Source organism: Pseudomonas sp. RGM 3321, assembly GCF_022836805.1.
Taxonomy (GTDB): Bacteria; Pseudomonadota; Gammaproteobacteria; order Pseudomonadales; family Pseudomonadaceae; genus Aquipseudomonas.
This window is the reverse complement of the sequence record NZ_JALHBH010000103.1, coordinates 56,705-113,699: the sequence shown is the minus strand read 5'-3', so window position 1 is coordinate 113,699 and position 56,995 is coordinate 56,705. Positions and strand designations below refer to the sequence as shown.

The following is a 56,995-nucleotide window of genomic DNA, read 5'->3' as shown; positions in this document are numbered from 1 at the left end:
TAATCTGGTGTTGATGGACTGCAACATGCCGGTCATGGACGGCTATGAAGCCAGCCGCCAGATCCGCAGCAGCGGCCGCTGGCCAAACCTGCCGATCGTGGCGCTTACCGCCAACGCCATGCCCGATGAGCGTGAGCGCTGCAAGGCGGCAGGCATGAACGACTACCTCGCCAAGCCGTTCCGGCGCGCCGAACTGGCGGGCATTCTGGACCAGTGGATTCCCATCGCTGACATCCGCTGAAACGGCTTAGCGCAGCAGCGCTTCGATTTCACCGGTCAGCTCCTCGGGTTTGGTCAACGGGGCGAAACGCTTGACCAGCGCGCCATCCCTGCCAATCAGGAACTTGGTGAAATTCCACTTGATTCGCTCGGTCCCCAGCAACCCCGGTGCCTGCTGCTTGAGTTGAACGAACAATGGATGGGCCTGAGCGCCGTTTACGTCGATCTTCTTGAACAGCGGGAAGCTGACCCCGTAGTTCAGTTCGCAAAATCCGGAAATCGCGCCCTCGTCGCCCGGCTCCTGCTTGCCGAACTGATTGCAAGGGAACCCAAGCACCACCAGCCCTTTATCCTTGTAGTCCAGCCAGAGCTTTTCCAGGCCCTTATATTGCGGAGTGAAGCCGCATTTGCTGGCTGTATTGACCACCAGCACCGCCTTGCCAGCGTAATCGGCGAGGGTTTTCTGTTCTCCCTTGATCGTAGTGACCGGGATACTCAGCAGGTTTTCGCTCATCAAAGGAGGCCTCAAGGCTAGGCGGTGGCTGGATCGGAACGTGAGCACTGACGTTAGCCTGCAACGGAACGCGGCGCACGCCAATTTTCGGTATTGATACGGGTGGATAAGCAGAGATCCGCTGCACGCAGCGGCACAGCAATCTCCCGGCTACTGGCGCGGGACCAGGTCCAGGCATACCGAGTTGATGCAGTAACGCAGCCCGGTCGGTGGCGGACCATCGGGAAACACATGGCCCAGGTGAGCGTCGCATTTGGCACAGACCACTTCGGTACGAATCATGCCATGGCTGACATCGCGCACTTCGACCACCGCGCTGCCTTCCAGCGGCGCGTAAAAGCTGGGCCAGCCGCAGCCCGAATCGAACTTGGTGGTGGAATCGAACAGCGGCTCATTGCAGCAGATGCAGTGGTAGACGCCTTCTGTCTTTGTCTCGTTGTACTTACCGGAAAACGGCCGTTCGGTGCCTTTCAGGCGGCAAACCTGGTACTGCGCCGGGTCGAGCATCTCTTTCCACTCTTCAAGCGTTTTCTGCAACTTGTCCACAGGTACACCTCCGAATTCGAAAAACCCCGATCTGTACCTTTTCCACAGATCAGGTGGCACGTATGATTGCGCCAGGTCAGACGTCAGTCTGGCACCCGCGTTTGTCGCATACAAACCCATTTTCATGGCGAACGTGCTGCGACCTTCATTGCAAGCCGGCAACAGCTCGTCCATTTTCGGGATCATCACCATGCAGTTCAACAAATCGAACAAGCTCGCAAACGTCTGCTACGACATTCGCGGGCCGGTGCTCAAGCACGCCAAACGCCTGGAGGAGGAAGGCCACCGCATCCTCAAGCTGAACATCGGCAACCCGGCACCGTTTGGTTTCGAGGCGCCGGACGAAATCCTGCAGGACGTGATCCGCAACCTGCCGACTGCTCAGGGCTACAGCGACTCCAAGGGCCTGTTCAGCGCCCGCAAGGCCGTTATGCAGTACTACCAGCAGAAGCAGGTCGAAGGCGTCGGCATCGAAGACATCTATCTGGGCAACGGTGTGTCCGAGCTGATCGTGATGTCGATGCAGGCGTTGCTCAACAACGGCGACGAAGTGCTGGTTCCGGCACCCGATTATCCATTGTGGACCGCGGCAGTGGCGCTGTCCGGCGGCAGCCCGGTGCACTATCTTTGCGATGAGCAGGCCAACTGGTGGCCGGACCTTGAAGACATCAAGGCCAAAATCACGCCGAACACCAAGGCCATGGTGATCATCAACCCGAACAACCCGACCGGCGCGGTGTATTCCCGCGAGGTATTGCTGGGCATGCTGGAGCTGGCTCGCCAGCATAATCTGGTGGTGTTTTCCGACGAAATCTACGACAAGATCCTCTATGACGACGCTGTGCACATCTGCACCGCCTCACTGGCGCCGGACCTGCTGTGCCTGACCTTCAACGGTCTGTCCAAGTCGTATCGGGTCGCAGGCTTCCGCTCCGGCTGGATTGCCATTTCCGGGCCGAAACACAACGCGCAGAGCTACATCGAAGGTATCGACATCCTGGCCAACATGCGCCTGTGCGCCAACGTGCCGAGCCAGCACGCCATTCAGACCGCGCTGGGCGGCTATCAGAGCATCAACGACCTGATCCTGCCGCCAGGCCGTCTGCTGGAGCAACGCAACCGCACCTGGGAGCTGCTCAACGATATTCCCGGCGTCAGCTGTGTCAAGCCGATGGGCGCGCTGTATGCATTCCCGCGCATCGACCCGAAGGTCTGCCCGATCTTCAACGACGAGAAGTTCGTCCTTGACCTGCTGCTCTCGGAGAAACTGCTGGTGGTTCAGGGCACGGCGTTCAACTGGCCCTACCCTGATCACTTCCGCGTCGTGACCTTGCCGCGCGTTGATGAGCTGGAGCAGGCCATTGGCCGCATCGGTAACTTCCTGAAGGGTTATCGTCAGTAAACAGACACCGCCCCCTCTCGCGCCGCATCCCTGCCCCGACCTGTTCGGGGCAGTTTATTTGTGCCCTGCCAAAACAGCATGAGCGCCGCGCCCTCAACCCTTCAGGCATCGACCACTCTGGCTCAGGCGCCGTTCAGCTTTGCGGGATTAACATCGATTGCGTGAAGAGGACACAGTTTGAAATAGTCCCTCTGTTGAATAGCAGCGGGCATCACCTTATATACCCGGCATCGAGTTACATATTTACCTGAGGAGAACGTTTCGACCATGATGCGCATTTTGCTGTTTTTGGCCACTAACCTTGCGGTCGTGCTGATTGCCAGCATCACCCTGAGCCTTTTTGGCTTCAATGGGTTCATGGCGGCCAACGGGGTTGATCTGAACCTCAATCAGCTGCTGGTTTTCTGCGCTGTGTTCGGTTTCGCGGGCTCATTGTTCTCGCTGTTCATCTCCAAGTGGATGGCGAAAATGAGTACCGGCACTCAGATCATCAGTCAGCCTCGCACCCGCCATGAGCAATGGTTGCTGCAGACCGTTGAACAACTGTCCCGCGATGCGGGCATCAAGATGCCGGAAGTCGGTATTTTCCCGGCGTATGAAGCCAACGCATTCGCCACGGGCTGGAACAAGAACGATGCACTGGTTGCGGTAAGCCAGGGCCTGCTCGAGCGGTTCTCGCCGGATGAGGTGAAAGCTGTACTGGCGCACGAAATCGGCCACGTTGCCAACGGAGACATGGTCACACTGGCGCTGGTGCAGGGTGTGGTGAATACGTTTGTGATGTTCTTTGCCCGCATCATCGGCAACTTCGTCGACAAGGTGATCTTCAAGACCGAGAACGGTCAGGGCATTGCCTACTACATTACGACGATTTTCGCCGAGCTGGTATTGGGCTTTCTGGCCAGCGCCATCGTCATGTGGTTCTCGCGCAAACGCGAATTCCGCGCTGACGACGCAGGGGCCCGACTGGCCGGTACGGACGCGATGATCGGTGCGCTGCAACGCCTGCGTTCCGAACAGGGCGTACCGGTGAACATGCCTGACAGCCTGACGGCGTTCGGTATCAACGCCGGTCTGAAGAAAGGCCTGGCAGGGCTGTTCATGAGCCACCCGCCGCTGGAGCAGCGCATCGAGGCCCTGCGCCGCCGCGGTTGATCCCACCAACGCGATAGCTTTCGCCCCGCTCACAGCAATGAGAGGTGTTCTGCCGGACACCTCTCGTTCCTCACGCTCTGTATGGGAATGCAGTTCGCTCTGCGTCAAACGGTTCTGCGATCGGATAAGAACTCAGGCCCAACTCAGCGCGATTGACGCTCCAACATATAAACGTGCTCATCCATGCGCTCCAATCCGGCCCTCAACGCCTTGGGACTGCTGTGTAGCGCATCTTGCTCGCTGACCTTCGTGATTTCCCAGCTTCCGGACACAAACGCCTGCAGCCACGTGTGCGGCACGGAGAATGGCGGACCTTCGAGCAGGTTTTGGTCGTATTCAAGGGTAACCAGCAGGCCGCTGCAGGCCTGAGGCATCAACGCTTCAAGCTGCTGCACATAGCGCTCGCGCATGTCCGCAGGCAAGGCAATCAAGGCGGCACGGTCATAAAAGGCTGTGCAGTGACCAATATCGTGCGCCGTCAGGGCGAAGAAATCGCCGCACCAGATTTCGATGCCCGGCGCTGCATAGACGCTGAAGTCGCCCTTGCGCGTGATCTGCGGTTGCACACCGCGCTCGTTGAAATAGCCTGCTACCGCCGCCTCGGAAAGCTCTGCGCCGACCACATAGCAACCTTGCTCGATCAACCAGTTCATATCCAGGCTTTTGCCGCACAACGGCACCAGAACCCGAGCCCCAGGCTCAAGCCTCAAAAGAGGCCAATGCTGGCGCAGGTCCCGATTGACCTGCGCCTGATGAAAGCCAATCTGTCCTGCCTGCCAACGCTGCAGCCAAAAATCCGCCTGCATGAAACCTCCTGAAAATTCGATCAAAAAGCGCGATAACTTATATTAGATTTAGATCATGAGAATGAACGACTATGGAGCATTCTCATATTCTGGAGCGTTAAATGTTCCCAAGCCTGTTTATTTCCCATGGCTCCCCTATGCTCGCGCTGGAGCCCGGCGAGAGTGGCCCCGCCCTGACGCGATTGGCCGCCAGCCTGCCCAGGCCTCGCGCCATCGTAGTGGTGTCTGCACACTGGGAAAGCGACGAACTGATCGTCAACGGCAATCCACACCCCGAGACCTGGCATGATTTCGGCGGCTTTGCGGCTGAATTGTTTGCGGTGCAATACCCGGCGAAAGGTCTGCCTGAGCTGAGCCGCACAATAGTCGAGCTGCTGGCCGCCAGCGATCTGCCCGCACGCATAGACAGCAGACGACCGTTCGACCACGGCGTCTGGGTGCCCTTGTCGTTGATGTACCCGAACGCCGATATTCCGGTGGTGCAGATCTCACTGCCTAGCCTTCAGGGGCCCGAGCTACAGACACGGGTGGGCCGCGCGCTGGCCAGCCTGCGTGAACAGGGTGTATTGATTATCGGCTCTGGCAGCATCACGCATAACCTGCGCGATCTGGACTGGAACGCTGGTCCCGGAAGCACAGAGCCATGGGCTGTGACGTTTCGTGACTGGATGATCGACAAGCTGCAAAAAGAAGATGAAGCCACCCTGCACCACTACCGCAGTCTCGCCCCCTATGCGATGCGAGCGCACCCGAGTGACGAGCATTTGCTGCCGCTGTATTTCGCACGGGGCGCAGGCGGAGCATTCAGTGTTGCCCATCAAGGCTTCACCATGGGTGCGCTCGGGATGGATATCTACCGCTTCGATTGATCCCGAAAAGATCCGACCGCCCGAATTTGAAATAAAAAAATCCCCGAACCAGTCGGGGATTTTTTATTGACCTATCAGCTCAGAAGCCGATCAGTCTTCGCGATAGCGACGCAGCTTGAGCTGCTTGCCAGCAACACGGGTGTCCTTGAGCTTGGTCAGCAGACGCTCAAGACCATCTTCCGGCAGCTCGACCAGGCTGAAGCTGTCACGCACCTGGATGCGGCCGATAGCTTCGCGGGCCAGGCCGCCTTCGTTGAGGATCGCACCCAGAAGGTTCTTGGCAGCGATACCATCACGCGCACCCAGCGCGGTACGGCAACGAGCACGACCTTCGGCCAGCGGGACCGGCGCACGACGCTCACGCTCAGGACGATCACCGCGATCGCTGCTGCCGCTACGCTCTGGACGATCACCGCGAGGAGCGTTGTTCGGAACCAGCGGACGCTCGCGCTCGATAGCTGCCAGGGTCAGAGCCTGACCGTTGGTAGCCTTGCGCAGCAGTGCAGCAGCAAGGGCACGCGGGCTGCAACCGATGTCGGCAGTCAGACGATCCAGCAGATCGCCATGAGTCGATTCGGCATCAGCAACCAGTGGCGACAGGCTGTTGGTCAGTTTCTTGATGCGGGCATCCAGAACGGCCTGGGCATCCGGCAGGCGGACTTCCGCAACCTTCTGACCGGTTACACGCTCGATCACTTGCAGCATGCGGCGCTCGCGAGGAGTTACCAGCAGCAGTGCACGACCTTCGCGACCGGCACGACCGGTACGGCCGATACGGTGAACGTAGGACTCTGGGTCGTAAGGCATGTCCACGTTGAATACGTGGGTGATACGCGGAACGTCAAGACCACGGGCAGCAACGTCGGTCGCTACAACGATGTCCAGACGGCCATCCTTGAGGGATTCGATAACGCGCTCGCGCTGGTTCTGGGCGATGTCACCGTTCAGTGCAGCAGCCTTGTAGCCTTTGGCTTCAAGGGCGCTTGCCAGATCCAGGGTCGCCTGCTTGGTGCGGACGAACATGATCAGGGCGTCGAAGTCTTCGACTTCCAGCAGGCTCAGTACAGCCGAGGTCTTCTGGTCAGCGTGAACCAGCAGGTGAGCCTGCTCGATCGCGGTAACGGTCTGGGTCTTGGTCTGGATCTTGACGTGCTTCGGATCGCGCAGATGGCGCTCGGCGATGGCACGGATCGACTGTGGCAGCGTTGCCGAGAACAGCACGGTCTGGCGGGTTTCAGGCATGGCCTTGAAGATGACTTCGAGGTCGTCCATGAAGCCCAGCTTGAGCATTTCGTCCGCTTCATCGAGAACCAGATGGTTCACGGTTGCCAGGACTTTCTCGTCACGACGCAGGTGGTCGCAGAGACGGCCGGGGGTAGCGACAACGATTTGTGCGCCGTTGCGGATGGCCTTGAGCTGCGGGCCCATTGGCGCGCCGCCGTAGACCGCTACAACGGTCACGCCCGGCATTTGTTTGGCGTAGGTCTCGAACGCGGTGGCAACCTGAAGTGCCAGTTCGCGGGTCGGGGCCAGGATCAGTGCTTGCGGCTCGCGCTTGCTCGGGTCGATACGATGCAGGATAGGGAGTGCGAACGCGGCGGTTTTACCCGTACCGGTTTGCGCCTGACCAATCATGTCGTGACCGGCGAGAATAATCGGGATCGATTGCTGCTGAATGGCCGAAGGCTCTTCGTAGCCAGTGGCGACGACTGCTGCAACGATATTTGGATGAAGTTCGAGAGCGGCGAAGCCGCCGATTTCCTGGGTCATGGGTCTGCCTCTAGTGCATCCGCAAAGACCCATGCTTCAAAGCTGCGCGTGCCGTGTACGACCTTGAGGTCACCCTGGCTGCTTTGTCGGCGGGGATTTGCGAAAACGTTTGATGAATGGATCGTCCAGGCTAGTCCGTTGTGCGAACAAGCAACCGAAGCTGGCTTCGGGGAACTGCAATACCTTGACGAGGGCCCTGTTAAGGCCGGCGCGCACTATACCGGAATTACGCACCTTAGTGAGTCTTTTTTTGCAAAACATTGCGCCATCTTCGAGCAACGCCAGGCCCTGAGTCCGGGTAAAGGGCTGGCCGACAAGGGCGCGGGCCCGAGATTGCGGGCGTTGCCGCTTAAACGTTTAATCTGCTCTTGCGAATGGCCGGTATCCCGACCTGCGGGGGTGTGGCGAATTGTCTCGCCCCTGTTTTCAGACCAGCCAGCACATGCCTCGCCCGTTCAGGTCGCGCAACGGACCGCCCTGATCAACGACTCCAGCGAGTACCCCAGATGCGGCGCAAGTGCCTCGGCACGCGAACTCAGTGCCTCGATATCCAGCGTCTGATCGAGGTCGGCAGGCACGATCAGAATGACATTGCCCTCCTTTACCGGCAGCTCCCAGTAATGGCGATGGTACAAACCCCGCAGCAAGGCCGCGCCCAGCGGTTTACCGTCGTCGGTGGCCCACTGGTTGATGATCAGCCAGCCACCGGGATTAAGGCGTTGCTGGCAGCCCTGCAAAAAATTCCAGGCCAAATGCCCGACGCCCGGCCCGACATCGGTGTACAGATCGACAAAGATCAGGTCGGCAGGCTCGGCGCTGTCAAGCAACTCCAGCGCATCGCCGATCCGGATATACAGACGCGGATCGTCATCGAGCCCCATGAACTCCATGGCCAGACGCGGCACGTCCGGGCGCAGCTCGATGACTTCAACGTCTTCAAGCGGCAGGAACTTCATGCAGGCCTGGGTCAGCGTACCGGCACCCAGCCCCAGAAACAGCGCGCTGTCCGGCGCGTCGTGACACAGTGCACCGATCAGCATCGCGCGGGTGTAGTCGTACTCCAGCCAGCTCGGGTCAGCCGTAAACGTGCAGCTCTGCTCGATGGCCTCGCCAAACTCCAGAAAGCGGTAATCCTCTACTTCCAGCACGCGGATCATGCCGAAGTCGTCGTGGACCTCGGCCAGAATTCGTTCTACGCGCTCACGCTCTTCCGTCATTACCGTTCCTGGTCATCGCTGCGCCGAGCGCAAAACGCGAATTGTCGGGCAAGCGCGCGGCTTTGTCACACATTGCCGGGCGCTATGCCATTCCGGTGGTCTGCCCTACGCTGGCAGAGCAACGGCGAACTGCTAACATGCTGGCCCGATTGCACAACCCTAGAGCCAATAATGAGCCAACCCTGGAGCCCCGACAGCTGGCGGGCACTGCCGATTCAGCAGCAACCTCACTACCCTGACGCCGCGCACCTGCTGAAGGTCGAACAGACCCTGGCCAGCTATCCGCCGCTGGTGTTTGCCGGCGAAGCCCGAGAGTTGCGCCGCCAGTTTGCCGAAGTGACCCAGGGTCGCGCGTTTCTGCTACAGGGCGGCGACTGCGCGGAAAGCTTCATGGAGTTTTCCGCAGCCAAGATTCGCGACACGTTCAAGGTGCTGCTGCAGATGGCCATCGTCATGACCTTCGCCGCCGGTTGCCCGGTGGTGAAAGTCGGACGCATGGCCGGACAATTTGCCAAACCTCGCTCGGCCAACGACGAAATCATCGACGGCGTAACGTTACCGGCGTATCGCGGTGACATCGTCAACGGTATCGGTTTCGATGAGAAAAGCCGTGTGCCGGACCCCGAACGCCTGCTGCAAGCCTATAACCAGTCCACCGCCACCCTGAACCTGCTACGTGCCTTCGCGCAGGGCGGGTTTGCCGACCTGCATCAGGTGCACAAGTGGAATCTGGACTTCATCGCCAACTCGGCGCTGGCCGAGAAATACAGCCAACTGGCCGGCCGCATCGATGAAACGCTTGCGTTCATGCGCGCCTGCGGCATGGACAGCTCGCCGCAACTGCGTGAAACCAGCTTTTTCACCGCCCACGAGGCATTGCTGCTCAATTACGAAGAAGCCTTCGTGCGGCGCGACAGCCTTACCAATGATTACTACGATTGCTCGGCACACATGCTGTGGATCGGCGACCGTACCCGGCAACTGGACGGCGCGCATGTCGAATTCCTGCGCGGGGTGAACAACCCGATCGGCGTCAAGGTCGGCCCGAGCATGAACACCGACGACCTGATTCGTCTGATCGACATCCTCAACCCTGACAACGATCCGGGCCGTCTCAACCTGATCGCGCGGATGGGTGCCAACAAGGTCGGCGATCACCTGCCACAGCTGATTCGTGCGGTCGAGCGCGAAGGCCGCAAAGTGCTGTGGAGCTCCGACCCGATGCACGGCAACACCATAAAGGCCAGCAGCGGCTACAAAACCCGCGACTTTGCGCAGATCCTCGGCGAAGTTAAGCAGTTCTTTCAGGTGCATCAGGCTGAAGGCACTTATGCCGGTGGCATCCATATCGAAATGACCGGGCAGAACGTCACCGAATGCATCGGCGGCGCCCGGCCCATCACCGAAGACGGCCTTTCGGATCGCTACCACACCCACTGCGACCCGCGCATGAACGCCGATCAGTCACTGGAGCTGGCGTTCCTGATTGCCGAAACCCTGAAGCAGGTCAGGCGCTAAGCAGAGCAAGCCGCCCGCTCAGCGCTTGAGCGGGTCATCCCAGAACGGACGCTCGACTTCCTGCTGAATGTCGGCCCTGCTCAGCCCTAGATCCTTCAGCGTGTCATCACTCATCTGCGCCAGATAGCGGCGCTGACGGTGCAGCTCCAGCCAGCGCTGCAGGCGATACTTCAACCACACCAACGCCTTGCCTGACTGTACATGCCCGGCAGGCCTTGCGATCAATACACTCTCTTTTTGACCATTCATCATCTTGCCCTCCGTGTGAGATGACTAAAGTCTCGCGCTTGGCATAAGATCAATCCAACGAATGTTTCTTATGCAGTGCATCTGGGAGATTGATGTATTGGCCAGCTATTCAGGCACCCACTACCCAGGCATAGACACCGAGCTGCTGCGCACCTTTGTGGCTATTGCCGATCACGGCGGTTTCACTCGCGCAGGCGAGGTGGTCAACCGCACGCAATCGGCGGTCAGCATGCAAATGAAACGCCTCGAAGAGGATGTCGTGCAGCGTCCGCTGTTTCAGCGTGAAGGCCGCGTGCTGAACCTGACCGCAGAGGGGCAGGTATTACTTGGCTATGCGCGGCGCATCCTCAAGCTGCACAGTGAGGTGTTCAATACGCTGCGCGAGCCACACATGATCGGCGTGGTCAAAATCGGCTCGCCCGACGACTACGTGATGCGCTTTCTGCCCGGCATTCTTTCGCAGTTCGCACAAGCCTACCCGCTGATTCAGGTCGAGGTGCATTGCGAACCGTCCGACCTGCTGCTGCAACGCAATGACCTGGACCTGACCATCGTCACGCGCAAGCCCGGCACCGAGATCGGTACGCTGTTGCGTCACGAGCGCCTGGTCTGGATGGAAGCCAGCGGTTTTGCTCCGCATGAGCAAAACCCCATTCCGTTGGCGATGTTCAATACGCACTGCTTCTGTCGCGACTGGGCGTGCAACGCCCTGGACAGCGTGGAACGTGATTACCGCATCGCCTACAGCAGTTCCAGCATGGCAGCAATCACAGCAGTGGTCAGCGCGGGCCTGGCAGTCACCGCACAGTTTCAAAGCCTGATCACTGCAGATTTGCGCATCATCGGCGCGGCCGAACAATTGCCCGAGCTGCCAACGGCCAGCATCGTACTGCTGCGCAATCCGAAAAACCCCTCGCCCATCACCGAATGCATGGCCGATTACATCATCGACGGCTTCAAACCTTGAGCGCGAGAATCACGGCACAGAACACCAGAAACACGCAGAACATCAGGCGCAGCGTTCGCTCCGGCAGCGAGTGCGCCAGCTTGACACCCCAACTGATGCTGGCCAGACCACCAATGGCCAATGGAATGCCCATCGACCAGTTGACGTGATCGTGCAGCGCGTAGGTGACCAGCGTGATACCGGTGCTCGGGGCCGCGAGGGACAGCGCCAGCCCTTGCGCCACAACCTGTGTCGTGCCAAACACGCTGGTCAGGATCGGCGTGGCCACCACTCCCCCGCCAACGCCAAACAGACCGCCGGTCATGCCCGACCCGACACCCAGCAGCCAAAGCCACTTTTCGTGACGTAACCCGCTGCCGACCTGATGGCTGCGCCAATACATCTGCGCGACATTGAACACGGTCAGCACCACCAGAAAGCCGACAAAGCCCAGGCGCATGCTTTGCGGATCCACGCGCACCGCCAGCAGCGACGTCAGCCAGGCAAAAATAAAACTGGGAACGATCAACATCAACGCATTACGCAGCAAAATCCGGTTGCGCTGGTTATAGCGCCACAAGGCGAGTAACACGTTAGGCAACACCATCAATAACGCAGTCCCTTGCGCCAATTGCTGATCCAGACCGAACAGCACCCCCAGCGCGGGAATTGCCACAAGACCACCACCGATTCCGAACAGCCCCCCCAGGGTGCCCATCGCTGCACCCAGTAACACAAACATCACAATTTCAATCACACTACGTCCCCGCCCAGTCAATGGCCAAATGCTACGCAGTCCTGCGCGCAACCAACACCCGGTGTTACCTGTTTTTTTGCGCGCGGCGCTAGCTGCCAGCGCTTTGAGCCTGCACACTCGGAATTATCTGGCACATTAAAGAATGCAACACTAAGTTAAACTCATTCGACTGAGTTTGAGGACCTGATATGAGTGCCGAAGAAACCCCTGCCCACGCTGCGCCTGCCGATTGCGATTCGCTGCTGCTGGATAACCAATTGTGTTTCGCCCTGTATTCCACTTCATTGATGATGACCAAGGTTTACAAGCCGCTGCTGCAGGCGCTCGGGCTGACTTATCCGCAGTATCTGGCAATGATGGTGCTGTGGGAAAAAGACGGGCTTACCGTCGGTGATGTCAGCACGCGCCTGCTCACCGATCCGGGTTCTCTGACACCTTTGCTCAAGCGTCTTGAGGGCGAGGGCTTTATCAGCCGCACCCGCAGCAAAGAGGACGAACGCGTGGTATTGCTGCACCTGACTGAACAAGGTCGTGCACTGCGACACCAGGCACTGAGCATACCCGGCTGTATTCTGTCGGCGAGCGGCCTGAATATGGAAAGGCTTCGTGACCTGCAGACACAGTTGCTGGACTTGCGTGACCATCTGCACCAGAGCCTTTAAGAAAAAGGCTCACACCCGCCCGGACTGACCTGCCGTTCGTTGCGCCAGAGCCTCGTGCACCACGGGGCTGGCAAGATCTCCAGCTAGCCGCCCTGGTAGCTTTCCTCCTCCCGAAAGCGACCTCTTTCAACTTTTGCAAAATTTAGCTTGCGCGCTAACCAACCTTGGACTACCTTTGCTTTGCGATTAGTTAGCGCGCAAGTATTTTGCGCAACAAAACCTACCGAACGAGGAAAAATCATGGACACTCTTTACACCGCAGTTGCAACCGCCACCGGCGGCCGTGATGGTCGTGCCGTTTCCAGCGACAAGATTCTCGACGTCAAACTGGCCACTCCGAAAGAACTTGGCGGTGCTGGCGGCGCAGCCACCAACCCGGAGCAACTGTTCGCTGCCGGTTATTCGGCCTGCTTCATCGGTGCCCTGAAATTCGTCGCTGGTCAGAGCAAACGCAGTATTCCGGCAGACGCCTCGATTACCGCCCACGTAGGGATCGGCCAGATTCCCGGTGGTTTTGGTCTGGACATCGACCTGCATGTCAGCCTGCCAGGCCTGGAGCAAGCCGACGCTCAGCAACTGGTCGATGCCGCTCACGTGGTCTGCCCTTACTCGAACGCCACTCGCGGTAACGTCGATGTGCGCCTGCATGTAACGGTCTGATCCTGTCTGACACCTGGGCAACGGCTGCCCGGCAAGAATCTCAGGCACAAAAAAACCCGCAGCGATGCGGGTTTTTTGCGTAACGGGGTTACAAAACCATGCTTACTTCGCACGACCTTTGTAGGAACCGCCTTCACGGGTATCGATCTCGATCATGTCGCCGATTTCGATGAAGTCAGCAACGCTCAGCTCGGTACCGTTTTTCAGTTTGGCAGGCTTCATGACCTTGCCCGAGGTATCGCCGCGCGCGGAGCCTTCGGTGTAGTCAACCTGACGCACGATGGTGGTCGGCAGTTCTACGGAAACCAGACGCTCTTCGAAGAACACTGCTTCGCAGACGTCGGTCATGCCTTCTTCAACGAATGGCAGAACGCTTTCGATGTCTTCGGCGTTCAGCTCGTACATGGTGTAGTCGCTGGTGTCCATGAACGTGTAGGTGTCACCGCTGATGAAAGACAGGGTGGCTTCCTTGCGATCGAGGATCACGTCGTCCAGCTTGTCGTCAGCGCTGTAAACGATCTCGGTCTTGTAACCGGTCAGCAGGTTTTTCAGCTTGGTTTTCATGATCGCGCTGTTACGACCGGATTTGGTGAATTCAGCTTTCTGAACCAGCCAAGGATCGTTTTCGAGACGGATCACAGTACCGGGTTTCAGCTCTTTACCAGTTTTCATTGCATATATCCGAATTTGGATGAAATTAACCAAAGGCTCTGTACGAGAAACAACCTGCGCAGGCCTTTTTCGTACAGAGCCTTGTATCAAGGCCGCGTATCATAGCGAATTTCCATAAAACTGCACCAGCGCCGTGGCAAGATCAGTCTGTGCGGCTTGTTGCAGGCACCAGTGCCCGGCGTGCTTTTCGATTTCAGCCCAGTGTTCGGTGAGTGCCAGCCAGCTTTCGCTCAGGTCGCTGCCGATATTCCAGTTCTGCCAGAACTGATTCACGGCATGCGCCACCTCAGGCGCAAGACCCGCCAGGTAGAGCGCTAAAAACGCATCAAGCTTGGGCAGGTGCGCGTCGTCTTCCTGCTGATAGATGTGCCAGAGCATCGGCCGCCCCGCCCATTGCGCACGGACGAACGAGTCTTCGCCGCGCACGACGTTGAAATCGCAGCTCCACAGTAGTTGGTCGTAGCGCTCCTGGCGGATGAACGGTAACACCTGCACGGTCAGCCCTCCCCTTACCTGCATGAAACCTGCGTGTAACTCATCGTCGACACCCAGCCAGCGCCGCAGATCGGCGAGAATGCGCCCCTCTGGCACCAGCAGGTGATTCGGCCGAGTGTCGCTGGCCAGCGCGTCAAGCCAGCTGCCCAGCCCGGGATTTTCATAGGCAAATACCGAGATCAAGCGGGCATCAGGCGACGGCTCGACACCCACCCCCTGCAAGAAACCTCGCCTCGCGGCCTTGTCTTGCTGAAATCGCTGGCGCTGTTCGATCAGGTTTCTTTCGCGCAGCAGGCCGCCCGTGGCGTCGGAAAATCCGGGAAAGAAAAAGAACTTCTTCAAACCGTTCAACTGTGGCGAAGGCAAACCGTGGCAACCCGAGATCCAGTCTTCGGCGCTGAGGTACTCAAGGTTCAACCACAGCGGCCTTGGCGAACGCTGCAGCATCGATTCGGTATAGGGCGTCGGCAGGCGGCAGGCAAAGGCCTCGATGACCACGTCAGGAATATCGCTGTCAGCCCATTCAGCGGGCCATTGGCACACCCTCACGCCCTCTTGCCATTGCTGCCGAGCCTTAAGATCAGCGTCGGGGCACAAGCGAACGAAAGCCGACAGGTCGTCGATCCATAACCGCACGTGCAGACCCTGCTCGGCAACCAGCTGGCGTGCCAGGCGCCAGGTCACGCCGGCATCACCGTAGTTGTCGACTACGCTGCAAAAAATGTCCCACGAGACTTTCATCGTGGCTCCCTGAGGCTGGATGGCAAAAAAGTTGATTGTCGTTCAGAACGCCCCGTTGCCACCAGCCTGATGCCACTGGACAGCACAGTTTTCATGCCCGGCCATCAGGCATGGCACAATCACATCTGTTGCCCTGCAAGGAGTTCAGCCATGTCATCCACTACCCGCCGTCGCGACCTGTACGTGTCGTTGAAATTGATTGTCTGCATTGCGCTGGGTATCTGGCTGGGCGCAATGGCGGTGTTCCTGACCGCTCTGCTGTATTACAAAAGCCTGCCCCCGGCGCAAACCCAGGCGTTGGAAAACGCCGCCGCCCAGCTCACCGCCCCGCCTGCACAAAAAAGTGCCGCGCCGTCCGCCCCGGAGACTGAAATGTTCCGCAAATACGAGCAAAGCCTGCGTGAAAGCGAGGCCCGTCAGGCCCGTGAACAGGCTCAGGAACAACAACAGCGTACCTTCAACCGTTCCAAGTGTGATTTCTGGATTCAGCAAGACCGCACTGCGCCGAGCGAAAAAAGTCGCGCCAGCATCAATCAGTACTGTGGATAAACCATGAACAAGCAGGACGTGCTGCAATCGATCATCGACAAACTGGAAATCGATCTGGACATCGCACAACGGGCGGCACAGACCGCCTACGAAACGGCAACCCACGAAGAGAATATTGCCGAGAACAAATACGACACGCTGGGACTGGAAGCATCGTATCTGGCAGCAGGCCAGGCACGGCGTGTCGAGGAGATTCGCCAGTCGCTGGCGGCGTATCGGAGTTGGTCGCTCAAGCCATTCGATGAATCACGCGGCATTCAGACCGGTGATCTGGTCGCTGTCGAAGCCATGAGCGGTCAGACGCAATACCTGTTTCTCGGCCCTGATGCTGCTGGTCTGAAGGTCAGCGCAGGTGAGCAACTGGTCACAGTCATCACTGCCAGGGCACCGCTGGGGCAAAGCCTGCTGGGCAAATTCGAAGACGATGCCGTACAGATTGTCATCAACGGCAGCGGACAATCCTACGAGATCACACAAACGATGTGACACACCCGGCATCTACAGGGTTGATCGCACCAAGTTTTTGTGGGTAAGGTGAACCGTCGCCATCACCACCGCAACCGGGGCAACATCGAAGCAAACAAGGACTAAAACCCAAGGAGATTTTTCATGACGAACGTCATCGCTTTCCCTGACGCCCATGAACGTGATCGCCTGAAGTCCAGTCAAGATCCGGCGTTGAGATACCTGAACAAGAAAGAGCGGCAGCTGATCGACCAACTGCGTTCGACCAGCCATGCGGGACGCCAGTACGTCTACGACTATGCCAGCATCATGCATTTGTCCAGGCCGTTGTATCCCGAACCTGTGGATTGACCCTGATTGCAGCGCCTGGCCAAAGGCTGCGCTGTTATATCAGCGCAGCTTCCAGTGTTATGTCTGCCGGATTCAGCGTGTCAGCGAAAAGATCAGTGCAGAGATCGCTACCACACCGGCGGCAACCACAAAGTAGTTCGACCATGCACCTGCATATTTACGCATGGCGGGTACTTTGTAGACGGCGTACATCGGCATCAGGAACAGCAGCGCCGAAATCACCGGCCCGCCCAGGGTCTCGATCATGCCCAGAATGCTCGGGTTCAGCGTTGCTACCAGCCAGCACACCACCAGCATGAAGGCTGCTGTCAGACGATCCAGCGCCTTCGGTGCGGGACGACGCCCGGTTTTCAGAACCAGCCCTTTCAGGCCCTCGCTCGCACCGATGTAGTGGCCGAGAAACGACTTGGAAATAGCCACGAACGCAATCAGCGGCGCCACGAAGGCGATGGTCGGGTTGTTGAAGTGGTTGGCCAGGTAGGAGAGGATCGAAATGTTCTGTGCCTTGGCCTCGGCCAATTGGGCTGGCGACAGCGTCAATACGCAACTGAACACGAAGAACAGCACCATCACCACCATCAAGCCGTGGGCGCGGGCCAGTATCTGCGAACTGCGGACCTCGGCGTTTTCGCCGTACTGACGTTTCTGATCAACGGCAAACGCCGAGATGATCGGCGTGTGGTTGAACGAAAATACCATTACCGGAATGGCCAGCCACAGGGTAGGCAGGAACGCTGAAGGCTCGGGAAAGGTGGTCGCGGTACTCAGGATGCCACCGGTCCAGTGCGGAATCAGGAATACCGCCAGAAACAGCAGTGCGACGATGAACGGATAAACCATCAGGCTCATGGCCTTGACGATGATCCGCTCGCCACAACGCACCACGGCCAGCAGGCCCATGATCAGCACGAACGCCAGAGCTGCGCGGGGCGGCGGCGCTATGTGCAACTGATGCTCAAGAAAACTGCCCACGGTATTGGTGAGGGCCACGCTGTAGATCAGCAGGATCGGAAAGATCGCAAAAAAATACAGCAAGGTGATCATCGCGCCGGCGCTTTTGCCGAAGTGCTGCTCGACCACTTCAGTGATATCGGCCCCTTCACGCCCGGACAGTACGAAACGGGTCAGCCCGCGGTGGGCATAGAACGTCATGGGAAACGCCAACAACGCCAGCGCCATCAGTGGCCAGAAACCACCGATGCCTGCATTGATGGGCAGGAACAGCGTACCTGCTCCAATGGCAGTACCGAACAATCCGAGCATCCAGGTGGTGTCATTACGGTTCCAAGAGGCGATGCTCTCGGGAGCTACATCCAGGCGTTCTACGACGCCGTTAGCCTGATCATTCATCCGGTCGACTCTCCGTGGCCGGTTTATCAAAAAGGGCAGCGCGTCGAAAAAGCCGGCAGTTCAGCGCTCCCCTCGAAAACAGCGGGCGAGATTCTCCGGGATTGACGCCAGAAGTCAAAGGCTTGTAGGACAACAATTTCCGGACTGTAGGCAGGCAATCCCGTGCACGCCTTCTGCACAAAGGGCTGGAGAATGATCGACCTCTTGTCGACGACGTCGTGGTTTTACAGGCCAGCGCGCTCATTCAAGCAACGAGGGCCTGCATTCTGCGCGGGAATAGTTTGCGTTTTTCAGCCAGCTTCACTCATTAGCTGGATAAGCAGACAGGCATTCTTTCACTTGATTCCGGCACAAGTTCTCATCACGATTGAAAGCCTGCTGCATCGATTCATCTATCCATGTATAAATGCGGTTACACATTGGCCCATCTCTGGAGACTCAGCGCATGCGTTACGCGCTCGATCATAAGGCCCAAACCCATCAACGTATCGTCAAGGAAGCGTCAATGCGCTTTCGTCGCGACGGCATTGGTGCTACGGGCCTACAACCTTTGATGAAGGCACTGGGCTTGACCCATGGCGGTTTCTACGCGCATTTCAAATCCAAGGATGATCTTGTTGAACAGGCATTGAGTCACGCCCTCGACAATGTAAAGGGAATCACCAGCGACGTTTTCGCCAGACAGGACTCGCTCAGTGAATTCATTGATCTCTACCTCTCTACAGACAGTCGCGATTCGCCAGACGGCGGTTGTCCACTACCAACCATGTGCCTGGAACTGGGTCAGCGCGACCAGCCCAGCGCAACAACGGATAAAATCATTCTTCACTTGCTGGAACTGTTCGATCAGTCTCTGGCGCAAACGGGTACTGAATCCAAGAGCGTGCCGGTACTGTCTACCTTGGTAGGCGGCCTGGTACTTGCCCGTAGTGCTTTTGACGAAAAACTGTCGCAGCGCATTCTGGACACGACTCGGGACTATCTCAAACAGGAGATAAAGAAGAGCGCCAACTGACTTATCGAAAACAGAACTTTATCAAGAACCGTTCTCGATAAAGCGTGTATAAACAGACAGGCCGATCATTGATCGGCCTGTTTTTTAATGGATAGAGCGAGGCTTAATCAATTGCAAGCTTTTCGCGATTCCTCTCCAGAATAGCCTTGCCAATACCCTTTACTTCGATCAATTCATCGATAGAGGTAAACTCGCCATTGGCGTCCCGGTAAGCAACGATGGCATCGGCCTTGTTTTTTCCGATACCCGCCAGTTCCTTCTGAAGCATTTGCGCATCAGCGGTATTGAGATTGACTTTATCGTTACGTTGTTCATGAACGGCAGCGGGCGCTGCGCTTTCCATGGAGTGCTCCATGGTGGCAGGCGACGGTGCCGCAGTGGCGTTGACCGCAACCGAGGCACTGGTGAGCAAGGCAAAGATCAAAGCACTGAAGATACGGGTTCGCATAGATAAGGCTCCATAGCAGTTCGAGGCAGCATTTCACATGCTGTGCCTGAAACTTAGAGCACTGCCGCCGCCGGGAAAAGAAGTCGAGCGTTGCTGTCTATGTCCAGATCAATCAACGTATGTCTGCCGTTGCCGGGCCCTCGGTAATCGTTGATCAAATCACGGTTCGCCGCTGCATTCCTGATACATCCAGTCAACGATTTCACCTTCCGGCGTATACCCGTTTACGGTTTCTCGCAGCAATTGACGCACGCTGTTGTAATCGTCGCGGTCTACCGCATCCAGCAGTTTTACAAGACGGCCCTTCAGGACATCCCACTGCAGGAAATCCTCATTCGCACTCATGATCATCGGGTGCTCGGTGGCAACGACGTTGTCCCCGATCAATAGCTCTTCATAGAGCTTTTCACCGGGACGCAACCCGGTGAACTCGATGGAGATATCGCCCTGTGGGTTTTTTTCGGAGCGAATGGACAGACCCGACAGGTGGATCATTTTCTCGGCCAGTTCGACAATCTTGACCGGCTCGCCCATGTCCAGAACGAACACATCCCCGCCATGCCCCATGGAACCCGCCTGGATGACCAATTGCGCGGCCTCGGGGATGGTCATGAAGTAACGGGTGATCTTGGGATGCGTCACCGTCAACGGTCCGCCTGACTGGATCTGTTTGTGAAACAGCGGAATAACCGAACCGGACGACCCGAGAACATTGCCGAAACGAACCATCGTGAAACGCGTCTTGTTGACCTGATAAACGTTGGCCTTGTCACCAAATATCACCGGCGCAGTCTCGCGGCTCAGCGCCTGCAGTATCAGTTCGGCAAGGCGCTTGGTGCTACCCATCACGTTGGTCGGGCGCACGGCCTTGTCGGTGGAGATCAGAACGAAGTTGGAAACACCCGCCTGCAAGGCCGCCTGTGCGGTATTGAGCGTACCGACGACATTATTGATGACTCCCTCGGCAATATTGTGCTCGACCATGGGGACGTGCTTGTAGGCTGCAGCGTGATAGACCGTGTCGACCTTCCAGGTTTTCATGATCGACAGCAGTTTGGGGTGATTGCGTACCGAACCGAGTATGGGCAGTAACTTGACCGAAAGAGACTCGCGAGCCGCTCGCTGCTCAAGTTCGGTAAGAATGCTGTAGAGGTTGAACTCGCTGTGGTCGAGCAACAGCAACTGGGTGGGCTGCAACAGTAATATCTGTCGGCACAGTTCTGAGCCGATCGAGCCGCCTGCGCCGGTTACCAGCACTGTTTTGCCCTTGATGCAGTGCTCTAGCAGGTTGTCTCGGGCCGGGACCGCATCGCGCCCCAGAAGGTCAGCGATATCGACTTCCTGAAGGTCGTCTACCTTGACCCTCCCGGCGGCAAGGTCCATGAAGCCGGGAACGCTTCGTACGTGCAACGGAAAGCCTTCCAGAAAGCCCAGAATTTCCCGGCGACGCCCGCGCGATGAAGACGGGATCGCCAACAGGATTTCCTGAGCACCGGTGGAATCTATCATTCGCTGTATATTTCGAGGCTTGTAGACCTGCAGGCCGGAAATCACCCGATTGGAAATCGATTCGTCATCATCAATGAACGCCACCGGATGCATCAGGCGTCCCATGCGCAAGGCAGCAACCAACTGGTTTCCTGCCGCGCCCGCGCCGTAAATGGCGACTTTCTGCAGACCATTGTCGCTCTTGGCGAAGGGGACGTGTTGCGCTGCCGCGAACCAGTCGCCGAGAAAATACTGGCGCATGGCCAGACGCAGGCCGCCGATCATCACCATGCTCAGCCACCAGTAGTTGAAGATGACCGAGCGCGGGACCAATTGCTGGTGATTGCTGTAAACGTAGACCATACAACCGAGGATCAACGAAGACATCGTGACGGCCTTGATGATCGCAATCAGGGCGTCGTTGCCGAAATAGCGCATCACCGCTCGGTACATGCCAAAACGAATGAACAATGGAATAGCTGCAAGCGGCGCACTGATGAACAGCCAGGTATGTTTCTCCAGAGGATTGATCAACTCATCAATTCCCAACCGCACGAGAAACGACATCCACAGGGCGAGCCAGACAAGAAGAACGTCAGCAGCTACCTGAATTATTCGCTTTTTGCGGCGTGGTAGGGCCAGCAAACTGGCCCGCAACCTGCTCATCAATTGTTTAATGCTCCGTTATGCTACCGGTTGAAATATCACCTCAAACCGGTATTTGTGAAACAGCCACGGGTCTGAGACAACCAGAAAACCGCTTCGTTACCCGATTTCCGCCTCACCGGCGCGGAACCTGAGCGCCAGTAATACAAGGGGGACGTAAGCAATTACCGTCCATATCAGCCCTTCGCCATCGCCCAACGCTACCCACATCGCTATAGGTAGCAGCCAGACCAGATTGATCAGCCCCACAGTCAGCGTGACCGGCGAATGCCTGCCGTAATGACGTGACGCGAACTGATACGCATGGCTGCGATGGGCCTCGTAGAGCTTTTCTCTGCGCAACAGACGCCGGACAAGCGTTACCGTGGCGTCGACAATAAACACACCCAGCACAATCAGCCAGGACCAGAGTAACTGAGGCGAGGCCCAGGAACCCTGAATGGATAGCACACCGAGCACTATTCCGAGAAATCCGCTGCCTGCATCGCCCATGAATATCTTCGCTGGCGGAAAGTTCCAGTAGAGGAAACCGGCAACGGCGGCGGCAAGCAGAAGCACCTCCCACGACAGCCCGACATAATCACCCAGCGCATAAATGATGCTCATGCCCAGACACACCGTAACTGCCTCGATACCGGCGATACCGTCGATGCCGTCCATGAAGTTATAAAGATTCAACATCCATACCAGGTAGAACGCTGCGAGTACCTGGCCGACAGCACCGGGAGTGAATGTCCACCCCAGGATGTCAACCGGAGCGAGCCCGTCGAGCCAGAACAAGGCCCAGGCAGCGGCAAGAAAATGTCCCAGCAGGCGCCATCGTGCAGCGATGTGCCCATGATCGTCCATGAAACCGATCACGGCGACCAGTCCTCCCGAGCCAACAACTGCGAAAAAAACCGATGCAGACAGATGCCCTACCCAGGCCAGAATTGCCATCGCCATGACAAAGGCAACGACGATGGAAACGCCACCGCCCCTGGGTGTAGGTATGGAATGTGAGCTGCGGGCATTTGGAATATCGATCAAACTTCTGGCGAGGGCATACTTGCGTAGCAACGCCGTCAGAAGCAGAGACACAAAGGCAATAGCAATTACTGACAGCCACTCAATCATGCTTGTCGTGTTCCAGATAATATCGAGCAGTATCCTGCATGGCGTGTTCAATACTCACAGGTGGATGCCAGTCCAGCATCGTACAGGTTTTACTGATGTCGACCTGCAGCGAGCTGCATAACCGTTGGGAGAAGGCTTTCTTGCCAAGTAATGCTGCAGCGCTTTTCAGCAGCCCTGCAGGCACCGGCAGCAAGCGGGCCGGTTTTCCGAGGGCCTTGCCCATTTCACGCAGAAGCCGGGCGGTGGACAGATCGTCCCCATCACTGACCAGAAATGTCTGGTCAGCGGCAGCAGGATGATCGACACAGATCATGACCAGATCAGCCAGATTATCCACCGCCACCAGGCTTCGAAGATTATTGATGGACCCAAGCGGAAGCGGCAGCCCCTTGTCGAGCCAGCGCATCATGCTCTTGAAGTTAGCCTTGACCCCTGGGCCGTAGACCAGAACCGGACGAATGATCACAACTTCCATACCGGTTCGGGCAGACAGCTCGCGTAGCCCCTCCTCGGCTTTCTGCTTGGAAACGCCATAAGCATCCAGCGGGTTACATGGATCGTCGGCTCTGAACGGCGAACCAGGATGGGTAAACTCACCGTTGGCCTTGATGGAGCTGAGGAAGATGAAGCGCCTGACTCCCGCAGCTGCGGCTTGCTCGGCAAGATTCAGCGTCGCAGTGACATTGGCGCGAAAGTATTCCTGATCCGGTTCGTCAGCGGTCTCATTGAGTACATGGACCCGGGCAGCACAATGAATAACCACATGCGCCCCGGTTACAAGATCAGACCAGTGGTTATCCGGGGCCAGCGACTGTGCGCTGACAACCTTGATGCGTTCTGAAGAGCAGGTATAGGCACCCCGCACCGCAACCCGAACAGAATGACCGGTGCGCTCGATCAATCGGCGCACAACAGCACTGCCCACGAAACCTGTCGCACCTGTTATTGCAACCAATGCAACATCACCGCTCATGCAAGAACGCCCTTCAAAATTGGCCAAATATTCCGTATGTGACGCTTTTTGACAACTGAAATATCTTCAATCCATTTTATAACTTTCCCGTCGGCGTAAAAAACCCTTTTTCGGCAGTGCACCTGAATCAACTGTATAAATACCTGCATCAGTGACCCTCCGGCCTCCAGTATGGGACGCAGGTGATTTACATTAACCAGGGCCAGGTGCACACCTTGAAAATTCAATTACGCCTTCAACCGATAACTAGCGCGCTCGCCTATCAAGGAATAAGCAGCTCTACAGTTCTTTTTTCAAGCGCGTATTTACGACCCAGAATATTCCCCAGCACCTTTTTCGCAGTTGCCTCGCCGTGCACCAGTCGAATCTGCACAGGCCACTCTTTCATGCCCGTGACGAAACCGACAAGTTCGGCCTGATCCGCATGGGCGGAGTAGCCTTTGGCCGTATGAACCCCTGCATGGATATCAAAGCGTTCACGATCCAGTTCGACATAGCCACCCGAAGGACCGTGCAACTGAATGGCTGCACCGGGTGTGCCCTTGCCCTGATAACCGACAAACACCACGTTATGCCTGGCGTCGCCCAGCATGGCTTTCAGGTAATTGACAATTCTGCCTCCGGCGCACATGCCGTTGCCGGCAATCACGATGGCCGGACGCGCAGTGCTGGTCAGGTAGTTGACGGTACGCAGGTGCTCCTCATGCGTATCGACGGTGATCAGTTGCTCGAAGCCCAGCGGCTTTCTGCCGACATCGAGTCTTAGCCGGGCATCCTCATCCCAATAGTCTTCGAATGCCTGATAGACCTTCGTGAAGCGGCTCGCCAGAGGCGAGTCAAGAATGATCGGCAACCTTGACCAATCGGCAGGCGGTATTTCACCTCCAGACGGGAGCACACTGTTTTCCGCAGAATGATTCAACGGCATTTTGCGCCGCAGAATGTCCTCCAGCTCGTAGAGCAATTCCTGAGTACGGCCGATGCTGAACGCCGGTATCAGAACGGTGCCGTTATCTTCGAGTGCCTTGTCTATGATCTGCTCAAGTGCCTGTTGGCGAATGCTGCGATCCTCGTGAAGACGATCACCGTAAGTGCTTTCCAGAATCAGAACATCCGCGCGTTCCGGGGGCTTGGGGGCTGGCAGAAACGGCGTATGACTTGCTCCCAGATCACCGGAGAACACTACACGCAGGGAACGCTCTTGCGCAGGGTATTGCAGATCGCACTCGATATAGGCAGAACCGAGTATATGTCCAGCACGCTGCAGACGAACCCGGCAGTGCAATGTTTCGTGATTGACCAGACTGAACCAGTTATCGAACGGCAGCGCGATGATTCTCTTGTTGATGAGCTCCAGGTAACGCTGTATTTGTTCGGGGTCATGCGCAAATTCGATCTTCAGAATATCTTCCATGACCAGTGGCAGCAGATGGGCGCTGGGCTCGCTGCACAGTATGGGTCCCTTGTAGCCAGAAGCCAGCAACTCGGGGATACGCCCGACATGGTCATTGTGCACATGGGTGACCAACAGCGCTCTGATGGTCTCGGGATCGAACCCGAACGAGGCGGCACGCTCACCGCGCTCCTGCACCGAGCCGCAGTCGATCAACAGGTTACTCGAGGCATCCATGCACAGCTGATGGCATGAGCCCGTTACCGTATCGACAGCACCGTGATGAATGATTTCCGGATAAGACATGCAGTTACCTTTTCTTGCCAGCCTATACTTGATGTTTGCAACATCCGGCATCGGATCTGAACAGTAAGTTTCGGCGCATTCTGCACGTGAAAGGCTTATTTTCAAGACTTGACACAAAGCGGTCAGGACAGCAGCAATCGACGCTGCTAAAGAAGATAACCGGCTACCCCTTTAGAATGGGCACCTGAATTAAAAAAGAGATTAATCCTACACACTGAAGTAACTACTCTTCGTACAACAGAAGAATAAACTGACAGAATTATAAGTCCGATTTTTTGAAGAATACCGACGATAAGCGTGAATTACACGCCAGCCTAGAAACGCCGCATGCCATTCGATGGGCTACAAAGGCGTGGAGAATGCGCATATTACGTCGCCAGAAATGCCTGCGGCGACGCGTGATCAGCGCTGCTCAGACGGATCGAGAGGAAGGCGTACGTTTTTTGCGAAGACTGGATATCCATGTCAGCACCGGACCGATAACCATGCCCAGCAGCAGAGCGAGGACAACAGGCAATGCCAACGGAAGCTGAGGCGCTGACCAGCCGAAAAAAGTTACCGCGACAGATTGCCGGTTTTCAAGCACGAACACGGTTGTTGCCAAAACAGCAAGCAACACGGCGACGATCAAAATGACTCGTTTGAAGATACGCATCTGGTGATCCTGTGGTAAATGGCTTCAAAAGCCCTCTTCTTCATCCTCATTGACCCGATCCCGCAGCTCTTTGCCCGGTTTGAAATGCGGGACAAACTTGCCGTCGAGACTGACCGACTGGCCGGTCTTCGGGTTGCGCCCTACTCGCGGTGCACGGTAGTGCAGCGAAAAGCTGCCAAAACCCCGAATTTCGATTCGGTCACCGGTCGCCAGGCACTGGGACATTTGTTCAAGCATGGTCTTGATGGCCAGCTCGACATCCTTGGATGAGAGCAGCCCTTGATGGGTGACAATTCGTTCGATCAACTCCGACTTCGTCATATTTTTCCCTTCTTTTTCAAGCAGCTAGATCAGCGCTTGGAAGGTTTTAGCATGACCGGATGAATTTGAACAGCCCATCTATTGACTTATGTTCAACACTGTCTACCAGGCATGAAAAGATTACACCCACATTACAGGCGAGACCTATCGGAAGGGAGCTGAAGCATTCGAAGAATAGAGACGGCCTGAGAGGCCACTGAGGACATTTGGCAGCTTGGGCAGTGCCTGTGCCGACGTCCCTGAAACAAGAGCCTGTAAAGCCTGAACAGCAGAAAAAAAAAGGACGACCGAAGTCGTCCTTTTTTGTGGTCAAGCAGAACTTAGTTCTGTTTTTCCATTTGCGCGCGCAGCAGGTCACCAATGGTGGTAGGACCAGTGCTTTCAGCGACTTCAGGCTTGCTACGCAGGCTCTGAATGGCTTCTTTCTCGTCTTCAACATCTTTCGACTTGATGGACAAGCTGATTACGCGGCTCTTGCGGTCAACGCTGATGATCTTGGCTTCGATCTCTTCGCCTTCTTTCAGAACGTTACGCGCGTCTTCAACGCGGTCACGGCTGATTTCGGAGGCTTTGAGGGTCGCTTCGATGTCGTCGGCCAGGGTGATGATGGCGCCTTTGGCGTCAACTTCTTTAACGATACCGCGAACGATAGCGCCCTTGTCATTGACAGTGACGTACTCGGAGAACGGATCGCTTTCCAGCTGCTTGATACCCAGCGAGATGCGCTCACGCTCAGGATCAACAGACAGGATCACTGTGTCGAGCTCGTCGCCCTTCTTGAAGCGACGTACGGCTTCTTCGCCCACTTCGTTCCAGGAGATGTCGGACAGGTGTACCAGGCCGTCGATGCCGCCGTCCAGACCAATGAAGATACCGAAATCGGTGATCGACTTGATGGTGCCGGAGATTTTATCGCCCTTGTTGAACTGGCCAGAGAAATCTTCCCATGGGTTGGATTTGCACTGTTTGATGCCGAGGGAGATACGACGACGCTCTTCGTCGATGTCCAGAACCATGACTTCCACTTCGTCGCCAACCTGAACGACTTTCGAAGGGTGGATGTTCTTGTTGGTCCAGTCCATTTCGGAAACGTGTACCAGGCCTTCCACGCCTTCTTCCAGCTCTGCGAAGCAGCCGTAGTCGGTCAGGTTGGTAACACGCGCGGTAACGCGGGTGCTTTCCGGGTAGCGAGCCTTGATAGCAACCCATGGATCTTCACCCAGTTGCTTCAGACCCAGGGAAACACGATTGCGCTCGCGATCGTACTTCAGGACCTTTACATCGATCTCATCGCCAACGTTGACGATTTCCGATGGATGCTTGATGCGCTTCCAGGCCATGTCGGTGATGTGCAGCAGGCCATCGACGCCACCCAGATCGACGAATGCGCCGTAATCGGTGAGGTTCTTGACGATACCCTTGACCTGTTGACCTTCTTGCAGGGACTCGAGCAGAGCTTCGCGCTCGGCACTGTTCTCGGCTTCCAGGACACTGCGACGGGAAACGACAACGTTGTTGCGCTTCTGGTCCAGCTTGATGACCTTGAACTCGAGCTCTTTGCCTTCCAGGTGAGTCGTGTCACGCACAGGGCGGACGTCAACCAGAGAACCAGGCAGGAACGCACGGATGCCGTTAACGTCGACAGTGAAGCCGCCTTTAACCTTACCGTTGATAACGCCCTTGACCACTTCTTCAGCTGCGAAAGCCGCTTCCAGAACGATCCAGCACTCGGCACGCTTGGCTTTTTCGCGGGACAGCTTGGTTTCGCCAAAGCCATCTTCGACCGCGTCCAGCGCAACGTGAACTTCATCGCCGATCTTGATGGTCAGCTCGCCAGCGTCGTTGTGGAACTGTTCCAGCGGGATGAGGCCTTCAGATTTCAGACCGGCGTGAACCGTAACCCAACCTGCCTGGTAGTCGATATCCACGATGATAGCGGTGATGATCGAACCAGCCTGAAGGTTGAGGGTCTTTAGGCTTTCTTCAAAAAGTTCTGCAAAGCTTTCGCTCATTTTAATTCCTGTTGATCAAGGGCGAAGAATACGCCCATCTGCCACGCTCCAGACAACGTGGGTTTCGTTCAAATAAAAGAAAGCCTGCGGGACTATGACTGGTCTCCCACACGCTTCTTCGTCATCCGGCGATACCGCGAAGCGCGATTTCGCTCAGAATGCGTTCCAGCACCTGCTCGATGGACAATTCAGTGGAATCCAGCTGTATGGCGTCGTGCGCCGGCTTCAGCGGTGCTACCGCTCGCTGGGTGTCACGCTCGTCGCGTGCACATATCTCATCTAGCAGACTCGACAGACTAACATCATCGCCCTTGGCCTTCAACTGCAAGTAACGCCTGCGCGCACGTTCCTCGGCACTGGCAGTGAGGAATATCTTCAGTGGCGCATCCGGGAACACCACGGTGCCCATGTCGCGACCATCCGCAACAAGGCCCGGCTCCTCTTGAAAAGCGCGCTGGCGCAACAACAAGGCGTCGCGCACCGCCGGCAGCGAAGCCACCTGCGACGCGCCGCTGCCTACCTGCTCGTTGCGAATGGCGTGGGTGACATCCTCGCCTTCCAGAATGATGCGCTGCCCCTGCCCTGCCGCAGTCGCTTCGAACTGCACATCCAGATGAGCGGCCAGAAGCTTGAGCGCTTCCTCATTGGTCAGGTCGACGCCATGATTGCGCGCGGCAAAAGCCAGCAGGCGATACAACGCACCGGAATCAAGCAGGCACCAGCCGAGTTTTCTGGCCAGCAATCCGGCTACAGTGCCCTTTCCGGAACCGCTGGGTCCGTCGATGGTGATAACGGGAGCTTTGATTTTCACTTTTTGTCCTCTTGCGCTACACGCATGCCAACTTGAGCGCACAGCGCCAGAAAATGGGGAAACGATGCGGCGGCATCCGCGCACGCTTGAATACGGATGGGCGCCGAAGCCCTCAACGATGCAACGCGAAACGCCATGACGATACGCTGATCGCTGCGAGCATCAACCTCGCCGCCACCTGGCACACCGCCTTCGATAATAATGCCATCCAGCACAGGCTCGGCCTCGATACCCAGAGCCAGCAGACCATCGGCCATCAGCCTGACGCACTCTGACTCGTCGGCTTGCAGCGCCTGTGCGCCGCGCAGAATGGTACGCCCTTCTGCACACGCTGCGGCAACAAGCAGCACCGGAAATGTATTGATCGCCAACGGCACCAGCGCTTCAGGAATATCAGCCCCTTTCAGCCGGGCGGAGCGGACATGCAGGTCCGCGACCGTTCCGCTCGCCAGTTTGCGGACATTTTGCAGCACGATGTCGCCGCCCATCAGGCGCAGGATATCGATCGCCCCCGCACAAGGGGAACTGACCGGAACGTCCTCGAGCAGCAAGTCGCACCCTTCGCTGATCGACGTCGCCACCATGAACAGCACCGCAGACATGACATCGACCGGCCCTTTGATGTGGTGGCTCACACTATCCGCAGGCCCGCCGCGAACCTCACGATGGTCGCCAGACGCTGTATCGACCCGGGCACGACTGGCCAGAATTCTGCCGAAGTGCTCCCTGGCTGCGCGAGCGCGGGTGAACACGTCCATCAGTTGTGCGCCGTCGCCTGCATCTACCGCGTCGCGCAAGGCGTCGAGATCCGTACGAAAGCTGTCCAGCGTGCGCAGTACTGCTTGCCGATTGGCCATGAAGATGTCGTGCCACATGGTCGGATCGCTGCCTGCGATACGCGTGAAATCACGGAAGCCGCCAGCGGCATACCTGAATATGTCGAGGTTTTCATTACGCTTGGCCAGTGAGTCGACCAGACCGAATGCCAGCAAATGTGGCAGATGGCTGGTTGCAGCCAACACCTCATCGTGACGTTCGACCTGCATGTGCTCGACATCGGCGCCCAAGGCAGACCACAGCCGGTCAACAATCTTCACCGCTTGAGGATCAGTCTCAGCCAGCGGGGTCAGAATAACCTTATGACGCCTGAACAGCGCCGCATTGGACGCTTCAACGCCGCTCTGCTCGGACCCGGCAATCGGATGTCCGGGCACAAAACGTGACGGCATATGGCCGAACGCCTGGCGCGCAGCGCTGACCACATTGCCTTTGGCGCTGCCGACATCGGTGAGAATTGCGTCACCCAGATCCAGCGGTGCAAGCAGCGCCAGGAGCTTTTCCATAGCCAGAATCGGCACCGCCAGCTGAATCACGTCGGCGCCACGACAGGCCACGGCAAGATCAGCTTCACAGCGATCCACCACGCCCAGTTCGACTGCCAGCTTTCGCGACTGCGGATCAAGATCGACGCCGACGACTTCGCGGCACAGGCCGCTTTCGCGCACGCCCTTGGCAAAGGAGCCGCCGATCAGCCCAAGCCCAACGACCACCAGACGACCGATCAACGGCCGGGCCGGGTGTTCCGAAATTACATCAACCACGCGAACACACCTGACAGCCCGACAAGACAACAAACAAACGGATCATGTACAACGCCCTCAAAGAACCGCTTTCGGGTAGGAACCCAGCACCTTCAAGGCAACGGCTTCACTGCTGATTTTTTCCAGCACGGCCTTGACCAGCGGGTCCTGGTGATGGCCGACGAAGTCGATGAAAAACACGTAGGTCCACTTGCCACTGCGCGACGGGCGGGTTTCGATGCGTGTCAGGTCCAGACCACTCTCGTGAAACGGCACCAGCAGCTCGTGCAGCGCACCCGGCTTGTTGCTCATCGACACAATGATCGAGGTCTTGTCATCGCCGGTCGGCGGTACTTCCTGATTGCCGATGATGAGGAAGCGCGTGGAGTTGTCCGGGCGATCTTCGATCTTTTCTGCAAGACGCGTCAGACCATACAGACCTGCTGCCATATCGCCAGCGATGGCCGCCGAGTTCCACTCGCCCTTGACCCGCTTGGCGGCTTCGGCGTTGCTGGCAACGGCGACGCGCTCGACATTCGGATAATGGGCATCCAGCCATTTGCGGCACTGGGCCAGCGACTGAGCGTGGGAATAGATGCGCGTGATGCTTTGCGTCTTGGTGCTTTCGCCCACCAGCAAATGGTGGTGGATACGCAACTCGACTTCGCCACAGATGACCATGTCGTGTTCAAGAAAGCTGTCGAGCGTGTGGTTGACCGCGCCTTCAGTAGAGTTTTCCACCGGGACCACGCCAAAATTCACGGCGCCGGCAACCACTTCACGAAACACTTCGTCAATCGCAGCCATCGGCAGACTGATGACTGCATGCCCGAAGTGCTTCATCGCGGCGGCCTGGGTAAACGTACCCTCAGGGCCGAGATAGGCGACCTTGAGCGGCTGTTCAAGCGCGAGGCAGGAAGACATGATTTCGCGGAACAGACGCGCCATTTCTTCATTGCTCAACGGCCCGCGATTACGTTCCATGACTCGCCGAAGCACTGCAGCTTCGCGCTCCGGACGATAGAACACAGGCACTTCGCCTTCAGCCAGCGAGGACATCTTGACCCTGGCCACTTCCTGGGCACAGCGGGCACGCTCGCTGATCAGTTCCAGAACTTTCTCATCGAGGCTGTCGATACGGACGCGAAGCGCCTTGAGTTCTTGCTCGGACATCAGCTGTGCTCCTTCTCGAAATCTTTCATGTAGGCCACCAGCGCGTTGACCGCGTTGATATCGACCGCGTTGTAGATGGACGCACGCATGCCGCCCACCGAGCGATGGCCTTTGAGGTTGAGCAGGCCGTTTGCATCGGCACCGGCCAGGAAAGGCTTGTCGAGGCGATCGTCAGCCAGACGGAACGGCACGTTCATCCACGAGCGATCAGGCTTGTTGATCGGGTTGCTGTACAGCTCGCTGGCGTCGATGAAGTCATACAGCGTGCGCTGCTTGATATCGTTGCGCTTGCCGATTGCCTCGACACCGCCCTGCTCCTTCAGCCATTCGAAGACCAGCCCCGACAGGTACCAGGCGAGAGTCGGCGGCGTGTTGTACATCGAGCCGTTGTCGGCGGCGACCTTGTAGTCGAGCATGGTCGGGCACAGCGAGCGTGCGCGACCCAGCAGGTCTTCGCGAATGATCACCACCACAACGCCGCTCGGGCCAATGTTCTTCTGGGCACCGGCGTAGATCATGCCGAAACGCGAGATATCCACCGGGCGCGAGAGGATGTCCGAAGACATGTCGGCAACTAGCGGCACGTCGCCAGTTTCGGGAATCCAGTTGAATTCCAGACCACCAATGGTTTCGTTTGGCGCGTAGTGAACGTAGGCAGCATCCTTGGACAGCTTCCACTCGTTCTGACCGGGAATGGCAAAGTAGTCGTAAGGTTTCGCACTGGCGGCGACGTTGACCGTGCCATAGCGCGATGCCTCGTCGATAGCCTTCTGCGACCAGATGCCGGTATCGATGTAATCGGCCTTGCCGTTTTCCGGCAGCAGGTTCAGCGCAATCTGCGCGAACTGCTGGCTCGCGCCGCCTTGCAGAAACAGCACTTTGTAATTGGAGGGGATGGACAGCAGATCGCGCAGATCCTGCTCGGCCTTGGTGGCAATGGAGACGAACTCGTCACTGCGGTGGCTCATCTCCATGACGGAAAGGCCTTTGCCGTGCCAGTCGAGGAGTTCCGCCTGGGCACGCAGCAGAACAGCTTCAGGAAGCGCAGCAGGACCTGCGCAGAAGTTAAAGGCTCGCTTGCTCATATCCACTCTCGTCAAATACGTTGGGTCTGTACGCGCTTGTTTCTGGTTGCTTGCCACGAGCAGACAGACGCCGCAGCGACTGGCAGCTCCTTGCTGAAATTCTGATCCGGCTGCAGGGCTGGCCGAATGCCGCAAGGGCTGGACTTGCCTGAAATGCAGATGCACTCACAGACGAGCCAGCCCTTACCTGATTTACGTTACAGCTCAGTTCTGCGGTTCGTCTTCGTCTGGCGCAGCGTCCGCTTGCAGGCCTTCACCGGCATCGTCCACTTCAGCTTCAGCGGCATCGACGATCACGCCGTCGATAACCTCTTCGCCTTCAAGCTCTTCGCCTTCGACTTCCGACGGCTCCTGAACACGCTCCAGACCGACCAGTTTCTCGTCGCTGGCCAGCTTGATCAGGGTCACGCCCTGAGTGTTACGGCCCAGGCTGGACACTTCGCCGACCCGGGTACGCACCAGCGTGCCCTGATCGGAGATCAGCATGATTTCTTCGCCATCAAGCACCTGAACCGCGCCGACCAGACGACCGTTACGCTCGTTGCTGACCATGGCGATGACGCCCTGACCACCACGCTTGTACTCAGGGAACTCGGAAATGGCCGTACGCTTGCCGTAACCGCGCTCGGAAGCGGTGAGGATCTGGCTGCCTTCTTCCGGGATCAGCATCGAAATGAGCTTTTGCCCTTCTGGCAGACGCATGCCACGCACGCCGCGAGCGGTACGCCCCATGGCGCGCACATCAGATTCCTTGAAGCGGGTCACTTTGCCGCCATCGGAGAACAGCATGATTTCCTGTTCGCCATCGGTAATGGCGGCGGAGATCAGGATGTCGCCCTCGTCCAGCTCAAGGGCGATGAGGCCCGAGCTGCGTTGACGGCTGAACGCAACCAGCGGGGTCTTCTTGACGGTACCGTTGGCGGTGGACATGAAAATGAACGGAGCCTTCTTCTTGTCGGCGGCCTTGATACGGGCCTTGCGCTCCTCTTCGGTCTCGCTGCTGTTTTCCGCGTCGTCCAGCTCGCCTTCAAGGGCTTCGCCCTCTTCGTCGGCACGCTTGCGCATGGCTTCGAGGTCGACCGGCAGCATGGTGGTGATGTATTCGCCGTCGCTCAACGGCAAAAGGTTGACCAACGGACGACCACGAGCAGCGCGGGACGCTTCCGGGATCTCGTAGGTCTTGAGCCAGTACACCTTGCCCTTGCTGGAGAACATCAGCAGCGTGGTGTGGCTGTTGGCGACCAGCAGGTGAGCAATGTAGTCCTCATCCTTGATGCCGGTGGCCGACTTGCCCTTGCCGCCACGACGCTGAGCCTGATAGACAGCCAATGGCTGGGTCTTGGCATAGCCGCCATGGGAGATGGTGACCACGCGCTCTTCTTCGGTGATCAGGTCACCCAGGGTCAGGTCCAGGCGTGCATCGAGAATTTCGGTACGACGGGCATCGCCGTACTCGGAGCGGATCACTTCCAGCTCTTCGCGGATCACCTCCATCAGGCGCGTTGCGCTGTTGAGGATGCGGATCAGCTCGCCGATCTGGTTGAGGATTTCCTGATACTCGCCCAGCAGCTTCTCGTGCTCCAGACCGGTCAGGCGATGCAGACGCAGTTCCAGAATGGCCTGAGCCTGTTCCGGCGACAGGAAATACTTGCCTTCACGCAGACCGTATTGCGGGTCGAGGTTCTCGGGGCGGCACGAATCGGCACCGGCACGCTCGACCATTTCGACCACTGCGCTCGATTCCCAAGGCGTCTTGATCAGCGCTTCCTTGGCTTCTGCAGGTGTCGGAGAAGCCTTGATGAGGGCGATGACCGGGTCGATGTTGGACAGCGCAACAGCCTGGCCTTCAAGGATATGGCCACGCTCGCGCGCCTTGCGCAGTTCGAATACGGTACGACGGGTAACCACTTCGCGACGGTGACGAACAAAGGCTTCCAGCAGGTCCTTGAGGTTCAGGATGCGTGGACGGCCGTCAATCAGGGCAACGATGTTGATGCCGAAAACGCTTTGCAGCTGGGTCTGGGCATAAAGGTTGTTGAGAACAACCTCCGGCACTTCGCCACGACGCAGCTCGATAACCACGCGCATACCGTCCTTGTCGGACTCGTCGCGCAGTTCGGTGATGCCTTCGAGTTTCTTTTCCTTGACCAGCTCGGCGATCTTCTCGATCAGACGTGCCTTGTTCAGCTGGTAAGGCAGCTCGGTGATGACGATCTGCTGACGACCGCCAACCTTGTCGATGTCTTCGACGATGGAGCGGGCACGCATGTAAATGCGTCCACGGCCCGTACGATAGGCTTCGATGATACCCGCACGGCCGTTGATGATCGCCGCTGTCGGGAAATCCGGGCCGGGGATGTACTGCATCAGTTCGTCGATCGTCAACTCGGGGTTGTCGATCAGTGCCAGACAACCGTCGATGACTTCACCGAGGTTGTGCGGCGGAATGTTGGTTGCCATGCCCACAGCAATACCGCTGGAGCCGTTGACGAGCAGGTTGGGAATACGGGTCGGCATGACCGCGGGGATCATTTCGGTGCCGTCGTAGTTCGGCACCCAGTCCACGGTTTCCTTGTGCAGGTCGGCCAGCAGCTCGTGCGCCAGCTTGGTCATGCGCACTTCGGTGTATCGCATGGCCGCCGCGTTGTCGCCGTCGACCGAACCGAAGTTGCCCTGACCGTCTACCAGCAGATAGCGCAGCGAGAATGGCTGAGCCATACGAACGATGGTGTCGTACACGGCTGTATCGCCGTGCGGGTGATACTTACCGATCACGTCACCAACCACACGGGCGGATTTCTTGTACGGCTTGTTCCAGTCGTTACCCAGCTCGCTCATTGCGAACAACACGCGCCGGTGCACGGGCTTCAAGCCGTCGCGTGCATCGGGCAGTGCCCGACCGACGATTACGCTCATCGCGTAGTCGAGGTAGGACTGCTTCAGCTCGTCTTCGATATTGACCGGGAGGATTTCTTTGGCCAGTTCGCCCATGAGAAGCCTGATTCCTTTTTCTGGTGAAACCTCGCAAACCCATTCGGGGTATACGAAGCTCGCCGCTGCCAGCATGTGCAGGGCAGCGACTTACGACAAATCAACGAGTTATGCCATGAATCTACGCAGCGTGGGCGACTACAATCAGTGTCCCCGATAACCGCCGGATATTACCACAATCGCCGAGGCGCTCACATCCTTTGCAGGCGCTGAAAACGAGCCACCGGCGTGCAAGGCGCCTGAGAAACGCTTACAGGCCCGCCCAGCCGCATTGCACAGCGGCAACGGCTCGAGCCTGTCCGCATCAGTGAAGGTGTTTACGGCTCATCAATTGCGCCATGCGCGCGGTATCGGGACGCTCGACAATGCCCTTCTCGGTCACAATGGCATCGATCAGATCTGCCGGCGTCACATCGAACACCGGGTTGAAGGCCTCGACATCCGCACCGACCCGCTGACCGCCCACTTCAAGCAGCTCACGACCGTCGCGTTCTTCAATGATGATGTCGTCGCCGCTGGCCATCTCCATATCGATGGTCGAACTCGGCGCCACCACCATGAATCGCACCCCGTGGTGCATCGCGGCTACGGCAAGCTGATAGGTGCCGATCTTGTTCGCCACGTCGCCATTGGCGGTGATGCGGTCAGCTCCGACGATGACCCAGGTAATGCCCTTGGTACGCATCAGGTGCGCAGCGGCAGAGTCTGCATTCAAGGTGACCGGAATGCCTTCGTTGGCCAGCTCCCAGGCGGTAAGCCTCGACCCCTGTAGCCAGGGCCGGGTTTCATCGGCATAGACCCGCTCGATCATGCCTTCCAGGTGCGCCGCGCGGATCACGCCCAGCGCAGTCCCGAAACCACCGGTGGCCAGCGCTCCGGTATTGCAGTGGGTGAGCACCGTCTGCAGATTGCCCTGATGCCTGCGGATCAGGTCGGCACCCAGTTGCGCCATGGTCAGGTTGGCCTCGCGATCACTCAGGTGAATCGCCACGGCTTCTGCCTCAAGGGCCACGAGCGGATCGTCGCCGTCCTTCACACGCATCAGACGATCACGCATCCGGTTCAATGCCCAGAACAGATTCACGGCAGTCGGGCGTGAATCTGCCAGCAACTGCATGTCTTCTTCCAGCGCCGGATACCAGTCTTCGCCTTCGGCAATACGCGCACGTGCGCCCAGCACCGCGCCGTAGGCGGCACTGATACCGATAGCCGGTGCCCCGCGCACGACCATCGTGCGAATCGCCTCGGCGACGCCCTCGGCGGTGGTATAGCGGTGCCAGATTTCCTCGAACGGCAGTACCCGCTGGTCCAGCAGGTACAGAGCGTCGTCTCGCCAATCGATGGCCTTAACTTTCTCTGCAGCCAACAGTCGATCGCGCATCGCCAACTCCATCTTGAACATCCGAAACCCAGCATCAAAAGCCGCTGATTATAGCGAGCCGCCTGCGAAGACGCTCGGGTATACTTCGCCATCAACGTAATAAACGATGGAAACCTTCTCATGCCGAACGCTACAGCACCGCTCGACCTTTTGCTCCTGCCCGCCTGGCTGGTGCCGGTCGAGCCCGCAGGCGTGGTGCTCAAGGACCACGGCATCGGCGTGCGCGACGGCTGTATCGTCTATATAGGCCCACGGGCCGAGGCATTGAGGCAGAGTGCAGTGCAGGTGCAGGAGCTTCCCGGCATGCTGCTCAGCCCCGGCCTGATCAACGCCCACGGTCATGCAGCCATGACGCTGTTTCGCGGACTGGCCGATGACCTGCCATTGATGACCTGGCTGCAGGACCATATCTGGCCTGCCGAAGGCAAATGGGTCAACGAAGACTTCGTCCACGATGGCACCGATCTGGCCATCGCCGAGCAGCTCAAGGGCGGCATCACCTGCTTCTCCGACATGTATTTCTACCCCAAGGTGGCTGCCGAGCGCGTCCACGCCAGCGGCATGCGCGCGCAGATCACCGTTCCGGTGCTGGACTTCCCGATTCCGGGGACTCATACCACGGATGAAGCACTGCACAACGGTATCGAGCTGTTCAACGACCTAGCTCATCATCCACGTATCAAGATTGCCTTTGGCCCGCACGCGCCTTATACCGTAGGTGATGAAAACCTCGAAAAGGTCCGGGTTATCGCCGATGAACTGGACGCCATGATTCAGATGCATGTCCACGAGACCGCATTCGAAGTCGATCAGGCTGTCGAACAGCGCCAGGAGCGCCCTCTCGCCCGCTTGAATCGCCTGGGCATGCTCGGCCCGCGCTTCCAGGCCGTGCACATGACGCAGATCAACGATGATGATCTGGCGTTGCTGGTGGAAAGCAATACCAACGTCATTCATTGCCCCGAATCCAACCTCAAGCTGGCCAGCGGTTTCTGCCCGGTCGAGCGATTGTGGCAGGCAGGTGTGAACGTTGCAGTGGGTACCGATGGCGCGGCCAGCAATAATGATCTGGACCTGCTCGGAGAAACCCGCACCGCGGCCTTGCTGGCCAAGGCTGTCGCTGGCTCGGCCACGGCGCTGGATGCCCACCGCGCGCTACGCATGGCGACCCTCAACGGCGCCCGCGCACTGGGCATTCAGGCTGAGACCGGCTCGCTGGAGATTGGCAAGGCTGCGGACATGGTCGCTTTCGACCTGTCGGGCCTTGCCCAACAACCGATCTACGACCCGGTATCGCAGCTTATATATGCCTCTGGCCGCGACTGCGTCAGCCATGTCTGGGTGGCAGGCAAGCAATTGCTCGACAATCGCCGGCTGACCCGTATGGATGAACAGGCACTGCGCGACACCGCGATTGCCTGGGGCCAGCGTATTTCCGGCAAAGCCGAATAATTCGATTCGGACCGAACACATGCCAGTCAGGCTTATCTATAAGCCTGACTGATGAAAAAGAATTTTGAGTTCAAGAGGGACACCCATGAGCAACGTCGACCGCGCAGAAATCGCCAAATTCGAGGCCTTGGCCCATCGCTGGTGGGACCGCGAAAGCGAATTCAAGCCGCTGCATGACATCAACCCGCTGCGCGTCAACTGGATCGACGAGCGTGTCGGTCTGGCAGGCAAGAAAGTACTGGACGTCGGCTGCGGCGGCGGCATTCTGAGTGAGGCGATGGCCCTGCGCGGCGCAACGGTGACCGGCATCGACATGGGCGAAGCGCCGCTGGCCGTTGCACAGCTGCATCAGCTTGAATCAGGCGTCAGCGTCGAATATCGGCAGATTACCGCCGAGGACATGGCCGAAGAGATGCCCGAGCAGTTCGATGTGGTGACGTGCCTGGAAATGCTTGAGCACGTACCGGACCCATCGTCGGTGATCCGTGCCTGCTACCGCATGGTCAAGCCGGGCGGCCAGGTGTTTTTCTCGACCATCAACCGCAACCCGAAAGCTTATCTGTTCGCCGTGGTCGGTGCCGAGTACATCCTCAACCTGCTGCCGCGCGGGACCCACGACTTCAAAAAATTCATCCGCCCTTCCGAACTGGGTGCCTGGAGCCGCGATGCAGGCTTGCAGGTCAAGGACATCATCGGCCTGACCTACAACCCGCTGACCAAGCATTACAAGCTGGCCTCCGACGTCGACGTCAACTACATGATCCAGACCCTGCGGGAGGCGTGAGACATGCGTTTGAGAGCGGTTTTATTCGACATGGACGGCACCCTTCTCGACACCGCACCGGACTTCATCGCCATTGCCCAAGCGATGCTTGCCGACCGCAACCTGCCCGCGGTATCGGACAAGCTGATCCGCGACGAAGTTTCCGGCGGCGCCAGAGCCATGGTAGCGGCGACCTTTGCAATGCCCCCTGAAGATCCACAATTCGAGGCATTGCGCCTGGAGTTTCTGGAGCGCTATCAGCGTGACTGCGCCGTCCACAGCAGATTGTTCGATGGTATGGGCGAGTTGCTGGCCGACATCGAGAAGGCCGGCCTGATCTGGGGCGTGGTCACCAACAAGCCGGTGCGCTTCGCTCAGCCCATCATGGAGCGGCTCGGCCTGGCGGAACGCTCGGCGCTGCTGATCTGCCCTGACCACGTCACGTACAGCAAGCCGCACCCCGAGCCGATGATTCTGGCCTGCAAGATGCTCGACCTCGACCCGGCCAGCGTCCTGTTCGTAGGCGACGATCTGCGCGACATAGAGTCCGGTCGCGACGCAGGCACCAAGACCGCTGCCGTGCGCTACGGCTACATTCACCCCGACGACAACCCGGATCACTGGGGTGCCGACGTGGTTGTCGATCATCCGCTGGAACTGCGCAAGGTGCTGGATAACGCACTGTGCAGCTGCTGAACGAGGCTTTACATGTTTGACTACTCCGCGCACCCGGAACTGCTCAAGGGCCGGATCATTCTGGTCACCGGTGCCGCTCGCGGCATCGGTGCTGCAGCCGCAAAAACCTACGCAGCGCATGGCGCCACCGTCCTGCTGCTGGGCAGAACTGAAGCCAGCCTGGCTCAGGTTCATGACCAGATAAAAACCGCAGGTCAGCCGCAACCGCTGGTCATACCTTTCGATCTGGAAAGCGCCGAGCCGCAGCAGTACCACGCGCTGGCCAGCATGATCGAGCGCACATTCGGCCGTCTCGACGGCCTGCTGCACAATGCGTCGATCATCGGCCCGCGTACGCCGCTGGAGCAACTGTCAGGCGAAGACTTCATGCAGGTCATGCACGTCAACGTCAATGCCACCTTCATGCTCACCCAGGCACTGCTGCCGCTGCTTCAGCGTTCGACGGATGCATCGATAGCTTTCACCTCCAGCAGCGTTGGTCGCAAGGGTCGCGCACAATGGGGCGCGTACGGGGTGTCGAAATTTGCTACCGAAGGCCTGATGCAAACCCTCGCTGACGAGCTTGAAGGCGTTACCAGTGTGCGGGCCAACAGCATCAACCCGGGCGCTACCCGCACCGGTATGCGTGCGCAGGCCTACCCTGACGAAAACCCGCAGAATAATCCCGCGCCCGAAGACATCATGCCGGTCTACCTGTACTTGATGGGGCCGGACAGCAAGGGCATCAACGGTCAGGCGCTGAATGCTCAGTGAGCAAAAACAACCAGACATTGCCGTGACGGAAAACTGTCACGGCAGGCGTTTTTAGCCCCATTTTAAGTCAAGGAATTGCCGACTCACCCTCACTGTCAGAGAGATGGCGTCAGCTAAACCACTGATTTTAATAAGTCCAGGCAAAAATGAACCGAATGGCACGACGTCCCCTCTAACCCAGCCAAGCCAGCAATATGTGCTGAGGAGCGAAGAGATGAATTTTCCTACCCAGACCCATGCAATCGATTTCGATACGGCTGAACTGCAACGCCTGGGTTTTCGAAATCGACCCGACGCCATACTTCCACCCCCGTCACTGCCCGAGCTGGTTTATCAGCTTGGGCGACAATTGCAGACCAGCCTGGAAGCCGAGCGGATACTGACCCTGTTTTTTCAAGGTGTACAACGCTTCCTGCCATTGAGCGGCCTGGTCTATCGACATGTCGAAAGCGACCTGACTCTGCGTCTGGGCGAGATGTCATCCGACAGCGCCACTTTTCACCTGCGTCACGAGGGAAAGTGCATCGGTGAGTTGGAGTTTCAAGGCGCGAGGCCATTTGATACCCGGCAATTGAGCGACCTTGAATCGCTGCTGGCCTGTCTGGTCTATCCGCTACTGAATGCACTGCTCTATCGCATCGCTACACAGACGGCGCTGCGCGACCCGTTGACCAGTACCGGCAACCGTATCGCAATGGATCAGGGTCTGGATCGCGAAATAGAAATATCGCGTCGTCACAAGCAGCCGCTGTCACTGCTGATGCTGGATATCGATCACTTCAAGAAAGTGAACGACGAGTACGGCCATCATACTGGCGACGATGTACTGAAAACCGTTGCGCAAAGTCTGAAAGCGCAACTGCGCAATATTGATCGTGTGTTCCGCTACGGCGGCGAAGAGTTCGTGGTGATTCTTTCCAACACCGGAGCCAGTTCGGCCGAACTGATCGGTGAACGCCTGCGCCAGGCCGTGCGGAACCTCGAGTTTCGCGAGCTAGACCCGGCACTGACCATGACTGTCAGCCTGGGATGCTCGACACTGCTGCCGGCAGAAACCGCCGACAGCCTGCTGCGCAGGGCAGACAACGCCCTGTATGTCGCCAAGCGCGAAGGTCGCAACCGACTCGCCATGGCCAGCTAGCACTCTTTCCTGCCTTTCTCGCCCTGCCTCTACACTTCCAGCGCGGCAACACGCCCACGCGCGGGCTTGACCTTGTCCAGCTGCATGCAGCGTTCAAGGAACAAATGCATATAATCGTAGCTCTTGGTAACAGCCTGCCGCAGCTCGGCCTGCAGCTGCAGGCTCGGCTTGTTACCCACTAGCGTGCAGATGATCTCGAGCGCCTCCCAAGGGTGCGCGTCGTCGTACTGTGCATGCATCTTGAGCCACTTCATGGCTTTCTTGCGGGTTTCTTCAGGGAATGCTTCGGCGTAGACACCATTAGAACAGACCACTGCCGACCACTCGCCCGTCGCCCCTTCAATGGCATAGTTGGTGGCCGCCATCGCAACAGCCAGCGAATCCGAAGAGCTGGTCTGCCAGCACCAGTGGCTTAGTGCATGCAGTTCGGGCGCAACCCTTTGATCGTGGAGATCTTCAAGCGTCACGTCGTGCGCCGCACACCAGTTCACCCAGTAGTCGGCATGATTGAGTTCGACGCGAATATTGCGCATCAGCCAGCGTCGCGCCATGTCTTCGCCGGGATGACGACCAAAGCGGGTCTTGGTGAGGTTCTTGGCCATGTACACTGCGAACTGCTCGACAACCGGCCAACCGCCGATCAGGTAATGGCGCATGATCTGCGGACTCAGCTTCGCGTCACGCATCTGCTGGTACAACTCGTGCTCGACCACCCGTGCCTTTGCAGCGCTGCAATCCTTGATCAACTGCTGCGCCCAGGCAGGATAACTGCTGGCTTCCATGAGCGGACCGGTTCTCTCGAAAGTGTCGATCACTGGGTATCTCCTTATAGAGTTTCAACTGATTAACGTAGCGTTCCTGGCGCGCCGAACATCAGGGGGTCAGGCCGTACGGGCTGAATGTAAAGACTCTCGCAAGTGAACAATTCAGGGCGTGCTATCAGATACCCTTGTGCAAAATCCACACCCATTTCCTGCAACGCAAACTCTATCTGCGGCGTTTCTACGTACTCGGCAATGGTGCGTTTGCCCATCACATGACCAATGTTGTTGATGACCTCGACCATAGCCTTGTTGATCGGATTGTCGAGCATGTCCTTTACAAAACTGCCATCGATTTTCAAAAAATCCACAGGCAAGTGTTTGAGATAGGCAAAGGACGACATGCCCGAACAGAAGTCATCAAGGGAAAACTGACAGCCCAGCCCTTTCAACTCGTTGATAAAGCGAATCGCGCTGTCCAGGTCTGCAATGGCACTGGTTTCAGTGATCTCGAAACAGATCATCCCGGGCGATACAGCAAACGCTTCGAACTGCTGTTTCAGGTATTCGAGAAACGTATCATCCCCGATACTTGAGCCGGATAAATTTATAGCACATAGCGCCTGCGGTACCTGATGCCGGTCATCACTCTGGCATTGGGCAATCACTTTGAAGACATTGTGCACCACCCAGCGATCCAGCGTAGTCATAAGGCCGTAGCGCTCGGCAGCCGGAATAAAGTTGTCCGGAACCACCATTCGTCCGGACTCGTCACGCAGGCGCAGGAGAATTTCAATGTGCCGCACCTCGTCGCCTTCGCCTTTGATCGAAGCGATTTCCTGCGCATAAAGGCAAAAGCGATTTTCATCCATTGCCATGTGCAGACGCTGTATCCAGGCCATCTCGCCGAAACGCATCGACAGGGTCAGGTCATCAACACTGTAGACCTGAACCCGGTTGCGGCCCCTCTCCTTGGCCATATAACAGGCCATATCGGCAGCGGACAACGACCCCTCAAGCGTGGCGGGTGTATCGCCAAGCTGCACCAGACCAATACTTACGGTAGTCATGAATGGCCGACCTTTCCACATGAAATGCAGGGCCTGCACGATCTCACGCAGCGCCTCGGCTATATCGAGGGCCGTGTCGGCAGGGCAATTGACCAGCAACACGCCGAATTCGTCACCTCCCAGCCGGGCGAGCGTGTCACCGTCACGCAAGCCGTGCGGCAGTGCCCGGCAAAGCTGGCGCAGCAGTTCATCGCCCGCCGCATGACCACCGGTGTCATTGACCAGCTTGAACTGGTCAAGGTCAAGAAACATCAGGCAATGGCTGCCTGCCTGACCGTCAACCGTATCCAGTACCCGCTGCAGGCGATGCTCGAATTCACTGCGATTGACCAGCCCGGTCAGCGGATCATGAGCGGCCTGCCATGACAGATCGGCGATGTACTGACGCTCCTGTGTCATGTCATGCAGCACCAGTACCGCCCCACTGACCACGCCCTCGTTGTAGATCGGCGTGCCGACAAGCGCTACCGAGACCGTACTGCCATCCAGCCGCTGGATAAGCTTGCTGTTGGCGCTGCCGCCCTTGAGCTTGCCGGTGACGATCTGCTCGACCAGCGTCGACGTGTCCTTCTGATCGTTTTCATCCAGCAGATTGAACAGCGCTGTCAGCGGGAGCCCGCTGGCCTGGGTGCTTTTCCAGTGCGTCAGGACCTCGGCTGCGGGGTTCATGTAGACAATGGCCCCGGCCACATCGATGGTGATCACCCCGTCGCCGATGGACTCCAGGGTAATCTGGGCGCGCTCTTTCTCAAGTTGCAGGGCATCAGCAAACACGCGCCGCTGGACAATCAGACGACGCACACGCAGCAGCGCCAGAAGAATCAGTAGAACGGCGGTGACCAGATTGACCGCAATCAGCAGGTTGAGGATGAACCTGGACCCCTCGCCCAGCGCATCACTGAACGCCCGTGCTGCAGGCGTTACCCCTTCATTGATGACATTGATCTGCACTCGCCACTGATTGACCTCGGCGGCAGACACGCCGCCCTCACCGACCCGGTCGTGAATATGCCGGGCAAGCTCATTGAGCTGCGTAAGGTAGCCATCACCCACTTCCCAAAAGTGAATGGCCTGCTTCATGAAGCTGAAGTTATGGAAGTTCAGGTACATCCAGATGATGCCATTAGCGTCATCGGGGTGATTGCCGCCCTGGATGATCCCGGCCCTGGCATCTGCCATGGACGGAATGGGCTGATCGAGCGCCTTGCGCAAGGCGTGACCACCCTGAGGGACGGAAAAGGCGTTTTGATACTTCAGATAGTCACGCTCATCATGCGTGATGGCGTATAGGCTCAGGTAATGGATGGCATCTTTCTGGCCCTTGGACCAGAGACTCTCGCCCGCCACGTAGCTGCGCACCGCAGACATGGTATAGAGGCTGACACACCCCAGCAACGCCTGAAACAGCGCGACGGCAATGAATGGCCATACGATCCCCAACAGACGGGGCTTGGAGAAGGTCCATGGTTGATTCATGGGTTTCACCTCACCACATGCCTGAACAAACGTCTAGCGCAGAGACTAGGCTAAATTCGTAAATGATGGCAGGTGATTCTCCCGCAATCGAGCCAACCTGTGCGCTGATCGAGGCATCGCACATCAGATTTGTTGCAAGTGTCCGTACAACTTTGCGTAAAGACCTCCATCGGCAATCAACTGTTGGTGTCCACCGTCTTCGACAATCCGCCCGCCATCAAACACCAGAACCCGGTCAGCCTGCTTCACGGCCGACAGGCGGTGAGCGATGATCAGCGTTGTGCGGCTATGCAGAAAACGTGCGAGGGCCTGATGCAGGTTGTACTCGGTAGCCGCATCCAGCGCCGAGGTCGCTTCATCGAGGATAACCACTTTGGGGTCGGACAACACCATGCGCGCGATGGCCATGCGCTGACGCTGCCCACCCGAAATTCTGACCCCGGAGCGCCCTACCACGCTGTCCAGCCCTTGCGGCAGATCGCGAATGGCTGACTCCAGTTGCGCCACTTCCAGCGCACGCCAGCAGGCTTCGTCGCTGCAGTCACGACCCATGGTCAGGTTGGCGCGCACCGTGTCGTTGAACAGGGCGGGATGCTGCAGCACCACGGCAACGTTCTCGCGCACCGTGCCCAGACCGATATCCTGTTGACTGACGCCGCCAAAACGGATAACTCCGGTGCGGGCCGTATACAGGCCCAACAGCAACTGCACCAATGTGCTCTTGCCACCACCACTGGCACCGACGATGGCGACTTTTTCACCCGGTGCGATGCTCAGGTTCAACTGGTCCAGCACCAGGTCTTCGCCATAACCGAAACTCAGACCACGCACCTCGACCCCCACGGTCTCGCGCCCTGCGAAAGGGTCCGTACCGCCGACATATTGCGGCTCGTCGGCACGCGCCAGCAGCTCGTTGATGCGCGTCAGAGCACCACCCGCCGCGTAGTAGGCATATTGCAGGTTCAACAGTTGCTCCACCGGCGTCATCATGAACCATAGGTAACTGAACACCGCGAGCATCTGCCCGATGGACAGGTCCGAGAACAGCACCGTGAGCATCGCTGCGGCGCGAAAGATATCGATACCAAACTGGAACAGCAGCCCGCTGGCACGCCCCGAGGCGTCGCTTTTCCATTGCGAATTGATGGCGTAATCACGCACTTCCTGCGCCCGCACGCCCAGGCGACCAAGGAAGAAACCCTGTCGATTACCCGCCCTGACTTCCTGAATCGCATCCAGCGTTTCGCTCAACGCCTGGGTAAAACGCGACGTGCTGTCGTTTTCCAGCTTCTTGAGGTGCTTGACGCGCTTGCCCAGCTTCACCGTGAGCAGAATCACCAACGGGTTGAACAGCATGATCAGCAGCGCCAGCTTCCAGTGCATCCACATCAGAATGCCCGCCGTGCCTGCCAGCGTCAGCGTGGCTACCAGCAGCCGGCTGAGGGTTTCGCCGACAAACTTGTCCAGCGTGTCCAGGTCGGTCACCAGATGCGTGGTCACCGTGCCGCTGCCCAGGCTTTCGTACTCACGCAGGGAAATGCGTTTGAGCCGTTCGATCAGACGTAGCCGGATACGGTAGACGATGTCCTTGGCCAGCCCGGCAAACAGCCGCGCCTGCAGAACGTTGAACACCAGAGCCCCGACGCGCAGTACCAGGGTCAGCAAGAGCATCAGGCCGATGTAGCCCGCCGCCTTTTGCAGGCCATCAGGCAGCAAGTGATTCATGACTTTCAGTGCCGCGTCGCCGCGCCCCAACAGCACTTCGTCGACCAGCAACGGCAGCAACAAGGGGATCGGCACGCTGCACAGCGTCGCTAGAACCGCGACACCATTGGCCAGCCACAGGGCTTTTTTGTGCCGCAATGCAAGACGACGGATCTCGGCCCAACTCAACGCATCGCCATGCGGGGCGTGCGACTGTCGGGCGGCCTCGGGCGATTCATCACGCACTGGCTGCACGCTCCAGCCATCGACCCAGCAAGGGCGAAAGGCTGCTCAACGGCTGATAACCGTTGGTCAACAGCGCCAGCTGGCCGTTGCGCTCGGCAAGCAGGGTCGGAAAGCCGGCGATGCCCAGATCCTGCGCCCAGGCGAAATCAGCGGCCGTGGCGGCTTGCCGCTCCTTACTCTCGAATTCATCGGCAAATGCCTGACGCGACAGTCCAGCCTGCTCGGCCAGTTCGGCCAGCAACGAAGGGCGTGTTACGTCACGACCTTCGCTGTAGAAAGCCCGCTGAATCAGCCCGACCAGTTCCCAGGCGCGGTCCGGGTCCAACTGCCGCGCCGCAGTGACGGCCAGACAGGCAGGCGTGGTGTCGTAGACAAACCCTTCCGGCAGCGCACCGTCGCGAAGAAACGGCTGGCCGGTGGCCTCTTCGACCGCCTGCCAATGCTCAAGAATGTAACGACGCTTGGCCGGTTCCAGCGCTGCACCCTCAGAGCGCAGACCGCCCATGACCAGATGCAGCGGCACACCCGCCGCCCGAGCCTGTTGCACCAAGGCGTCGGCAACCGGAGCGAAGCCCCAGCACCACGAACACATAGGGTCCATGACATAGATCAGGCGGGCAGACATGGCTCAGGCCTCGGAGGGTAGACGATAGTTACGACCAATCGGATGGGGCTGGTTACGTGCCTTGGCCAGTTCGATCTGTTTTTGCCGGTCGATGGCGCTGCGGCGAGTCTTCTCGCTCAGCGAATCCCAACAATGCGGGCAGCTGACACCCGGCGAGTAATGCTCGCTGGCGCGATCCTCGGCACTGATCGGCGTGCGGCAGGCATGGCACTGGTCGTAGTCGCCCTCGGTCAGGTCGTGGCGCACCGTGACCCGGTTGTCGAACACGAAACACTCGCCGCGCCACTGACTTTCCTGCTCAGGGACTTCTTCCAGGTATTTGAGAATCCCGCCCTTGAGGTGATAGACCTCTTCAAAACCTTCGCCCAGCATGTAACTGGAGGCTTTTTCGCAGCGAATACCACCGGTGCAGAACATGGCGACCTTCTTGTGCACCGCCGGGTCGAAATGCGCCTTGATGTACTCCGGAAACTCGCGAAAAGACGTGGTCTTCGGATCGATGGCGCCCTCAAAGGTGCCAATCGAGACCTCATAATCGTTGCGGGTATCGATCAACAGCACTTCAGGGTCAGTGATCAGGTCGTTCCAGTCCTTGGGCTCGACGTACGTACCGACGCTCTTGTTGGGGTCGACACCCTCTACGCCCAGGGTCACGATCTCTTTCTTGAGCTTGACCTTGGTGCGATAGAACGGCTGCTCGTCGCAGTAGGATTCCTTGTGGTCGATGTCGATCAGGCGCGGGTCGCTCTTCAACCAGGCCATAAGGCCGTCAATGCCTTCGCGGCTGCCGGACACCGTACCGTTGATGCCTTCATCGGCGATCAACAGCGTGCCCTTGATGCCGTTGTCGACCATCGCCTGCAACAGCGGCTCGCGCAACGCCACGTAATCGCTGAGGGTAACGAACTTGTATAGCGCAGCCACGACGATCGGCTGAGTCATCGACTCTTGAGTCATGTATCTCTCCAGTGGCGACCCTCGCAAAGGGCCTACCGGGTAAAAAATGTGCGGACAAAAAAACGCACCGGCCAGGCGGCGCGGTGCGGATTCTAGCAAAAACCGGAGTGTAGCAGGCAGGTCAGCGGATCAATCGCCCCGGTAAAAAGGCGCAAATCAGCCAAAAAACCTGGTCAGTGACCGCCAGCGCAAGTCGGTGAAGCAGGCGCTGCACCGACCTTCGACCATTCTTCGGGCGTGTAGGTGTGTAACGCCAGCGCATGAAACTCGCCCATCAGGGCACCCAGCGTGGCGTAAACCTTCTGGTGCCGCTTGACCGAATTCAGGCCCTGAAACTGATCACTGACCAAAACAGCCTTGTAATGGGTCTGCTGACCACGACTGTGCATGTGGCTCTCGTCGAGCACTTGCAGATGGTGCGGTTGCAGCAGCGCAAGCGCCGACTCGATTCGTTGTTGCATGGTCATGGCAGCAATCGCCTGTCAGGGCTTTTTGGCAGGAGCTGGAGCGGCTGCCTTGGCAGGTTCCAGTTCGGCAGTCATGTCAGCCAGAAGCTTGTTGACGACCGGAACTGCGCTTTCCAGTTTGCTCTGGGTCAGTTGAGCCGATTGCTGAGCCAGCTCAGGCATTTTGGTCATCACTTTCTTGCCCAGCGGAGACTGGTAGAACGCAACCAGGTCCTTCAGCTCGCTTTCAGTGAAATTGGCGGTGTACAGCTTGACCATCTCAGGCTTGAGCTTGTTCCAGCCAATGGCCTGATCCAGAGCCGTGTTGGCTTTGGCCTGATAGGTTTCAAGCAGGGCTTTTTTCGATGCAGGTGCCTTGGTTTCAGCAAAACGCTGAGCGAACATCTGCTGAACCTGTGCATAGACCGGAGCGCCCAGGCGATCGGCGTTGGCAAGCTTCAGGAACGTTTCGGCGCTCGCGTTGTGACTGGCGGTGTCAGCGAAGACCTGGCCGCTGGCACAGACCAGGGCTACCGCGGTACAAATGGCACGAAGACGGGTCATCGAGTTTCCTTATCTAGCAAACGAGGCATTACCCCAGGGCCGACCATTCTGCGCTTATCTGGGCTTTTGGCTCAACCCCCGGTTCACCCAGCGGTTAAAAAGCACTGCGCGGGAACCCTGTCGGCATATGAACACCTAACCCTGCAACGCACTTAAAGGAGTAAGAACAGTGAGCCGCACAGAAACCGACAGCATTGGCCCGATCGAAGTCCCCGAAGATGCCTACTGGGGCGCGCAGACCCAACGCTCACTGATCAATTTTGCGATTGGCGATCAGCGTATGCCACTGCCCGTTCTGCACGCGCTGACCCTGATCAAGAAAGCCGCGGCACGCGTCAACGACCGTAACGGCGACCTGCCCGCAGACATCGCCCGCCTGATCGAACAGGCTGCCGATGAGGTGCTCGACGGTCAGCACGACGCGCAATTCCCGCTGGTGGTCTGGCAGACCGGCAGTGGCACGCAAAGCAACATGAACGTCAACGAAGTGATCGCAGGCAGGGCCAACGAACTGGCTGGCCAGGGTCGTGGCGGCAAGTCGCCAGTCCACCCCAACGATCATGTCAATCGCTCGCAAAGCTCCAATGACTGCTTCCCGACGGCCATGCACATCGCCACTGCTCAGGCGGTCAAGGAGCAACTGCTGCCCGCCATCGCCGAATTGTCCAGCGGGCTGGCCGAACAGGCCGCGCGGCACATGAAGCTGGTCAAGACCGGGCGCACGCACATGATGGATGCGACCCCTATCACCTTTGGCCAGGAGCTTTCGGGGTTCGTAGCGCAACTGGATTACGCAGAAAAGGCCATTCGCGCTGCGCTGCCCGCCGTTTATGAGCTGGCTCAGGGCGGGACAGCAGTCGGCACCGGGCTCAATGCGCCCAAAGGCTTTGCCGAGGCCATTGCCGCAGAACTCGCCGCCCTCTCCGGTCTGCCGTTCGTCACTGCGCCCAACAAGTTCGCCGCGCTGGCCGGTCATGAGCCGCTCGCAGCGCTGTCCGGCGCACTGAAGACGCTGGCCGGTACGTTGATGAAGATTGCCAACGACCTGCGTCTGCTGGGCTCAGGCCCGCGTGCCGGGCTGGCAGAAGTCAGACTGCCCGCCAACGAGCCCGGCAGTTCGATCATGCCCGGCAAGGTCAACCCGACCCAATGCGAGGCCTTGTCGATGCTCGCCTGCCAGGTCATGGGCAACGACGTGACCATCGGCTTCGCCGCCAGCCAGGGCCACCTGCAACTGAACGTCTACAAGCCGGTGATCATTCACAATGTCCTGCAGTCGATCCGCTTGCTGGCCGACGGCTGCAGCAATTTCAACGAGCACTGCATTGCAGGCATGGAGCCGGATGCTGAAAAAATGGCTGAGCACCTCGAGCGCGGACTGATGCTGGTTACTGCACTCAATCCGCATATTGGCTATGACAAATCGGCGCAGATTGCCAAAAAGGCTTACACCGAAGGCCTGACCCTGCGTGAAGCCGCATTGGCGCTGGGTTATTTGACCGATGAGGAGTTCGACGCCTGGGTGCGTCCGGACAAAATGCTCGAGGCAGGCAGTAATGGCTGATGCCAGAAGCGGCGCAACGCCACTGGAAGGTAACGGCAAACGGATTCTGATGGTTTACGGTACGCCGAAAGCCATCAGTCTCTGCCATGCCTTGGGCGAAGCCTATGCACAGGCTGCGCGTAGTGAAGGGCATGTGGTGCGGGAACTCAAGCTGGGCGAGCTGGATTTCGACCCCATTCTGCACAATGGCTACGATCAGACCCAGACACTTGAACCGGACCTGCTCGACGCCCAGCGCCAGATTCACTGGGCCGAGCATCTGGTATTCGTTTATCCGGTCTGGTGGGGCGGCTTGCCGGCGATACTGACGGGCTTTTTCGACCGGGTATTGACACCCGGTTTTGCGTTCAAGGTGCATGGTCGCAAGCACTCATCCAATGAGCTGCTCCGAGGCCGGACGGCGGAGCTGCTGGTCGCCATGGATACATCGCCCCGCTATTTTCATTGGATTTACGGCGCGCCGGCTCATCGGCAGATGGTGCGGACCATATTGGGCTTTTGCGGGATAAAGACCAAACGCCTTAGCGAATTTGCCCCGGTGCACAGCGCCAGCGAACAGCAACGCCAGGAATGGATTCTCCAGGCACAGACACTGGGCAAGCGCTGATCTATTCGGGCAGCTAATTCAGGCCTGCGCCAGCCTTGCCTTGCGCGCCTTGAGGCCGGCGACCAGTGAAGGGCCAAGCGCGGTCAGCGCCGACCCCGTCACCACCAGCATCGCGCCACCGTAACCCAGCACGTTCAATTCCTCTGCCTGCACATAATCAGGCCATAGCCACGCGGCGGCAGCCACGGCGGTCAGCGTGACCAGCGGCGTCAACGCAAGCGTCGCGCTTACCCGTGACGCCTCCCAATGTGCCAGCGCTTCAGCGAAAGCACCGTAAGCCACCAGCGTATTCAGACAGCAGGCGAGCAGCAACCAGCCCTGCAACGGGCTCAGCAACAGCGCCTCGGCAGGGTGTGCCCAAGGCGTGAGCAACAGCGCGCAGAACAGGTAGATCACCATCATCACCTGCAGCGAATTCCAAACGGTCAGGAGCTGCTTCTGACTCAATCCGTAGAACGTCCAGATGGTCGAGGCCAGGAGCACCACCAGCACACCGAGGGTGTAATCGCCCAACGAGGTGAACAGCTCCACCAGACGCTGATTGAAAAAAAAGCCGAAACCAATCAGCAAAACGACCAGGCCAATGCCCTGCCCCAGACTGAAACGTTCCTTGAACAAAAAGATACTGCTGATCAACAGGAAGATCGGGCCGACCTGAACCAGCAATTGCGTGGTACCGGGGCTCAGCAGCCGCAAGCCGATGAGGTACAGCACATAGTTGCCGACCAGGCCGAATACCGCTAGCCCCACCAGTACCTGCCCCTTGCGCCCCAGCACCTTGAAGCTGGGCAGGCGCTTGACCGACGCCAGCCAGATGAACAACAGCGCTCCGGAAACAGACAGGCGAAACCAGGTCACAGTGACTGGGTCCATCACCTGCAGAACCTGCTTGAGCTTGATTGGCAGAATGCCCCAGAGCAACGCAGTCAATAGTGACAGACAAAGGCCATAGACCCAGCGACCAGACGAGATGTGCATTGAATCTTCCGCAAGAAATAGAACCAGTTGCTCATTCTAGGCGCTGATCTGCAAAGCAACAGTTACAGCTGGGCGCAGTTAACGCCGCCAATTGTGTTCTTTACGCCTGACCGCCGTGATTACGCTGATACGTCTCGCTGCCCATTGCCTGAATCTGGCCTTCGATCAGGGCGTCGAAAGGCTTCAGCAGCGCCTCGAAAGAGCGCGGCGCTTCCAGCTCCTGCAACGCATGAACGATAGCCTCAAGCGTCGATAAGGCGTCCGGGCCCGGCGCTTTGCGCAAGCGATAACGCGAAACCGGAACGGTGCCTGGCGTAACCCTTGGCAGCCCGGCCAGCAAGGGGTTGAGGTGCAGCAGTTTGCGCGCCTTGCGCCAGGTGCCATCCGGCACGACCAGCAACGTGGGCAGCGAGCTCTGCACATAGGGCAGCAACGTCTCGGCAGCGTCACCCGGAAACAGCAAACGCGCCTGATAGCCGGGCGGGTTCAAAAGCGTTTGCAGGTCATCGAATACCTCCCCCACCCGCAACTGCGCATTGACCAGACCCAGTGCGGCCAGTCGCGCCGTATTCAACGCGTGGCTGACTTCATCGGGGTGCTGAAGGATCAACACTCGCGTGCGGCTGTCCAGTTGCGGAATCAAGGCGCAGAGACAATGCGTGGCAGGACGCAGACAACGTTCACAACGGGCGCGGGACATCAATCAGTACTCGGTCAATCTCACAAGGTTAAAGGTACTGCGCCATGCAACGAATCAGCGTTGCCGCCAACCGCCTGTCGAACAGCCGTGCATTTTAAACAAATCATCACCGTAACGGCGGGGCAATCCGCAGCCGCAACGGCGATTTGAGCTAGCCTCATGGGTCTGGGCTGGAGAAATGAAGTACGCCTGTTGTATCTGACAAGATCCACATCAGGGGCTTTCATGAATCGCGAAGAAATCAAACAGAAGGTGTTTGACGCGCTAGGCATCATTCTAGTGGATAAAAGCATGATTCACGAAGGTGCCACCTTCATCGACCTGGCTCTTGAGGACGATGACATAGAGTGCCTGTTCGCGGCGCTGGAGGATGTCTTCAGCTTCGCGTTTCCTGACCAGATCAAGGAACAGGCCATCACAAAACCCGAGGACTTTTCCCTGCACATGATCGTCGAGCTGATTCTGTTGATGGGAGGCGAAGACAACAAAACGAAGGGAGAACCCAGGCATCGGCGTTGAATGCCAGCCTTTGTATCGGGACGCTCCTACGTGTCCCGACTGTGCGTGCGACGAGATTCAGTGTGCGCTCTGCCCAGGGAACAGGGTCAGGCGAGAGGTTTACCGGCGTTGGCGGCGACGATCATCATCGGCACGAACCGGAATGGGCTGCAGTTTTGGTCGTTCTATCAGACCCAATGCAACGCCTGCGTCATGGAGCCATTCTTGCAATTTGCTGTTCATAGAGCCCCCTTGAGGGAAATACCCGGCAGTCAACCTGTACACATCGCTCACTAGAGATCATAGAAGCAATGAACCGTTAGCGGAGTGCTACGGAAAACAATTTTCCGACAGAGCCAATGTGACATTTGTACAGGCTCGCTTCTAGTCTTTGCGACGGACGGCCTGTTACTGAACGTTGCGCCGACGAAGCAAACTGATCATTCAGGCGGACTGATCAGGCCGCCATTGTCAGTCATCGCCCGTTCAAGCAAATCCGCCGGCAGGCTCTTGCTGGCACGCGCGCCCAGCAGTTTGAGTTGCTCGCTGCGGCTGATCAGATTGCCGCGTCCCTCCGTCAGCTTGTTGCGTGCCGCCGAGTAGGCCTTGTCCAGTTGCTGCAAACGGTTACCTACCTCGTCCAGATCCTGAATGAACAACACAAACTTGTCGTACAGCCAGCCGGCCCGCTCGGCAATCTCCCGCGCGTTCTGGCTCTGACGCTCCTGCTTCCACAGGCTGTCGATAACCCGCAAGGTGGCCAGCAGTGTTGTGGGGCTGACAATTACGATATTGCGATCAAAGGCTTCCTGAAACAGATTCGGCTCCGCCTGCAAGGCTGCAGAAAAAGCCGCTTCGATAGGCACGAAGAGCAGAACGAAATCCAGGCTGTGAAGCCCCTCAAGGCGCTTGTAATCCTTGCCCGAGAGACCTTTGACATGATTGCGCAGCGACAGCACATGCTGCTTGAGCGCAGCCTGACCAATGACATCGTCATCGGCAGACACGTATTGCTGATAGGCAGTCAGGCTGACCTTGGCGTCGACCACCACTTGCTTGTCACCGGGCAACATGATCAGCACATCAGGCTGAAAGCGCTCGCCGTCCGGCCCCTTGAGGCTTATTTGCGTCTGATATTCACGGCCCTTTTCAAGCCCGGCATGCTCCAGCACCCGTTCAAGAATCAGTTCACCCCAGTTGCCCTGGGTCTTCTGCCCTTTCAGGGCGCGCGTCAGGTTGGTGGCTTCATCGCTCAAACGTTGATTCAACTGCTGCAGACGCTCCAGCTCTTTCGCCAGCGAAAAGCGTTCACGGGCTTCGTTCTGATAACTTTCCTCGACGCGCTTTTCGAACGACTGGATACGTTCCTTGAGCGGCGTGAGCAATTGCCCCAGTTGCTGCTGGCTGGTTTCCGCAAAACGCTGCTCACGCTCATCGAAGATCTTGCCTGCCAACTCGGCGAACTGCGCGCGCAGCTCATCCCGGGAGCCCTGCAGGTCATTCAAGCGCTGCTGATGGCTGTCCTGCTGTTCACGCAGCTCGGCGTTCAATGCTGCGCAGTGCGCATCCAGACGACGCAACTCGGCTTCTCTGCCAGCACGCTCATGATTCCAGGCCTGCGCTGTTTCGCGAGCGCTATCGCTTTCCTGACGCAGTAACTCGACCTCGCGCCGCAGCGCTGCAAGGTCGGCCTGTTTGGCCGCATTGGCCTGGCTGAGGTCACTGACCTCGTCGCGGCAGGCATCCAGTTGGGCATTTAGGCCTTCCTGCGCCATCTGCGCCATGCTCAGGCGCTCGTCCAGCAGCGCGCTCTCGGCCTGACGAAGCGCCAGACGACGCTGCAACTGCCAGAGCAATGCCAGCAAGGGCACAGCAGCTGCAGCAAGCCCCAGTAACAGGCTGTTCAGGTCCAGTGCCATAAAGACTCCATGCAGGCTGAATCATCGCCAGCGGCAGTGTGGGTAAGCGCGTGATAGTGCAGCAGAAACGTCGTCTTGGGCGAGGCAAGATCAACAGGCGGGGGTTAAATCGGGGGAACGGATTGTACGCGTTTTCTGAAACGTGCACAGCCCCCATTTCGGGGACATTTCAGCCGGGACAATCCACAGAAGCTGTGGATAACTCAGTGGACAACCCCCCTTTAACTCCCGCAAACGCAAGCAGAATGCGGCCTGCGCTCAAACTGACGATTTTTTCACCAGCTAAAAAAAACGATGTTTTTCATTGACTTAATAATTCACCACCATAAATCAAACCCTTAGCCGCGCTTGTGACAGTGATGTGGCAGCTTGTTCAGCTAATGTGCACAACTCCTTGCCGAGGTCCTTTTCAGCCATTTCAGGCATCATATGATTCTTGCTCGATTACATCTTATTCTCAATGAATACGTGGCTTTCAGCAGTCTTTCAGCCGCTGGAATCGGCCTGCCGCCAACGAAGCCCGCACGTCACCAGACACCTTGAAAACAATGCGGGCGACAAATCGTGCATCTCGCGGTCCAACCACTGCCAAAAAAGACCAAATATCAGCCACCAAGGATTCAATGAAGGCCCATGAAGGAGATAGTGAAGTTCTTCCTGCTGCTGTTAGCCGTCTGCATCGTCGCCCTCGCGGCCAGTATTGTCCTGCCACCGCCGGACGGCGGCGTCTTCGCCTATAGCGTGCTGT

Annotated in this window: 56 protein-coding genes (2 of these 56 cut by a window edge); 21 read left to right on the top strand and 35 right to left on the bottom strand. The window is 58.0% G+C overall.

The genetic code is table 11. The features are described from left to right. A protein-coding gene (locus tag RGM3321_RS10125; protein ID WP_244392942.1) for an ATP-binding protein crosses the window boundary here: on the top strand, positions 1-241 show its 3' portion. The gene continues 2,108 nt to the left of window position 1, outside the view; only the last 241 of its 2,349 coding nucleotides appear in the window; its start codon lies off the left edge, out of view; its stop codon occupies positions 239-241. Between the two features lie 6 nt (positions 242-247). Here RGM3321_RS10125 and RGM3321_RS10120 read toward each other — a convergent pair whose 3' ends face one another. Both RGM3321_RS10120 and msrB read right to left on the bottom strand, forming a co-directional pair. Beyond that, entirely contained in the window at positions 248-733 is a 486-nt protein-coding gene (locus tag RGM3321_RS10120) for a glutathione peroxidase (RefSeq protein ID WP_122258067.1), read from the bottom strand. A gap of 150 nt (positions 734-883) precedes the next feature. Next, entirely contained in the window at positions 884-1,279 is a 396-nt protein-coding gene (msrB, locus tag RGM3321_RS10115) for a peptide-methionine (R)-S-oxide reductase MsrB (RefSeq protein ID WP_002554534.1), read from the bottom strand. A gap of 190 nt (positions 1,280-1,469) precedes the next feature. On the opposite strand from msrB, the gene RGM3321_RS10110 reads away from it, so the two are divergent. Together RGM3321_RS10110 and htpX are read left to right on the top strand one after the other, a co-directional pair. Further along, on the top strand, positions 1,470-2,681 hold the full coding sequence (locus RGM3321_RS10110) for a pyridoxal phosphate-dependent aminotransferase (protein ID WP_004657364.1): 1,212 nt from the start codon (positions 1,470-1,472) through the stop codon (positions 2,679-2,681). A gap of 267 nt (positions 2,682-2,948) precedes the next feature. Beyond that, complete coding sequence (gene htpX, locus RGM3321_RS10105; RefSeq protein ID WP_003418061.1) at positions 2,949-3,836, top strand: protease HtpX; 888 nt, start codon at positions 2,949-2,951, stop codon at positions 3,834-3,836. Positions 3,837-3,979: 143 nt separating this feature from the next. On the opposite strand, the gene RGM3321_RS10100 is transcribed toward htpX, so the two are convergent. Continuing rightward, on the bottom strand, positions 3,980-4,642 hold the full coding sequence (locus tag RGM3321_RS10100; protein ID WP_244392941.1) for a thiopurine S-methyltransferase: 663 nt from the start codon (positions 4,640-4,642) through the stop codon (positions 3,980-3,982). A 101-nt stretch (positions 4,643-4,743) separates the two neighbouring features. On the opposite strand from RGM3321_RS10100, the gene RGM3321_RS10095 reads away from it, so the two are divergent. Continuing rightward, positions 4,744-5,511, top strand: a complete 768-nt coding sequence (locus tag RGM3321_RS10095) for a class III extradiol ring-cleavage dioxygenase (RefSeq protein WP_244392940.1) — start codon at positions 4,744-4,746, stop codon at positions 5,509-5,511. A gap of 90 nt (positions 5,512-5,601) precedes the next feature. Here RGM3321_RS10095 and RGM3321_RS10090 read toward each other — a convergent pair whose 3' ends face one another. Both RGM3321_RS10090 and RGM3321_RS10085 read right to left on the bottom strand, forming a co-directional pair. Then, positions 5,602-7,314 (bottom strand): DEAD/DEAH box helicase, encoded by a 1,713-nt coding sequence (locus RGM3321_RS10090; protein WP_223113125.1) that lies wholly within the window; start codon positions 7,312-7,314, stop codon positions 5,602-5,604. Positions 7,315-7,736: 422 nt separating this feature from the next. After that, entirely contained in the window at positions 7,737-8,498 is a 762-nt protein-coding gene (locus tag RGM3321_RS10085) for a spermidine synthase (RefSeq protein ID WP_244392939.1), read from the bottom strand. Between the two features lie 171 nt (positions 8,499-8,669). Here RGM3321_RS10085 and RGM3321_RS10080 point away from each other — a divergent pair, with 171 nt between their 5' ends. Beyond that, a complete protein-coding gene (locus RGM3321_RS10080; RefSeq protein ID WP_002554540.1) occupies positions 8,670-10,016 on the top strand; it encodes a 3-deoxy-7-phosphoheptulonate synthase class II in 1,347 nt (448 codons plus the stop codon). 18 nt (positions 10,017-10,034) lie between these two features. Here RGM3321_RS10080 and RGM3321_RS10075 read toward each other — a convergent pair whose 3' ends face one another. Then, positions 10,035-10,268, bottom strand: a complete 234-nt coding sequence (locus tag RGM3321_RS10075) for a DUF1127 domain-containing protein (protein WP_244392938.1) — start codon at positions 10,266-10,268, stop codon at positions 10,035-10,037. Positions 10,269-10,326: 58 nt separating this feature from the next. Between RGM3321_RS10075 and RGM3321_RS10070 the strand changes: the two genes are divergently transcribed. Beyond that, entirely contained in the window at positions 10,327-11,232 is a 906-nt protein-coding gene (locus RGM3321_RS10070; protein ID WP_244392937.1) for a LysR substrate-binding domain-containing protein, read from the top strand. On the opposite strand, the gene RGM3321_RS10065 is transcribed toward RGM3321_RS10070, so the two are convergent. After that, positions 11,222-11,968 (bottom strand): sulfite exporter TauE/SafE family protein, encoded by a 747-nt coding sequence (locus RGM3321_RS10065; RefSeq protein WP_244392936.1) that lies wholly within the window; start codon positions 11,966-11,968, stop codon positions 11,222-11,224. The two genes, RGM3321_RS10070 and RGM3321_RS10065, sit on opposite strands and share 11 nt — an antisense overlap. A gap of 188 nt (positions 11,969-12,156) precedes the next feature. On the opposite strand from RGM3321_RS10065, the gene RGM3321_RS10060 reads away from it, so the two are divergent. Continuing rightward, a complete protein-coding gene (locus tag RGM3321_RS10060) occupies positions 12,157-12,630 on the top strand; it encodes a MarR family transcriptional regulator (RefSeq protein ID WP_244392935.1) in 474 nt (157 codons plus the stop codon). A 240-nt stretch (positions 12,631-12,870) separates the two neighbouring features. Beyond that, complete coding sequence (locus RGM3321_RS10055; protein WP_003373293.1) at positions 12,871-13,290, top strand: organic hydroperoxide resistance protein; 420 nt, start codon at positions 12,871-12,873, stop codon at positions 13,288-13,290. Positions 13,291-13,392: 102 nt separating this feature from the next. Here RGM3321_RS10055 and RGM3321_RS10050 read toward each other — a convergent pair whose 3' ends face one another. Next, positions 13,393-13,962: an elongation factor P gene (locus tag RGM3321_RS10050; RefSeq protein ID WP_005616505.1), complete on the bottom strand. Its 570-nt coding sequence runs from the start codon at positions 13,960-13,962 to the stop codon at positions 13,393-13,395. A gap of 99 nt (positions 13,963-14,061) precedes the next feature. Next, positions 14,062-15,198, bottom strand: a complete 1,137-nt coding sequence (earP, locus tag RGM3321_RS10045; protein WP_244392934.1) for an elongation factor P maturation arginine rhamnosyltransferase EarP — start codon at positions 15,196-15,198, stop codon at positions 14,062-14,064. 150 nt (positions 15,199-15,348) lie between these two features. Between earP and RGM3321_RS10040 the strand changes: the two genes are divergently transcribed. The 3 genes from RGM3321_RS10040 to RGM3321_RS10030 all read left to right on the top strand — a co-directional run bounded on the left by RGM3321_RS10040 (position 15,349) and on the right by RGM3321_RS10030 (position 16,563). Next, on the top strand, positions 15,349-15,747 hold the full coding sequence (locus tag RGM3321_RS10040) for a hypothetical protein (protein ID WP_244392933.1): 399 nt from the start codon (positions 15,349-15,351) through the stop codon (positions 15,745-15,747). A 3-nt stretch (positions 15,748-15,750) separates the two neighbouring features. Next, on the top strand, positions 15,751-16,233 hold the full coding sequence (locus RGM3321_RS10035; RefSeq protein ID WP_244392932.1) for a transcription elongation factor GreAB: 483 nt from the start codon (positions 15,751-15,753) through the stop codon (positions 16,231-16,233). A 123-nt stretch (positions 16,234-16,356) separates the two neighbouring features. Then, positions 16,357-16,563: a hypothetical protein gene (locus RGM3321_RS10030; protein ID WP_002554553.1), complete on the top strand. Its 207-nt coding sequence runs from the start codon at positions 16,357-16,359 to the stop codon at positions 16,561-16,563. A gap of 72 nt (positions 16,564-16,635) precedes the next feature. Here the strand turns inward: RGM3321_RS10030 and RGM3321_RS10025 are convergent, their stop codons facing one another. Further along, positions 16,636-17,913 (bottom strand): aromatic amino acid transport family protein, encoded by a 1,278-nt coding sequence (locus RGM3321_RS10025; protein WP_058401278.1) that lies wholly within the window; start codon positions 17,911-17,913, stop codon positions 16,636-16,638. Positions 17,914-18,358: 445 nt separating this feature from the next. On the opposite strand from RGM3321_RS10025, the gene RGM3321_RS10020 reads away from it, so the two are divergent. Further along, on the top strand, positions 18,359-18,928 hold the full coding sequence (locus RGM3321_RS10020; RefSeq protein WP_244392931.1) for a TetR/AcrR family transcriptional regulator: 570 nt from the start codon (positions 18,359-18,361) through the stop codon (positions 18,926-18,928). A 103-nt stretch (positions 18,929-19,031) separates the two neighbouring features. Here RGM3321_RS10020 and RGM3321_RS10015 read toward each other — a convergent pair whose 3' ends face one another. The 14 genes from RGM3321_RS10015 to mtnA form a co-directional block, all read right to left on the bottom strand. After that, on the bottom strand, positions 19,032-19,376 hold the full coding sequence (locus tag RGM3321_RS10015) for a helix-hairpin-helix domain-containing protein (RefSeq protein WP_244392930.1): 345 nt from the start codon (positions 19,374-19,376) through the stop codon (positions 19,032-19,034). Between the two features lie 159 nt (positions 19,377-19,535). Continuing rightward, complete coding sequence (locus tag RGM3321_RS10010; RefSeq protein WP_244392929.1) at positions 19,536-21,530, bottom strand: nucleoside-diphosphate sugar epimerase/dehydratase; 1,995 nt, start codon at positions 21,528-21,530, stop codon at positions 19,536-19,538. A 99-nt stretch (positions 21,531-21,629) separates the two neighbouring features. After that, complete coding sequence (locus RGM3321_RS10005; RefSeq protein ID WP_244392928.1) at positions 21,630-22,646, bottom strand: glycosyltransferase family 4 protein; 1,017 nt, start codon at positions 22,644-22,646, stop codon at positions 21,630-21,632. Continuing rightward, on the bottom strand, positions 22,639-23,619 hold the full coding sequence (locus RGM3321_RS10000) for an SDR family oxidoreductase (RefSeq protein WP_244392927.1): 981 nt from the start codon (positions 23,617-23,619) through the stop codon (positions 22,639-22,641). The genes RGM3321_RS10005 and RGM3321_RS10000 overlap by 8 nt, the downstream gene beginning before the upstream one ends. A gap of 262 nt (positions 23,620-23,881) precedes the next feature. Further along, positions 23,882-25,318: an MBL fold metallo-hydrolase gene (locus RGM3321_RS09995; protein WP_244392926.1), complete on the bottom strand. Its 1,437-nt coding sequence runs from the start codon at positions 25,316-25,318 to the stop codon at positions 23,882-23,884. A gap of 412 nt (positions 25,319-25,730) precedes the next feature. After that, on the bottom strand, positions 25,731-25,973 hold the full coding sequence (locus RGM3321_RS09990) for a lipopolysaccharide assembly protein LapA domain-containing protein (protein WP_244392925.1): 243 nt from the start codon (positions 25,971-25,973) through the stop codon (positions 25,731-25,733). 24 nt (positions 25,974-25,997) lie between these two features. Beyond that, positions 25,998-26,294, bottom strand: coding sequence for an integration host factor subunit beta (gene ihfB / locus RGM3321_RS09985; protein WP_002554561.1), 297 nt, complete (start codon positions 26,292-26,294; stop codon positions 25,998-26,000). A 320-nt stretch (positions 26,295-26,614) separates the two neighbouring features. Then, entirely contained in the window at positions 26,615-28,306 is a 1,692-nt protein-coding gene (gene rpsA, locus RGM3321_RS09980; RefSeq protein ID WP_002554562.1) for a 30S ribosomal protein S1, read from the bottom strand. A gap of 121 nt (positions 28,307-28,427) precedes the next feature. Beyond that, on the bottom strand, positions 28,428-29,117 hold the full coding sequence (gene cmk / locus RGM3321_RS09975) for a (d)CMP kinase (RefSeq protein ID WP_002554563.1): 690 nt from the start codon (positions 29,115-29,117) through the stop codon (positions 28,428-28,430). Continuing rightward, on the bottom strand, positions 29,114-30,718 hold the full coding sequence (locus RGM3321_RS09970) for a prephenate dehydrogenase/arogenate dehydrogenase family protein (RefSeq protein WP_244392924.1): 1,605 nt from the start codon (positions 30,716-30,718) through the stop codon (positions 29,114-29,116). Before RGM3321_RS09970 ends, cmk begins: the two co-directional genes overlap by 4 nt. Before the next feature lie 57 nt (positions 30,719-30,775). Then, entirely contained in the window at positions 30,776-31,870 is a 1,095-nt protein-coding gene (gene pheA, locus RGM3321_RS09965; protein WP_002554565.1) for a prephenate dehydratase, read from the bottom strand. Next, positions 31,870-32,955: a 3-phosphoserine/phosphohydroxythreonine transaminase gene (gene serC / locus RGM3321_RS09960; protein WP_244392923.1), complete on the bottom strand. Its 1,086-nt coding sequence runs from the start codon at positions 32,953-32,955 to the stop codon at positions 31,870-31,872. The genes pheA and serC overlap by 1 nt, the downstream gene beginning before the upstream one ends. Positions 32,956-33,159: 204 nt before the next feature. Next, the gene (gyrA, locus tag RGM3321_RS09955; protein ID WP_244392922.1) at positions 33,160-35,946 is read right to left on the bottom strand and encodes a DNA gyrase subunit A; all 2,787 of its coding nucleotides are present in this window, start codon (positions 35,944-35,946) and stop codon (positions 33,160-33,162) included. A 304-nt stretch (positions 35,947-36,250) separates the two neighbouring features. After that, on the bottom strand, positions 36,251-37,327 hold the full coding sequence (mtnA, locus tag RGM3321_RS09950; protein WP_244392921.1) for an S-methyl-5-thioribose-1-phosphate isomerase: 1,077 nt from the start codon (positions 37,325-37,327) through the stop codon (positions 36,251-36,253). 120 nt (positions 37,328-37,447) lie between these two features. Between mtnA and RGM3321_RS09945 the strand changes: the two genes are divergently transcribed. From RGM3321_RS09945 to RGM3321_RS09925, 5 genes are all read left to right on the top strand, one after another. Beyond that, the gene (locus tag RGM3321_RS09945) at positions 37,448-38,779 is read left to right on the top strand and encodes a TRZ/ATZ family hydrolase (RefSeq protein WP_244392920.1); all 1,332 of its coding nucleotides are present in this window, start codon (positions 37,448-37,450) and stop codon (positions 38,777-38,779) included. An 85-nt stretch (positions 38,780-38,864) separates the two neighbouring features. Next, on the top strand, positions 38,865-39,563 hold the full coding sequence (ubiG, locus tag RGM3321_RS09940) for a bifunctional 2-polyprenyl-6-hydroxyphenol methylase/3-demethylubiquinol 3-O-methyltransferase UbiG (RefSeq protein WP_002554570.1): 699 nt from the start codon (positions 38,865-38,867) through the stop codon (positions 39,561-39,563). Positions 39,564-39,566: 3 nt separating this feature from the next. Continuing rightward, entirely contained in the window at positions 39,567-40,238 is a 672-nt protein-coding gene (gene mupP, locus RGM3321_RS09935) for an N-acetylmuramic acid 6-phosphate phosphatase MupP (protein ID WP_244392919.1), read from the top strand. Between the two features lie 12 nt (positions 40,239-40,250). Next, positions 40,251-40,991 (top strand): YciK family oxidoreductase, encoded by a 741-nt coding sequence (locus tag RGM3321_RS09930; RefSeq protein WP_244392918.1) that lies wholly within the window; start codon positions 40,251-40,253, stop codon positions 40,989-40,991. 214 nt (positions 40,992-41,205) lie between these two features. Continuing rightward, a complete protein-coding gene (locus tag RGM3321_RS09925; RefSeq protein ID WP_244392917.1) occupies positions 41,206-42,132 on the top strand; it encodes a GGDEF domain-containing protein in 927 nt (308 codons plus the stop codon). A gap of 29 nt (positions 42,133-42,161) precedes the next feature. Here the strand turns inward: RGM3321_RS09925 and RGM3321_RS09920 are convergent, their stop codons facing one another. The 7 genes from RGM3321_RS09920 to RGM3321_RS09890 all read right to left on the bottom strand — a co-directional run bounded on the left by RGM3321_RS09920 (position 42,162) and on the right by RGM3321_RS09890 (position 49,981). After that, a complete protein-coding gene (locus RGM3321_RS09920; protein ID WP_058401266.1) occupies positions 42,162-42,947 on the bottom strand; it encodes an iron-containing redox enzyme family protein in 786 nt (261 codons plus the stop codon). A gap of 29 nt (positions 42,948-42,976) precedes the next feature. Next, on the bottom strand, positions 42,977-45,439 hold the full coding sequence (locus RGM3321_RS09915) for an EAL domain-containing protein (RefSeq protein ID WP_244392916.1): 2,463 nt from the start codon (positions 45,437-45,439) through the stop codon (positions 42,977-42,979). Positions 45,440-45,562: 123 nt separating this feature from the next. Further along, positions 45,563-47,389 (bottom strand): ABC transporter ATP-binding protein, encoded by a 1,827-nt coding sequence (locus RGM3321_RS09910; RefSeq protein WP_244392914.1) that lies wholly within the window; start codon positions 47,387-47,389, stop codon positions 45,563-45,565. Next, entirely contained in the window at positions 47,382-48,014 is a 633-nt protein-coding gene (locus tag RGM3321_RS09905) for a DsbA family protein (RefSeq protein WP_005731278.1), read from the bottom strand. The genes RGM3321_RS09910 and RGM3321_RS09905 overlap by 8 nt, the downstream gene beginning before the upstream one ends. 3 nt (positions 48,015-48,017) lie before the next feature. Then, positions 48,018-48,956, bottom strand: coding sequence for a rhodanese-related sulfurtransferase (locus RGM3321_RS09900; RefSeq protein ID WP_244392964.1), 939 nt, complete (start codon positions 48,954-48,956; stop codon positions 48,018-48,020). A gap of 188 nt (positions 48,957-49,144) precedes the next feature. Further along, positions 49,145-49,438 carry a BolA/IbaG family iron-sulfur metabolism protein gene (locus tag RGM3321_RS09895; protein ID WP_002554579.1) on the bottom strand — a complete coding sequence of 98 codons (294 nt, stop codon included), beginning with the start codon at positions 49,436-49,438 and terminating at the stop codon, positions 49,145-49,147. A gap of 15 nt (positions 49,439-49,453) precedes the next feature. Beyond that, a complete protein-coding gene (locus RGM3321_RS09890; RefSeq protein WP_003314637.1) occupies positions 49,454-49,981 on the bottom strand; it encodes a DUF2059 domain-containing protein in 528 nt (175 codons plus the stop codon). 169 nt (positions 49,982-50,150) lie between these two features. Here RGM3321_RS09890 and RGM3321_RS09885 point away from each other — a divergent pair, with 169 nt between their 5' ends. Continuing rightward, positions 50,151-51,545 carry a class II fumarate hydratase gene (locus RGM3321_RS09885; protein ID WP_244392913.1) on the top strand — a complete coding sequence of 465 codons (1,395 nt, stop codon included), beginning with the start codon at positions 50,151-50,153 and terminating at the stop codon, positions 51,543-51,545. After that, a complete protein-coding gene (locus tag RGM3321_RS09880; RefSeq protein ID WP_244392911.1) occupies positions 51,538-52,152 on the top strand; it encodes an NAD(P)H-dependent oxidoreductase in 615 nt (204 codons plus the stop codon). The genes RGM3321_RS09885 and RGM3321_RS09880 overlap by 8 nt, the downstream gene beginning before the upstream one ends. An 18-nt stretch (positions 52,153-52,170) precedes the next feature. On the opposite strand, the gene RGM3321_RS09875 is transcribed toward RGM3321_RS09880, so the two are convergent. Both RGM3321_RS09875 and RGM3321_RS09870 read right to left on the bottom strand, forming a co-directional pair. Further along, entirely contained in the window at positions 52,171-53,130 is a 960-nt protein-coding gene (locus RGM3321_RS09875; RefSeq protein WP_244392909.1) for a DMT family transporter, read from the bottom strand. Positions 53,131-53,230: 100 nt separating this feature from the next. Continuing rightward, complete coding sequence (locus RGM3321_RS09870) at positions 53,231-53,830, bottom strand: DTW domain-containing protein (protein ID WP_244392908.1); 600 nt, start codon at positions 53,828-53,830, stop codon at positions 53,231-53,233. Between the two features lie 225 nt (positions 53,831-54,055). Here RGM3321_RS09870 and RGM3321_RS09865 point away from each other — a divergent pair, with 225 nt between their 5' ends. After that, positions 54,056-54,349, top strand: a complete 294-nt coding sequence (locus tag RGM3321_RS09865) for a hypothetical protein (RefSeq protein ID WP_244392906.1) — start codon at positions 54,056-54,058, stop codon at positions 54,347-54,349. Between the two features lie 99 nt (positions 54,350-54,448). On the opposite strand, the gene RGM3321_RS28465 is transcribed toward RGM3321_RS09865, so the two are convergent. Both RGM3321_RS28465 and rmuC read right to left on the bottom strand, forming a co-directional pair. Further along, complete coding sequence (locus RGM3321_RS28465; RefSeq protein WP_101165338.1) at positions 54,449-54,571, bottom strand: PA1414 family protein; 123 nt, start codon at positions 54,569-54,571, stop codon at positions 54,449-54,451. Between the two features lie 197 nt (positions 54,572-54,768). Then, complete coding sequence (gene rmuC / locus RGM3321_RS09860; RefSeq protein WP_244392963.1) at positions 54,769-56,133, bottom strand: DNA recombination protein RmuC; 1,365 nt, start codon at positions 56,131-56,133, stop codon at positions 54,769-54,771. A gap of 747 nt (positions 56,134-56,880) precedes the next feature. On the opposite strand from rmuC, the gene RGM3321_RS09855 reads away from it, so the two are divergent. Beyond that, positions 56,881-56,995, top strand: partial view of a hypothetical protein gene (locus tag RGM3321_RS09855; RefSeq protein WP_058401259.1) — the start only. Its footprint extends 191 nt past the window's final position; the window shows 115 of its 306 coding nt (coding positions 1-115); its start codon is at positions 56,881-56,883; the stop codon falls past the right edge of the window.

Excerpts from the sequence above, each read along its gene's own strand:
- RGM3321_RS10120 (WP_122258067.1), bottom strand. The coding sequence starts at position 733 with ATGAGCGAAAACCTGCTGAGTATCCCGGTCACTACGATCAAGGGAGAA.
- RGM3321_RS10110 (WP_004657364.1), top strand. The coding sequence starts at position 1,470 with ATGCAGTTCAACAAATCGAACAAGCTCGCAAACGTCTGCTACGACATT.
- htpX (WP_003418061.1), top strand. The coding sequence starts at position 2,949 with ATGATGCGCATTTTGCTGTTTTTGGCCACTAACCTTGCGGTCGTGCTG.
- RGM3321_RS10100 (WP_244392941.1), bottom strand. The coding sequence starts at position 4,642 with ATGCAGGCGGATTTTTGGCTGCAGCGTTGGCAGGCAGGACAGATTGGC.
- RGM3321_RS10095 (WP_244392940.1), top strand. The coding sequence starts at position 4,744 with ATGTTCCCAAGCCTGTTTATTTCCCATGGCTCCCCTATGCTCGCGCTG.
- RGM3321_RS10090 (WP_223113125.1), bottom strand. The coding sequence starts at position 7,314 with ATGGGTCTTTGCGGATGCACTAGAGGCAGACCCATGACCCAGGAAATC.
- RGM3321_RS10085 (WP_244392939.1), bottom strand. The coding sequence starts at position 8,498 with ATGACGGAAGAGCGTGAGCGCGTAGAACGAATTCTGGCCGAGGTCCAC.
- RGM3321_RS10080 (WP_002554540.1), top strand. The coding sequence starts at position 8,670 with ATGAGCCAACCCTGGAGCCCCGACAGCTGGCGGGCACTGCCGATTCAG.
- RGM3321_RS10075 (WP_244392938.1), bottom strand. The coding sequence starts at position 10,268 with ATGATGAATGGTCAAAAAGAGAGTGTATTGATCGCAAGGCCTGCCGGG.
- RGM3321_RS10070 (WP_244392937.1), top strand. The coding sequence starts at position 10,327 with ATGTTTCTTATGCAGTGCATCTGGGAGATTGATGTATTGGCCAGCTAT.
- RGM3321_RS10060 (WP_244392935.1), top strand. The coding sequence starts at position 12,157 with ATGAGTGCCGAAGAAACCCCTGCCCACGCTGCGCCTGCCGATTGCGAT.
- RGM3321_RS10055 (WP_003373293.1), top strand. The coding sequence starts at position 12,871 with ATGGACACTCTTTACACCGCAGTTGCAACCGCCACCGGCGGCCGTGAT.
- RGM3321_RS10050 (WP_005616505.1), bottom strand. The coding sequence starts at position 13,962 with ATGAAAACTGGTAAAGAGCTGAAACCCGGTACTGTGATCCGTCTCGAA.
- earP (WP_244392934.1), bottom strand. The coding sequence starts at position 15,198 with ATGAAAGTCTCGTGGGACATTTTTTGCAGCGTAGTCGACAACTACGGT.
- RGM3321_RS10040 (WP_244392933.1), top strand. The coding sequence starts at position 15,349 with ATGTCATCCACTACCCGCCGTCGCGACCTGTACGTGTCGTTGAAATTG.
- RGM3321_RS10035 (WP_244392932.1), top strand. The coding sequence starts at position 15,751 with ATGAACAAGCAGGACGTGCTGCAATCGATCATCGACAAACTGGAAATC.
- RGM3321_RS10030 (WP_002554553.1), top strand. The coding sequence starts at position 16,357 with ATGACGAACGTCATCGCTTTCCCTGACGCCCATGAACGTGATCGCCTG.
- RGM3321_RS10025 (WP_058401278.1), bottom strand. The coding sequence starts at position 17,913 with ATGAATGATCAGGCTAACGGCGTCGTAGAACGCCTGGATGTAGCTCCC.
- RGM3321_RS10020 (WP_244392931.1), top strand. The coding sequence starts at position 18,359 with ATGCGTTACGCGCTCGATCATAAGGCCCAAACCCATCAACGTATCGTC.
- RGM3321_RS10015 (WP_244392930.1), bottom strand. The coding sequence starts at position 19,376 with ATGCGAACCCGTATCTTCAGTGCTTTGATCTTTGCCTTGCTCACCAGT.
- RGM3321_RS10010 (WP_244392929.1), bottom strand. The coding sequence starts at position 21,530 with ATGAGCAGGTTGCGGGCCAGTTTGCTGGCCCTACCACGCCGCAAAAAG.
- RGM3321_RS10005 (WP_244392928.1), bottom strand. The coding sequence starts at position 22,646 with ATGATTGAGTGGCTGTCAGTAATTGCTATTGCCTTTGTGTCTCTGCTT.
- RGM3321_RS10000 (WP_244392927.1), bottom strand. The coding sequence starts at position 23,619 with ATGAGCGGTGATGTTGCATTGGTTGCAATAACAGGTGCGACAGGTTTC.
- RGM3321_RS09995 (WP_244392926.1), bottom strand. The coding sequence starts at position 25,318 with ATGTCTTATCCGGAAATCATTCATCACGGTGCTGTCGATACGGTAACG.
- RGM3321_RS09990 (WP_244392925.1), bottom strand. The coding sequence starts at position 25,973 with ATGCGTATCTTCAAACGAGTCATTTTGATCGTCGCCGTGTTGCTTGCT.
- ihfB (WP_002554561.1), bottom strand. The coding sequence starts at position 26,294 with ATGACGAAGTCGGAGTTGATCGAACGAATTGTCACCCATCAAGGGCTG.
- rpsA (WP_002554562.1), bottom strand. The coding sequence starts at position 28,306 with ATGAGCGAAAGCTTTGCAGAACTTTTTGAAGAAAGCCTAAAGACCCTC.
- pheA (WP_002554565.1), bottom strand. The coding sequence starts at position 31,870 with ATGTCCGAGCAAGAACTCAAGGCGCTTCGCGTCCGTATCGACAGCCTC.
- serC (WP_244392923.1), bottom strand. The coding sequence starts at position 32,955 with ATGAGCAAGCGAGCCTTTAACTTCTGCGCAGGTCCTGCTGCGCTTCCT.
- gyrA (WP_244392922.1), bottom strand. The coding sequence starts at position 35,946 with ATGGGCGAACTGGCCAAAGAAATCCTCCCGGTCAATATCGAAGACGAG.
- mtnA (WP_244392921.1), bottom strand. The coding sequence starts at position 37,327 with ATGCGCGATCGACTGTTGGCTGCAGAGAAAGTTAAGGCCATCGATTGG.
- RGM3321_RS09945 (WP_244392920.1), top strand. The coding sequence starts at position 37,448 with ATGCCGAACGCTACAGCACCGCTCGACCTTTTGCTCCTGCCCGCCTGG.
- ubiG (WP_002554570.1), top strand. The coding sequence starts at position 38,865 with ATGAGCAACGTCGACCGCGCAGAAATCGCCAAATTCGAGGCCTTGGCC.
- mupP (WP_244392919.1), top strand. The coding sequence starts at position 39,567 with ATGCGTTTGAGAGCGGTTTTATTCGACATGGACGGCACCCTTCTCGAC.
- RGM3321_RS09930 (WP_244392918.1), top strand. The coding sequence starts at position 40,251 with ATGTTTGACTACTCCGCGCACCCGGAACTGCTCAAGGGCCGGATCATT.
- RGM3321_RS09925 (WP_244392917.1), top strand. The coding sequence starts at position 41,206 with ATGAATTTTCCTACCCAGACCCATGCAATCGATTTCGATACGGCTGAA.
- RGM3321_RS09915 (WP_244392916.1), bottom strand. The coding sequence starts at position 45,439 with ATGAATCAACCATGGACCTTCTCCAAGCCCCGTCTGTTGGGGATCGTA.
- RGM3321_RS09905 (WP_005731278.1), bottom strand. The coding sequence starts at position 48,014 with ATGTCTGCCCGCCTGATCTATGTCATGGACCCTATGTGTTCGTGGTGC.
- RGM3321_RS09900 (WP_244392964.1), bottom strand. The coding sequence starts at position 48,956 with ATGACTCAGCCGATCGTCGTGGCTGCGCTATACAAGTTCGTTACCCTC.
- RGM3321_RS09895 (WP_002554579.1), bottom strand. The coding sequence starts at position 49,438 with ATGACCATGCAACAACGAATCGAGTCGGCGCTTGCGCTGCTGCAACCG.
- RGM3321_RS09890 (WP_003314637.1), bottom strand. The coding sequence starts at position 49,981 with ATGACCCGTCTTCGTGCCATTTGTACCGCGGTAGCCCTGGTCTGTGCC.
- RGM3321_RS09880 (WP_244392911.1), top strand. The coding sequence starts at position 51,538 with ATGGCTGATGCCAGAAGCGGCGCAACGCCACTGGAAGGTAACGGCAAA.
- RGM3321_RS09875 (WP_244392909.1), bottom strand. The coding sequence starts at position 53,130 with ATGCACATCTCGTCTGGTCGCTGGGTCTATGGCCTTTGTCTGTCACTA.
- RGM3321_RS09870 (WP_244392908.1), bottom strand. The coding sequence starts at position 53,830 with ATGTCCCGCGCCCGTTGTGAACGTTGTCTGCGTCCTGCCACGCATTGT.
- RGM3321_RS09865 (WP_244392906.1), top strand. The coding sequence starts at position 54,056 with ATGAATCGCGAAGAAATCAAACAGAAGGTGTTTGACGCGCTAGGCATC.
- RGM3321_RS28465 (WP_101165338.1), bottom strand. The coding sequence starts at position 54,571 with ATGAACAGCAAATTGCAAGAATGGCTCCATGACGCAGGCGTTGCATTG.